Raw genomic sequence first — 57,000 nt, forward strand, 5'->3', positions numbered from 1 at the left:
CCGACGCCGGGCGCCACTGCCCGGACTGCTCGCGGCCGGTCGGCGAATGCATCTGCGGCCAGCCGCAGGTGCCGGCCGGCGACGGCATCGCCCGGGTGCGCCGCGAGAGCAAGGGCCGCGGCGGCAAGACGGTGACCACCATCAGCGGCGTGCCGCTGGCCGGCGAGGAACTCAAGGCGCTGGCCACCGCGCTGAAGAAGCGCTGCGGCACCGGCGGCGCGCTCAAGGACGGGGTGATCGAGATCCAGGGCGAGCACGTCGAGCTGCTCATCGGCGAACTGGAGAAGCGCGGCTTCAAGGCGAAGAAATCCGGCGGCTGAGGCTGCCGCCCTTGCAGGAGCGAGCGTGCTCGCGATCCTCGCCGCACCAGAGCATCGCCAGCCAGTCGGCTCCTGCAGGTCGGGCGTCCCGGGCCGTCCATCACGATCCAAGGAGAGCTGGACATGGCAAAAGGCAAGAACGCAGACGAGTGGAGCGTGGCCGACAGCCGCCGCGTCTACGGCATCCGCCACTGGGGCGCCGGCTACTACGCGATCAACGAGGCCGGCAACGTCGAGGTGCGCCCCCACGGCCCCCACGGCGCGCCCATCGACCTGAACCTGCTGGTCGCCCAGCTGCGCGACTCCGGCCTGTCGCTGCCGCTGCTGGTGCGCTTCCCCGGCATCCTCCAGGACCGTGTGCGCCAGCTCACCGGCGCCTTCGACGCCAGCATCCTGCGCCTCGACTACCAGAACGGCTACACCGCGCTGTACCCGATCAAGGTCAACCAGCAGGAGGCGGTGGTGGAGAACATCATCGCCACCGACAACGTCGCCATCGGCCTGGAGGCCGGCTCCAAGCCCGAGCTGATGGCGGTGCTGGCGCTGGCGCCCAAGGGCGGCACCATCGTCTGCAACGGCTACAAGGACCGCGAATTCATCCGCCTGGCGCTGATCGGCCAGAAGCTCGGTCACCGGGTGTTCATCGTCGTCGAGAAGGAATCCGAGGTGCCGCTGCTGATCGAGGAAGCCGCCGCCCTCGACGTGCAGCCGTGGATCGGCCTGCGCGTGCGGCTGTCCTCGCTGGCCTCCAGCAAGTGGGCCGACACCGGCGGCGAGAAGTCCAAGTTCGGCCTCTCGGCGGCGCAGATCCTCGCGGTGCTCGAACGCCTGCGCGGCGCCGGGCTGGAGCAGAGCGTGCGCCTGCTGCACTTCCACATGGGCTCGCAGATTTCCAACATCGCCGACTACCGCAAGGGGTTCCGCGAGGCGGTGCGCTACTACGGCGAGCTGCGCGCCCTCGGCCTGCCGGTCGATCACGTCGACGTCGGCGGCGGCCTGGGCGTCGACTACGACGGTACCCATTCGCGCAACGCCAGTTCGATCAACTACGGCATGGAGGACTACGCCGCCACCGTGGTCGGCATGCTCAAGGAGTTCTGCGACCGCCAGGCGCTGCCGCACCCGCACATCTTCTCCGAGAGCGGCCGCGCGCTGACCGCCCACCACGCGGTGCTGGTGGTGCAGGTCACCGACGTCGAGCGGCCCAACGACGCGCTGCCGCAGCTGCCGGCCGACGTCGAGCTGCCGGAGAGCCTGCAGGCGCTGTTCGAGCTGCTCGGCCCCAACGACCCGGAGATGGTCGCCGAGACCTACTGGCGCGCCACCCACTTCGTCGGCGAGGTGGCCGCGCAGTACTCGGCGGGCAAGCTGTCGCTGGTGCAGAAGGCGCTGGCCGAGCAGGCCTACGCGGCGATCTGCCGGCGCCTGCACGAGCAGCTCAAGGCCCGCCAGCGCTCCCATCGCCAGGTGCTCGACGAACTCAACGACAAGCTGGCCGACAAGTACATCTGCAACTTCTCGGTGTTCCAGAGCCTGCCCGACACCTGGGCCATCGAGCAGATCCTGCCGATCCTGCCGATCCACCGCCTGCACGAGCAGCCCGGCCGCCGCGCGGTGCTGCAGGACCTGACCTGCGACTCCGACGGCAAGATCCGCCAGTACGTCGACGAGCAGAGCATCGAGACCAGCCTGCCGGTGCACGAACTGCGCGACGGCGAGGACTACCTGCTCGGGGTGTTCCTGGTCGGCGCCTACCAGGAAATCCTCGGCGACATGCACAACCTGTTCGGCGACACCGACTCGGTGAACGTCTACCAGCGCGGCGACGGCAGCGTGTTCCACGCCGGCATCGAAACCCACGATACCATCGAGGACCTGCTGCGCTACGTGCACCTGGAGCCCAGCGAGCTGATGTCGCTGTACCGCGACAAGGTCGCCGGCGCGCACCTCACCGCCCGCGAACGCACCCGCTACCTGGACATCCTGCGCCTCGGCCTGACCCGCTCGTCCTACCTGGCGACCTGAGCGGTCGCCGGGCCGGAGCGCTGCCGTTGCCCGTGGGCGCGGCGCCCTCGCCGCGACGGCGCGGCATCGGGCCACATCGTGCCCGCGCCGCGTTGTCCACCTGAACCGGACGCCGGAGCGGTGTCTGGGCTGGTAGAGGCTCGCTGCGGAGTCCTCTACCCCACGAGCTGAACGCCGGGCCGGGTGCGCCGCACCCGGCAGGGCGTCAGCGCAGGCCGAACTGCGCCCAGGCCCGCGCCGCGCTGTGGTGGAGGATGCCGTGGCGGCGCGCCAGCGCCGGGCGGTCGCGGTCGTAGCCGCCGCCGATCACGCAGGCCACCGGGATGTCGCGCTCCAGGCAGTGGCGCAGCACGCAGGCGTCGCGCGCGGCGATGCCCGCGTCGCTGAGCGCCAGGCGGCCGAGCACGTCGGCGGCGTGCACGTCGACTCCGGCGTCGTAGAGCACCAGGTCCGGCTGGCAGAGCGGCAGCAGGTAGCCCAGCGCGTCCTCCACGACCCTCAGGTAGGCAGCGTCGCCGGTGCCCGGCGGCAGGGCGATGTCCCAGTCGCTGCGCGCCTTGGCCGGCGGGAAGTTGTGCTCGCAGTGCAGCGACACGGTCAGCGCGTCGCCGCAGTCCTCCAGCAGGGTGGCGGTGCCGTCGCCCTGATGCACGTCGCAGTCGAAGATCAGCAGGCGCCGCACCCGGCCGCTGGCCAGCAGCTGGCGGGCGACCACCGCCAGGTCGTTGAACACGCAGAAGCCCGAAGGCTGCGCGTAGTGGGCATGGTGGGTGCCGCCGGCCAGATGGCAGGCCAGGCCGTGGCGCAGGGCCAGTTCGGCGGTGAGCAGCGAGCCGCCCTGGGCGCGCAGGGTGCGGCGCAGCAGCCCCTCGCTCCATGGCAGACCGAGCTGGCGCTCCTCCTGACGGCTCAGGGCGCCGTCGAGGAAGCGGCGCACATAGTCCGGTGCGTGGGTCAGGGCCAGCACCTCGCGCGGGCACTCGGCGGGGCTGTGCCACGCCGCGTCCGCCAGGCTGGCGCGCAGGTGCTCGTGGAGCAGGCGGTACTTCTCCATCGGGAAGCGATGGCCGTCCGGCAGCGGCGGACTGTAGTCGGGATGGTAGACCAGGGGCAGCGGCATGCGGGGCTCCGGCGGGCGCGAGGCGAGGGGCCATTATGCGCCTCGCGGCGCCGCGCACAGACGCCGGCAAAGCCATTACCATGTGCGCAGGGCGGCCGGCATCGCGCGGCGGCCCTGCCCATTCCGTTCGCGCCCGCCGCCGCCCGCCGCGGGCGCTCCCGTGTCGAGGAGATTCCCATGACCCAAGTGCTCGACGAGCTGGTGGCCCTGCTCAGTCTGGAAACCATCGAGGAAAACCTGTTTCGCGGCGTCAGCCAGGATCTCGGCTTTCGCCAGCTGTTCGGCGGCCAGGTGATCGGCCAGTCGCTGTCGGCGGCCAGCCAGACGGTCGAGGCGGAGCGCCAGGTCCACTCCATGCACGGCTACTTCCTGCGCCCGGGCGACGCCACCCTGCCGGTGGTCTACCAGGTCGACCGGGTGCGCGACGGCGGCAGCTTCAGCACCCGGCGGGTGCTGGCGATCCAGAAGGGCCGGCCGATCTTCAGCTGCAGCGCCTCCTTCCAACTGCCCGAGGAGGGCTTCGAGCACCAGATCGCCATGCCCGAGGTGCCGGGCCCCGAGGGTCTGCTCTCCGAGCAGGAGCTGAGCCGGCAGAACATCTACCTGCTGCCCGAGGGCGTGCGCGAGCGGATGGACTTCGACATGCCGATCGAGATCCGCCCGGTCAACCCCACCGACGCGCTCAAGCCCGAGCCGTGCGAGCCGTGCAAGTACCTGTGGTTCCGCGCCGACGGCACGCTGCCGGACAACCCGGCGCTGCACAAGTACCTGGTCGGCTACGCCACCGACTTCGGCCTGCTGACCACCTCGCTGCTGCCCCACGGCGCGTCCTTCTGGCAGCGCTCGATGCAGATCGCGAGCCTCGACCATTCGCTGTGGTTCCACCGCGACGTGCGCGCCGACGAGTGGCTGCTGTACGCCATGGACAGCCCATGGGCCGGCAACGGCCGCGGCTTCGCCCGCGGCAGCATATTCAACCGCGCCGGCCAGCTGGTCGCCTCGGTGGCCCAGGAAGGGCTGATCCGCCATCGCGCGGACTGGGCATGAGGGTGGTGCGTCTGCCGGCACGGCAGAGCGGCGTCGAGCTGGCCCGGCGGCGTCACTGGGTGTTCGACATGGACGGCACCCTGACCGTTGCGGTCCACGACTTCGCGGCGATCCGCCGCGCCCTGGAGATTCCCGCCGAGGCCGACATCCTCGCCCACCTGGCGGCGCTGCCGCAGGACGAGGCGCAGGCCAAGCATGCCTGGCTGCTGGAGCACGAGCGGGCGCTGGCCGAGGCCGCGCAGCCGGCGCCGGGCGCGGTGGCGCTGGTGCGCGGCCTGTACGCGCGCGGCGCGCGCCTCGGCCTCCTCACCCGCAACGCCCGCGAGCTGGCGCTGTTGACCCTGCAGGCCATCGACCTGCATGACTGCTTCGCCGCCGCCGACATCCTCGGCCGCGACGAGGCGCCGCCCAAGCCGCGCCCCGACGGCCTGCTGCAACTGGCCGGACGCTGGGCGGTGCCGCCGCAGGAGCTGGTGATGGTCGGCGACTTCCTCCACGACCTGAGCTGCGCGCGCGCCGCCGGCGCCTGCGCGGTGCTGGTCAACCGCGCGGACAATCCCTGGCCGGAACTGACCGACCATCACGCCGCCGACTGCCGGGCGCTGCAGGCGCTGCTCGGCTGAATACGCCGGCGCGCCGCTTCAGCGCTGCGGATAGTCGGCCAGCACCCGCTCGGCGCCGCCGCGTTCGAGGCCGATCACCTGGTAGGCGTCGTGACGCGCGCCCATCTCCATGCCCGGCGAGCCGATCGGCATGCCCGGCACCGCGGCGCCGAGCAGCTCCGGGCGCTGGCGCAGGGCGAGGATCTCGCTGGCCGGGACATGGCCCTCGACGAACTGCCCGCCGATCACCCCGGTGTGGCAGGAAGCCAGACGCGGCGGCACGCCGAGGCGCTGCTTGACGGCGCTCATGTCGCGCTCGATGTGGTCGTTGACGGTGAAGCCGTGGCTTTGCAGATGGTCGATCCAGGCCGTGCAGCAGCCGCAGTTGGGGTCGCGGTAGACGTCGACGGTCAGCGGTTCGGCGGCCTGGGCGGCGCCGGCGAGGAGCAGCAGGGACAGCAGCGGGGTGCGCATGGCGAAACGATCTCCGGAGAATGACGGCTGCAGCTTAAGCGCTGCGGCCGGTCATCCCAAGCGGCAATGGTTTCCGTCCGTTGCACGTCTCAGACGGGGCTTGCGGTCTCGGCGTGGCGCGCCTGCCAGGCGCGCACCCAGGCCTCGAAGGCCTCGGCCGGCAGCGGGCGGCTGAACAGGTAGCCCTGCGCCTCGTCGCAGCCGAGCAGCTGCAGCTCGCTCTGCTGCTCGCGGGTTTCCACTCCCTCGGCGATCGCCAGCATGTCCAGGCTGTGGGCCAGGCCGAGGATCGCCTGGACGATCGACTGGTCGTCGCTGTCCTGGCTGAGGTTGCGCACGAAGGACTGGTCGATCTTCAGCTTGTGGGCCTCGAACTGCTTGAGGTAGCTGAGCGAGGAGTAGCCGGTGCCGAAGTCGTCGATGGCCAGGCGCACGCCCAGCTCGCGCAGGCGGCGCACCACCTCGATCACCTCGGCCGGCTTGTGCATCGCCACGCTCTCGGTCAGTTCCAGTTCCAGGCAGGCCGCCGGCAGGCCGGTCTCCTTCAGCACCGTGGCGACCAGGTCGCACAGGCCGGCGTCGTTGAACTGCGCCAGCGACAGGTTGACCGCCATGGTGGTGTCGGCCGGCATGCCCTGCTGCAGCCAGGCCTGCATCTGCGCCGCGGCGGTGCGCAGCACCCAGGCGCCGATCGGCAGGATCAGCCCGCTGCTTTCGGCCACCGGGATGAACTCGGCCGGGCTGATCGCGCCCATCTGCGGGTGATTCCAGCGCAGCAGCGCCTCGGCGCCGACCAGCCGGCGGCCGTCGATGCTCAGCTGCGGCTGGTAGTGCAGGTGCAGCTCGTCGTTGTGCAGGGCCTGGCGCAGGGCGTTCTCCAGGCTGAGCATGCGCGCCGACTGCGCCTGCAGCTCGGCGGTGAAGAAGCGGTGGCGATCGCGGCCTTCCTGCTTGGCGCGGTACATGGCCGCGTCGGCGTGCTGGGCCAGGCGGTCGAAGTCCTGGCCGTCGTCGGGGTAGAGGGCGATGCCGATCGACGCGCTGACGCTCAGCGACAGGTCGTCGATCTGGAACGGGCTGCCGAGCAGGGCACGCAGGCGCTCGGCCAGGTGCGCGGCGCTGGCCGCGTCGCTGCACGTCAGGCTGAGCATGAACTCGTCGCCGCCCTGGCGCGACAGGGTGTCCTCGTCGCGCAGCGCGCCCTGCAGGCGCTGGGCGATCTGCACCAGCAGGGCGTCGCCGACGCGATGGCCGAGGGAGTCGTTGATGTTCTTGAAGTGGTCGATGTCCATGAACATCAGCGCCACGCCGCTGTGCTGGCGCTCGGCCATGCCCAGCGCCTGCTCGAAGCGCGAGCGGAACAGGGTGCGGTTGGGCAGCCCGGTGAGGGCGTCGAAGTGCGCCAGGTGCTCGATGCGCTGCTGGTCGAGCTTGCGCTGGGTGATGTCCTCCATGATCGCCAGGTAGTGGGTGGCGCGTCCCTCGTTGTCGAACACCGGGGAGATCAGCACCGCCTCGTGGTATTCGCTGCCGTCCTTGCGGCGGTTGAGGAACTCGCCGCGCCACGGCTTGCCGGTGCGCAGCTGGCGCCACATCGCCGCATAGGTGCCCGGCGGGGTCTTGCCCGAGTGCAGCAGGCGCGGGGTCAGCCCGCTGGCTTCGGCCAGGGTGTAGCCGGTGACGGTGGTGAAGGCCTGGTTGGCGTACTCGATGCGCGCCTGCAGGTCGGTGATGACGATGGTGTGCGGGCTCTGCTCCACCGCCTGCCTGAGCTTGCGCAGGCTTTCCTGCTCGCGGGTGCGCGCGGTGACGTCGCGCGACAGCACGATGAAGTGCGGCGCGCTCTGGCCCGCCTGACGCAGCGGGGCGACCGACAGCTCGAAGCGGTGCTCGTTGCCGTCGTCGAGGCGCAGCAGCAGCTGGCGGCCGTTGGAGTGCCCGGTTTCGAGGGTTTCCTGCAGGGCGGCCATGCACACCGCCGCCGCCTCGGCGGGCAGCGCCTCGTGGACGGTGCGGCCGAGCAGCTGCTCGCCGGGCATGCGCACCTGTTCGTTGCGCGGGGTGTGCACCGCCAGATGGCGGCCGTGGATGTCCATCTCGAACAGGCGGTCGGGGATCGCATCGAGGATCGCCTGGCTGTGCTGGCGGGCCTGCTCCAGGGCGCGGTAGGGCGCGGCGACGGTTTCGACGAAGATCGCCCGGTACAGCAGCAGGTAGGCCAGCACCTTGTAGACGTGGCCGCCGAGGTTGTAGCTGTCGGTGGGCATGGTGTAGAGGGCGAACGGCAGCTCGCCGATGATCATGGTCAGCAGGCTGGCGAGCAGCAGCGGCACGTCGAAGCGCGACGGCTGGCGCAGGCGCGCCAGCAGCAGGGCGAAGGCCAGCAGGTGCAGGAGGATCACCCCGCCCTCGGCGAGACGCTTGAGCGGCGTCAGGCCCAGGCCGGCGACATAGGTGGTGGGCAGCAGCTCGGGGCGCCAGAGCACCAGCCAGTGGATCGGCAGCAGCAGGGCGAGCAGCGCCAGCAGCGGCAGGAAGCGCCGGCGCGACGGCTGGGCGGTGGGCGTCTCGGTCGCGGAGTCCTGCCAGGGCCGCCAGACCAGCGCGAGCAGGGCGAAGGCGGCCAGGTAGCGGGCCGGCAGCCAGAAGTTGATGCCCTTCTGCACATCGCTGGGGGTGACGAAATCGGGCATGCCGGGGAAGGACAGCATGTGCGAGAAGTCCAGCACGGCGACGCCGAGGAAGGCGCAGGAGGCGACCAGGATGTTGCGCTGGCGGTGCAGGGCGTAGGTGTTCCAGCCGACCGCGAAGATCAGCGTGGCGACCACGATGGCCATGACCTCCAGCAGCATGTGCCAGGTCAGGAAGCCGGCGACCCGCGAGCTGGCCTCGCCCAGCCTGGCGAGCAGCAGCAGGCCGCCGAGCAGCAGGATCAGCACTCCCAGGCTGAGGCGCAGTGAGCCGCGGTGTTGCGGGTGAATCCAGTCCAGTTCAATGCGCACGGTGCGGCATCCTTTCTCTTCCCGGCAGACGGCCCGGCGCGAGCGCCTTCGGGGCGCTCGCGCGGCAACGGCATGGTAATAGCGCTGATATTGCCGGAAATGTGCCCGGCTGCCCGCCGTGCGTCAATCCGGCCAATGGCGAGTGGTCAGCGCCGCTGCAGCAGCACGCCGCTCTCCATGTGGTGGGTCCAGGGGAACTGGTCGAACAGCGCGCAGCGCACGATCCGGTGGCTGTCGTGGAGCTGGGCGATGTTGGCCGCCAGGGTCTCCGGGTTGCAGGAGATGTACAGGATGTTGTCGAAGCGCCGGGTCAGCTCGCAGGTGTCCGGGTCCATGCCGGCGCGCGGCGGGTCGACGAACACGCTGCCGAATTCATAGCTCTTCAGGTCGATGCCGGCCAGGCGGCGGAACGGGCGCACCTCGTTGAGCGCCTGGGTCAGCTCCTCGGCGGACAGGCGCACCAGCTCGATGTTGCCGATGCCGTTGTCCTCGATGTTGGCCAGCGCGGCGTTCACCGAGGTCTTGCTGATCTCGGTGGCCAGCACGCGGCGCACCCGGGTGGACAGCGGCAGGGTGAAGTTGCCGTTGCCGCAGTACAGTTCGAGCAGGTCGTCGTCGCGCTCGCCGAGCGCATCGAAGGCCCAGTTGAGCATCTTCTCGCAGACCACGCCGTTGGGCTGGGTGAAGGCGCCTTCCGGCTGGCGGTAGCGGAAGGCCCGCCCGGCCACCGTCAGCTCCTCCTCCACGTAGTCGCGGCCGACGACGATGCGCTTGCCGCGCGAGCGGCCGATCAGGCTGACGCCGAGCTGGGCGGCGAGCTGCTCGGCCTCGGCCTGCCAGGCCGCGTCGATGGGCCGGTGGTAGCACAGGGTGATCAGCGCATCGCCCTTGAGGGTGGTGAGGAACTCGACCTGGAACAGCTTGTGCGACAGCACCTCGCTCCCCTGCCAGGCGGCCTTGAGCTGCGGCATCAGCGCATTGATGCGCTGGCTGGCGATGGGGAACTGCTCGATCAGCACCGGGGTGTGCTTGTCGCCCTCGAACATCGCGTAGTGGCGCCCGCCGTCCTCGCGCCACAGGCGGAACTCGGCGCGCAGCCGGTAGTGCTCGGCCGGCGAGTCGAACACCGCAGGCTCCGGAGCGGCGAAGGGCGCCAGCAGGTCCTGCAGGCGGGCCTTCTTGGCGGCGAGCTGGGCGGCGTACGGGGTCGGGTCGAGGGCGGAGTTGGACATGGCGGTCTCGTGTCGGAAAGGGGAGTCAGGCGAAGAAGCCGAGCTTGACCACGAACAGCGCCGACAGCACCCACATGGCGCTGTTCAGCTCGTGGCGGCGGCCGCACAGCAGCTTGATCGCCGTCCAGCTGATGAAGCCCAGGGCGATGCCGTTGGCGATGGAGAAGGTCAGCGGCATGCTCAGCGCGGCGACCATCACCGGCGCGGCCTCGCTGAGGTCGTCCCAGGCGATCTGCGCCAGGCCGCCGGTCATCAGCACGGCGACGAAGAACAGCGCCGGGGCGGTGGCGTAGTCGGGCACCGCGGCGGCCAGCGGCGAGAAGAACAGGCTGAGCAGGAACAGCGCGGCGACCACGCAGGCGGTCAGCCCGGTGCGTCCGCCGGCGCTGATCCCGGCGGTGGATTCGATGAAGCTGGTGGTGGTCGAGGTGCCCAGCACCGCGCCGGCCATGGTCGCCGTGCTGTCGGCCAGCAGCGCGCGGCCCAGGCGCGGCAGCCTGCCGTCCGGACCGACCAGCCCGGCCTTCTGCGCCACGCCGATCAGGGTGCCGGAGGTGTCGAACAGGTCGACGAACAGGAAGGCGAAGATCACGCTGACCAGGCCGACGTCCAGGGCACCGGCGATGTCCAGCTGCAGCAGGGTCGGCAGCAGGCTCGGCGGCGGCGCCACCAGACCGTTCAGGTGGGTGAGGCCGAGGGCCAGCGAGGCGCCGGTGACGGCGAGGATGCCGAGCATCACCGCGCCGGTGACCCTGTGGTGGACCAGCGCGACGATCAGCACGAAACCGAGGCCGGCGAGCAGCGGGCCGGGCTGGGCGAGGTCGCCGAGTGCCACCAGGGTGGCCGGATGATCGACGACGATGCCCGTGTTCTTCAGGGCGATCAGCGCGAGGAACAGGCCGATGCCGGCGCTGATCGCGGTGCGCAGCGGCAGCGGGATGCTGTGGATGATCCATTCGCGGATGCGGAAGATCGACAGGGCGAAGAACAGCAGGCCGGACAGGAACACCGCGCCCAGGCCCACCTGCCACGTGTAGCCCATGGTCATCACCACAGTGTAGGTGAAGAAGGCGTTCAGGCCCATGCCGGGGCCGAGGGCGATCGGGTAGTTGGCCCACAGGCCCATGATCAGCGAGCCGAGCGCGCCGGCCAGGCAGGTGGCGACGAACACCGCGCCCTGGTCCATGCCGGTCTTGGCGAGGATGCTCGGGTTGACGAACAGCACGTAGGCCATGGTCAGGAAGGTGGTGACGCCGGCGAGGATCTCGGTGCGCACCGTGGTCTGGTGGGCCTTGAGGTGGAACAGTCTTTCCAGCATGGGGATCTCCGATGCTCGACGCGGCGAGCGGGACGCCGCGGGTGGGCGTCGACAGGGCCGCCGCCGGCCTTGTGGGCGGGCGGGAGCGGGCGGTGGAAAAAGCCGCGCATGATACCAGCGCGGCCGGGGCCGGTGAAATTGCGGGCGGGGCGAGGCGGCCGGTGCGCGACCGATGGACGGCGAGGCGGCATCAGCCGCCGTACAGCGCCGTGACGGCCTGTTCGGGCGAAAAAAAGACCCCGCACCGGGCGGGGTCGAAAGTGCCGTAGCACGACCTTGAAGCGCTGACCCGGATCAGGCCGATGGCCTGGGAGCCTTGGTCCGGGTGACCCGGTCCACGAGGTAGACCAGGCCGTGGTAATCGATACCGGCATGATGTGACAGGCCGATTTCACAGGTGCGGCTGGTGGAGATCCCCTCGCCGCACTGCTGCACGGCGTCCTTCAGCGAGCGCAGCGCGTGGGCGTTGAGTTCCGGCCGGTTGAAGCCCTTGTCGCCGGCGAAGCCGCAGCAGTGGATGCCTTCGGGCACCACCACCTGGGTGGTGCAGCGGCTGACGATGTCGATCAGCCCCTGCGCCTCGCCCAGATGCTGGGTGCTGCAGGTGACGTGTACCGCCACCGGCTCGTGCTGCGGGACGAACTCCAGGCGGTCGAGTAAATGCTCGCGGATGAACTTCACCGGGTCGAAGAGCTTCAGCCGCGTGTCGGCCAGATCCTGCACCAGGCGCAGGGTGCACGGGCTGGTGTCGCAGTAGACCGGGTCGAGGCCGCCGCGGCTGGCGGCCAGCAGCGCGTCGAGCAGCTCGCGGCGCTTGGCCTCGGCCTGCTCGGGATAGCCCTTGGAGGCGAACGGCTGGCCGCAGCACAGGTTGTCCAGGTTGTCGGGGAAGACCACGGCGAAGCCGGCCTTCTCCAGCAGGGCGCGGGTCTTGTCGAGCAGCGGGACCTGCTCGGCGTCGCCGGCCGCCGGGCCCATGGCCCGCGACACGCAGGCGGCCAGATACACCACCCGCGGCTGGTCGCTCGGCTGCGCCGTGGCCGGCAGCTGCAGGCGCACCGGCTGCGGCATGGCGGCGGTCCACTGCGGCAGGCGCTCGCCGGAGAGCTGGCGCAGGCCGGCGCTCAGCGCGGCCAGGCGCGGCGCGCCGAGCAGCTTGCGGGCGCTGTCGGCGGCGGCGAGGGTCAGGCGGGTGCCCTTGAGGACTGTGGCGAAGTGGCCGGCCAGCCAGCGGGCGGTGCCGGCATGCCCGGCGCCCGCGGCGCGCAGCTGGCGCACCAGGTCGCCGGTGTTGATGCCCACCGGGCAGCGCTGCGCGCACAGGCCGGTGGCCGCGCAGGTGTCGAGGCCGTGGTAGCGGTAGGCGCGCTCCAGCTCCGTGGTGTCGATGCCGGCGCGCTTCTTCGCCTGGATGTCGCGCCAGATGACGATGCGCTGGCGCGGGGTGAGGGTCAGGCCGCGCGACGGGCAGACCGGCTCGCAGAAGCCGCATTCGATGCACTTGTCGACGATCGCGTCGGCGGCCGGCAGCGGCTTGAGGTTTTTCAGGTGGATCTCGGGATCTGCGGAGAGCACCACGTCGGGGTTGAGGATGCCGCGCGGGTCGAGCAGACGCTTGATCTTCCACATCAGCTGGTAGGCCTCCGCGCCCCATTCCAGCTCGACGAACGGCGCCATGTTGCGCCCGGTGCCGTGTTCGGCCTTCAGCGCGCCGCCGAACTCCACCGCCACCAGCTGCGCGACGTCGCGCATGAAGGCTTCGTAGCGGGCCTTCTCGGCCTCGCTGTCGAAGCCCTGGGTGAACACGAAGTGCAGGTTGCCCTCCAGCGCATGGCCGAAGATGATCGCCTCGCGGTAGCCGTGGCGGTCGAACAGTTCGAGCAGGCGGTTGACGCCTTCGGCCAGCTGTTCGACCGGGAAGGTGACGTCCTCGATGATCACCGTGGTGCCGGTGCGGCGCACCGCGCCGACCGCCGGGAAGGTGTCCTTGCGGATCTTCCACAGCTGGTTGTAGACCGCCGGGTCCTCGCTGAAGTCGACCTGCTTCTCCACCGGGAAGCCGGCGATGGAGGCCATGATCTGCGCGATCTGCTCGTGCAGCAGGCTCTGGCTGGCGGCGCGCGACTCGATCAGCAGGGCGCAGGCGCCATCGGACAGGGCGCGGACCCATTCCGGCATGCCCTGCATGTTTTCCACCGAGCGCAGGCTGCGCCGATCCAGCAGCTCCACCGCGGACACCGGCTGCTGGCGCAGCACCGGCACGGCGCGGCAGCAGTTTGCCACGTCGGGGAACACGATCAGCGCGCTGGCCTTGTGCGGGTAGTCCGGCACGGTGTCGTAGGTCACCGCGCTGATGAAGCCCAGGGTGCCCTCGGAGCCGACCATCAGGTGGTTGAGGATGTCCAGCGGCTCGTCGTAGTCGACCAGCGCGTTGAGGGACAAGCCGGTGGTGTTCTTCAGCCGGTACTTGTGGCGGATCCTGTCGGCCAGCGCAGAGTTGGCGCGGGTCTGCCGGCCCAGCTCGGCCAGCTGTTCGAGCAGGGCGGCGTGGCTCTTGCGGAACGCCGCGATGCTGCCCGCATCCTCGCTGTCCACCACGGTGCCGTCGGCCAGCACCAGGCGCAGGCCGGCGAGGGTCTGGTAGCTGTTCTGCGCGGTGCCGCAGCACATGCCGCTGGAGTTGTTGGCGACGATGCCGCCGATCTTCGCCGCGTTGATCGAGGCCGGATCGGGGCCGATCTTGCGCTGCAGCGGCGCCAGCACGGCGTTGGCGCTGGCGCCGATCACCCCCGGCTGCAGGCGGATCTGCGCGCCGCCGGCGCGGATCTCGCGGCCGTTCCAGTTGTCGCCGAGGACGATCAGCACCGAGTCGCTGATCGCCTGGCCGGACAGGCTGGTGCCGGCGGCGCGGAAGGTCACCGCGACGCGCTCGGCGTGGGCCAGGCGCAGCAGTTCGACCACCTCGCGCTCGGACTCGACGCGCAGCACCAGCTGGGGGATCAGCCGGTAGAAGCTGGCGTCGGTGCCGAAGGCCAGGGTGGACAGCGGATCGTCGAAGCGCCGCTCGCGGGGGATCAGGCGCTCGACGGCGTTGAGGAAGGCGGCGGGCAGGCTCATGGGCACTCCGGCGGTCACGGTGGGCGCAGGCGCCAGCGGGCTGGCGCTACAGGGCATGGCTCTGGGCGGGAGGCGCCCCGGCCGGCGGCATCGGGCCGGCCGTGAGGCGGCGCTCCCGCGGTGGGTCCGGGCGTCAGGCGCCCAGTTCGCGGACCAGCGAGTCGCGGCTGATCTCGCCGATCGAGCGGGCCCCGGTCAGGGTCATCGCCACGCGCATTTCCTTGTCGATCAGTTCCAGCAGGTTGCTCACCCCGGCGCCGCCGGCCGCGGCCAGGGCGTAGACGAAGGCGCGGCCGAGCATCACGCTGTCGGCGCCGAGGGCGAGCATGCGCACCACGTCGAGGCCGGTGCGGATGCCGGAATCGGCGAGGATCTTCAGTTCGCCCTTCACCGCGTCGGCGATGGCCGGCAGGGCGCGGGCGCTGGACAGCACGCCGTCGAGCTGGCGGCCGCCGTGGTTGGAGACGACGATGCCGTCGGCGCCGAACTTCACCGCGTCGCGGGCGTCGTCCGGGTCGAGGATACCCTTGATCACCATCGGGCCGTCCCAGAAGTCGCGGATCCACTCCAGGTCCTTCCAGGAGATCGACGGGTCGAAGTTGTTGGCCAGCCAGCCGATGTAGTCCTCGAGGCCGGTGGGGTTGCCGCGGTAGGTGGAGATGTTGCCCAGGTCGTGAGGCTTGCCGAGCAGGCCGACGTCCAGCGCCCAGCGCGGGTGGGTGACCGCCTGCAGGTAGCGGCGCATCGCTGCGTTGGGGCCGCTCATCCCCGAGTGGGCGTCGCGGTAGCGGGCGCCGGGCACCGGCATGTCGACGGTGAACACCAAGGTGGTGACGCCGGCGGCCTTGGCGCGCTCCAGGGCGTTCTTCATGAAGCCGCGGTCCTTGAGCACGTAGAGCTGGAACCACATCGGCCGGTCGATGGCCGGCGCGACTTCCTCGATCGGGCAGACCGACACGGTGGACAGGGTGAAGGGGATGCCCTTGGCGGCGGCGGCCTTGGCCGCCTGCACCTCGCCGCGCCGGGCGTACATGCCGGTCAGGCCGACCGGCGCCAGGGCCACCGGCAGGGCCAGGGTCTCGCCGAACAGCTGGGTTTCCAGGCTCAGCTCGGACATGTTCTTCAGCACCCGCTGGCGCAGGGCGATGTCGGCCAGGTCGGCGACGTTGCGCTTGAGGGTGTGCTCGGCATAGGCGCCGCCGTCGATGTAGTGGAACAGGAAGGGCGGCAGGCGGCGCTGGGCGGCGGCACGGTAGTCGGTGGAGGCGGAAATGATCATGCGACGGCTCCCGGTGGATTCGCAAGGACGCCAGCCCCGGCAGGGGCCGGGGCTGGCGTGGGGGCTTTCGGTCAGCGGGCCAGCAGCGGGTCGCTGACGCCGAGGACGTAGATGGCCAGCAGGGCGATCAGGCCCGTGAACAGCACGTAGTACAAGGTCGGCCAGACGGTCTTGCGCAGGGTGGTGCCCTCGCGGCCGAGCAGGCCGACGGTGGCCGAGGCGGCCACCACGTTGTGGATCGCCACCATGTTGCCGGCGGCGGCGCCGATGGCCTGCACGGCGACGATCAGCGCGGTGGAAATGCCGAGGTTCTCGGCCACGCCGAACTGGAACTGGCTGAGCATCATGTTGCTGACCGTGTTGGAGCCGGCGATGAAGGCACCCAGGGCGCCGATGCTCGGCGCCAGCAGCGGGTAGATGCTGCCGACGCTGTCGGCCACCCACTGCGCCATGGCGATCGGCATGCTCGGCAGCTCGGCGGCGTTGACCCCGGAGTTGATCAGGATGCGCACCATCGGCACGGTGAACAGCAGCACGAAACCGGCGCCGAGCAGGACCTTGCTGGATTCGCCGACCGCGGCGGTGAGTTCACGCAGCTTCATGCCGTGGAGGAAGAAGGTGGCGATGACCACCGCGACCAGGATGCCGCCGGGCAGGTACAGCGGCATGAAGTCGGCCTTGATCCCGGCTTCGCCGAGGATGTCGGGGAACACCAGCACCACCGATTTCAGCGCCGCGCCGACTTCCGGGAACACCCGGCTGATCACCAGCAGGGCGCCGACCAGCACGTAGGGCAGCCAGGCGCGCAGGGTGCTCATCGGCCGCTGGGTGAGTTCGTCGAGCTTCATTTCCACGCTGCCCAGCCACTCGCTCGGCCAGTCCTTGGCGTCGGCGAAGTCCCAGGTGGTCTTGGGCACCAGGAAGCCGAGGCGCGCGGCGCTGGTGACGATGGCCAGGCCGACCAGGCCGCCGAGCAGCGAGGGGAATTCCGGGCCGAGGAACACGCCGGTGGCGGCGTAGGGCAGGGTGAAGGCCAGGCCGGCGAACAGGGCGAACGGCAGCACTTCGAAGCCGGCCTTCCAGCTTTTCTCCTTGCCGAAGAAGCGGGTCAGCATCAGCACCATGATCAGCGGCATCAGGGTGCCGACGATGGCGTGGATGATCGCCACGTTGCTGGTGATCAGCTGCAGGAAGACTTCCCAGCTGGAGCCGTTCTCCGCCAGGCGCGCGCCGATCGAGGCGGTGTCCAGGCCGCTGTTGACGCCGATGATGATCGGCGTGCCGACCGCGCCGAACGACACCGGGGTGCTCTGCACCAGCATGCCGAGGATCACCGCGGCCAGCGCCGGGAAGCCGATGGCCACCAGCAGCGGCGCGGCGATCGCCGCCGGCGTGCCGAAGCCGGAAGCGCCCTCGATGAAGCAGCCGAACAGCCAGGCGATGATCAGCGCCTGGATGCGCCGGTCGGGGCTGATGGTGGCGAAGCCGGCGCGGATCGCGGTGATGCCGCCGGAGTGCTTGAGGGTGTTGAGCAGCAGGATGGCGCCGAAGATGATCCACAGCACGCCGAGGGTGATGATCAGGCCCTGTACGGTGGAGGCGAGGATGCGGTTGAAGCTCATGTCCCAGGCATACAGGCCGATGCCGGCGGTGAGCAGGTAGACCAGCGGCATGGCGCGTTTGGCCGGCCAGCGCAGGCCGACCAGCAGGATCGCGGCGAGCAGGATGGGGGAGAAGGCGAGAAGCGCGAGAATACCGGGTTGCATGGCGGGATACCTCGGTTCAGTGCTGCGCGAGGCGCGGGCGGACGGAGCGGATATGGCGGGCAAGCGGAGCAGGCATGGCTGAACCTCGTGGGCCGGTTGTTGGTCTTGTGGGCCTGAATTGGTAATACCAATTTACAAGTGGCGGGGCTCAGGTTAAAAGTCGTGCTTGCCGGCTGTCAATCCGGGTCCTTACGACTTTAGTCAGTCGGAGGCGGCTTGTAAGGCTTCGCCCGCCGAGGCTAGGCTTGCCGCCCGCGCGTGCGGGCGTGTGTTTTGGTGGTCAAACCAGTGGAGAGAGGCAATGGGATTCGCCCCTGTTCGGCAGCGCCGTCTGTCGGATGACATCGTCGAGCGTCTGGAGGCGCTGATTCTCGAAGGCTCGCTCAAGGCCGGCGAACGCCTGCCGCCGGAGCGCGCCCTGGCCGAGCAGTTTGGCGTGTCGCGGCCGTCGCTGCGCGAAGCGATCCAGAAGCTGGCGGCGCGCGGCCTGCTGGTCAGCCGCCAGGGCGGCGGCACCTTTGTCGCCGAGACCCTGGGCTCGACCTTCAGCGATCCGCTGCTCGAACTGCTGGGCAGCAGCGAGGAGGCGCAGCGCGACTTGCTGGAGTTCCGCCATACCCTGGAGGGCGCCTGCGCCTACTATGCGGCGCAGCGCGCCACGCCGATGGATCACCAGCGCCTGCGCGAGGCCTTCGAGGCGCTGCAGCAGTGCTACGCCCGCCCGCCGGCGCGCGACCGCGCCGAGGAAGGGCTGGCCGATGCGCGCTTCCATCTGGCGATCGCCGAGGCCAGCCACAACGCCGTGCTTCTGCACACCATCAAGGGGTTGTTCGATCTGCTCAAGCGCAACGTGGTGACCAACATCGGCGGCATGTACGCACAGCGCGGCGAAACCCGCGACATGCTGATGCGCCAGCATCGCGAGCTGTTCGAGGCGATCGTCGAGGGGCGCGCGGAGGAGGCGCGGGAGATTTCCAACCGGCACATCCACTACGTGCGCGAGGTGCTGTCCGAAGTGCAGCAGGAAGCCCGGCGCGAGGCGCGTGCGCGTCGCCGTCAGGGGCTTCAGGAGGGGGGGTAGGGCGGCGAAAGCGGCGCCCGCGGGGCGCCGTCGGCCTGTGCCGGGGTGAGACTCGCGCGGGCGCTCGGGTCAGTCGTCCTTGCCCTTGCTGCGCACCGCGCGCTGGATCTCGCGGTTGGAGTCGCGTTCCTTCTCCACGGCGCGCTTGTCGAATTCCTTCTTGCCCTTGGCCAGGGCGATCTCGCACTTGACCAGGTGCTTCTTCCAGTACAGCGCCAGCGCCACGCAGGCAAAACCCTTCTGCTGCACGGCGCCGAACAGCTTGCCCAGCTCGTTCTTGTGCAGCAGCAGCTTGCGGGTGCGTGTCGGGTCGGCGATGACATGGGTGCTGGCGGCGGTCAGCGGGGTGATGTGGCTGCCGAGCAGCCAGGCCTCGCCATCCTTGAGCAGCACGTAGCTGTCGGTGAGCTGGGCCTTGCCGGCGCGCAGACTCTTGATCTCCCAGCCAGCCAGGGCGATGCCCGCTTCGAAGCGCTGCTCGATGTAGTAATCGTGCAGCGCTTTCTTGTTGAGGGCGATGGTCCCGGCGGGGTGTTTCTTCTGTTTAGCCATAGGCTGGGCATTATAAGGACTTGCCCGGCGCTGCGCCATGCATGTCTGCGGCCGCCGGCTTGAGCCGCCGGAGCGAATTTCGGACAATGCGCGCTCACTTTTCTGAGCCTCATCGCGCCATGAGCACCCGCATTCAACGCTCGGCCCTGTTGCCCTATCCGGCCCGTGCGCTCTATGACCTGGTCAACGACGTGGCCAGCTATCCGCAGTTCCTGCCCTGGTGCTCGGCCGCCGAGGTGCTGGAGAGCAATGACCACCTGATGCGCGCGACCCTCAAGGTCGGCCGCGCCGGGATCAGCCAGCAGTTCACCACCCGCAACGCGCTGGTGCCCGGTGAGTCGATCACCATGAAGCTGGAGCAGGGGCCGTTCAGCGCCCTGCACGGGGTCTGGCAGTTCCAGGCGCTGAGCGACAAGGCCTGCAAGATCACCCTCGATCTGTCCTTCGAGTACTCCGGGGCGCTGGTCAAGGCCACCCTCGGGCCGCTGTTCAACCAGGCCGCCACCACCATGGTGGATGCCTTCTGCCAAAGGGCCAAGCAGCTGTATGGATAAGCCTGACACCATCGCCGTCGAGGTGGTCTACGCCCTCGCCGACAAGCAGAAACTGCTGCGCCTGAGCGTGCCGCGTGGCACCAGCATGCGCGAGGCGGCCGAGCGCTCGGGGATTGCCGGGTTCTTTCCGGAGCTGGATCTGGCCACGGCGCCGATGGGTATCTTCGGCAAGGCGGTGGCGCGTCCCGAGGAGCGGCTGCTGGAGGACGGCGAGCGGGTGGAGATCTACCGGCCGCTGATCGCCGATCCCAAGGAGGCGCGTAAGCAGCGCGCCGCCAAGGTGGCCCGGGACAAGGATGGCGAGGCCGGATAGCGCGCTGTATGCCCCACCCACAAAAAAGCCCGACATCTGAGTCGGGCTTTTTTGTGGGTGGGGCGCATTCACTCGCCGTCGATGTCCAGCGGCTCGGGCAGCGGCACCGGCACGGCCTTGACCTCGTCCACTTCGCGCTGGATCTGCTCCAGCAGCGAGCCGGGGGCCGGCGCTGCCTCGTTGCGCGGGCGCTCCGGTGCGCCGCTGGGCGAAGCCGCAGGGCTGGCGGTGTCGATCACGGTGCCGCTGTCGCTGCCGAGGATCGCCTCGTCGCGGCTGGTGCCGGGGAGGAAGTCGCCGGACAGGCCGACCAGCTGGTCGTTGGCGTCGAAGATCAGGCCGATGCGTTCCTGCTGGCGCGGACCGCCGCCGGGCTGGATGCTGTACAGATAATCCCAGCGGTTGGCGTGGAAGGTGTCGGTGATCATCGGGTTGCCCATGATAAACCGCACCTGGCGCCGGGTCATTCCGGGGCGCAACTGGTCTATCATGTCTTGCGTAATCACGTTGCCCTGCTGGATGTCGATCTTGTAGACCCCCGGAAACGAGCAGCCGGCGAGCGTGGCAATTCCCAGGAAGGTGAGGCCGGTCAGCATGAGCTTGGCTTTTTGCATCGGTGGGTCTCTATCTGGCGGGGCAACAAAACCGGGATGATACCCGCATTGAGGGAGGCTGCGAAGCGTCCCCCACGAGAAAGCAGAACATGGTTGAAAACAACGAATTGCGCAAAGTCGGCCTCAAGGTCACCCTGCCCCGAGTGAAGATCCTGCAGATCCTCGACACCGCTGCGCAGCGCCACATGAGCGCCGAGGACGTGTACAAGGCGCTGATGGATGCGGGCGAGGATGTCGGTCTGGCGACCGTCTATCGGGTGCTGACCCAGTTCGAAGCGGCCGGCCTGGTCGAGCGCCACAACTTCGACGGTGGCCATGCGGTGTTCGAGCTGTCCGACGGCGAGCACCACGACCACATGATCAATGTCGATAGCGGCGAAGTGATCGAGTTCATCGATCTGGAAATCGAGCGCCGCCAGAAGGCCATCGCCGCCGAGCACGGTTTCGATCTGGTCGACCACAAAATGGTGTTGTACGTCAGCAAGCGCAAGTGAAGCGCGGCCTGGCGGCCAGTGATGCAAACGGCGACCCGCGGGTCGCCGTTTGCGTTTTCGGGGCGGGTGTGCGGCCTGCCGGTTTCAGGCGGCGGCCTGGCGCGTGGCGCCCTGCACCATGCGCCGGGCATGGGCCAGCGACTCGCGGGTGAGATCGAGGCCGCCGAGCATGCGCGCCACTTCCTCGATGCGCTGATGCGGGGTTAGGCAGGCCACGGCGGTGCGGGTCTCGTCGCTGCCGCGCTGCTTGTGGACGAACAGGTGCTGGTGGCCCTGGGCGGCGACCTGCGGCAGGTGGGTGACGGTGATCACCTGGCCGCGCTCGCCGAGGCGCCGCAGCAGCTGGCCGACCACTTCGGCGGTGGGGCCGCCGATGCCGACGTCGACCTCGTCGAACACCAGGGTCGGCACCCGCGAGGTCTGCGCGGTGATCACCTGGATGGCCAGGCTGATGCGCGACAGCTCGCCGCCGGAGGCGACCTTGGCCAGACCCTTGAGCGGCTGGCCGGGGTTGGCGCTGACCTGGAACTCCACCTGCTCCTGACCCTGCGGTTGCGGCTCCTCGCTGCTGCACGGCTGCAGGGCGATGGCGAAGCGGCCGCCGGGCATGCCCAGGCGCTGCATCTCGGCCTCCACCGCCAGCGCCAGGTTGCCGGCGGCGTCGCGGCGCAGGTGGCTGAGGCGCTCGGCCAGGGCCTGGTAGCGCTGGGCGCAGGCGCCAAGTTCGCTGCCGAGCCGCTCGACGCTGGCGTCGTCGGCGTCCAGGTCCTGCAGCTCGCTGCGCAGCTGGGCCTGCAGGGGCGCCAGTTCGCCGGGCTGGATGCGGTGCTTGCGGGCCAGGCCATAGATGCTGTCCAGGCGCTCCTCGATCTGCTGCAGGCGCTGCGGATCGGCGTCGAAGTGGTCAACGAAGCGGTTGAGACCGGCCACGGCCTCCTCGACCTGGATCTGTGCGCTGGCCAGCAGGTTGACCGCTTCGTCGAGCGCCGCCGGCTGGCCCTGGCCGCCGCCCAGGCGCTGGATGCTGCCGTGCAGGGCGCTGAGCACGTTGCCGCCGTCGCTTTCGCTGCACAGGTCGAGCACCTGGCGGCAGGCGCCGAGCAGGGCGTCGGCATTGCTCAGGGCCTTGTGCTCCTGCTCCAGCGCCTCCAGTTCGTCGCTGCCGAGGGCGAGGTTGTCGAGTTCTTCCAGCTGGTAGCTGAGCAGTTGGCGACGTGCCTGCTGCTCCTCGCCGCTGCGGCTCAGGCGCTGCAGTTCGCTGCGCAGCTGGCGCCAGCGCTGTGCGCTCTGCTGCACCTGGCGGGCCAGCTCGCCGGCGCCGGCGTAGGCGTCGAGCAGGCGGCGGTGGGTGTCGGGCTTGAGTAGCGACTGGTGCTCGTGCTGGCTGTGGATGTCGATCAGCAGCTCGCCGAGCTGCTTGAGGTCGCCCTGCGGGCAGGGCGTGCCGTTGATGTAGCCGCGCGAGCGGCCCTCGGCGGTGATCACCCGGCGCAGGATGCACGGGCCTTCGCCGTCCAGGTCGCGCTCGGCCAGCCACTGGCGCGCCTCGTCGATGCCGGCGAGGTCGAAGGTGGCGAGGATGTCGGCCTTGTCGGCGCCGGGGCGCACCACACCGCTGTCGGCGCGATCACCGAGGGCCAGGCCCAAGGCATCGAGCATGATCGACTTGCCGGCGCCGGTTTCGCCGGTGATGACGCTCATGCCGCCCCGCAGCTCGAGGTCGAGTTGTTCGACGATGGCGTAGTTGCGGATCGACAGGTGGACCAGCATGGCGGCGCTCCCGGAGGCGGTGTCATTTCTGGTTATTTATACAGTACATTTTTCCCGTTCGCCAAGTCCCCCTTGAAGCCGGCGCGCGCGCCCCCATATAGGCGGCTGAATCCAGGGCCCTTGCGCCCGACCGCCGCTTTCCGAGGAGACCCCCATGGCTGACGAACACATTCTCGATCCGCAGACCGCCGAGGCCGCCGTGCAGGACGAGGCGCCTGCCGCTGCTGGCGACGACCTGGCGCAGCGCGTGGCCGCACTGGAGGAGCAGCTGGCCGAGGCGCGCGACCAGTCGCTGCGGGCGGTGGCCGAGCTGCAGAACGTGCGCCGCCGCGCCGAGCAGGATGTCGAGAAGGCGCACAAGTTCGCCCTGGAGAAGTTCGCCGCCGACCTGCTGCTGGTGGTCGACAGCCTGGAGCGCGGCCTCGAGCTGTCCGATCCGGCCGACGAGGCGATCCGTCCGATGCGCGAAGGCATGCAGCTGACCCTCAAGGCGCTGCTCGACACCCTCAAGCGCTACCAGGTCGAGCAGCTCGATCCCCATGGCGAGCCGTTCAACCCCGAGCACCACCAGGCGATGGCCATGGAGGCCAATGCCGGCGTCGAGCCGAACAGCGTGCTCAAGGTGTTCCAGAAGGGCTACCTGCTCAACGGTCGCCTGCTGCGCCCGGCGATGGTGGTGGTCAGCAAGGCCGAGTGAGCAAATCGCCGGGAATGCCCTTGAAAGTCGTCGGGGCATCCCCATCTGTAGTGCCAAGCCAAATGAGTCATCCGGACGGCCCCGCGGGGGCCGGCGGAATCCAAGTTTCGGGAGAGTGAATATGGGCAAAATCATCGGTATCGACCTGGGCACCACCAACTCCTGCGTGTCCGTGCTGGAAAACGGCGTGGCCAAGGTCATCGAGAACGCCGAAGGCGGTCGCACCACCCCGTCGATCATCGCCTACACCAACGACGGCGAGATTCTCGTCGGCCAGAGCGCCAAGCGCCAGGCGGTGACCAACCCGCACAACACCCTGTACGCGGTGAAGCGCCTGATCGGTCGTCGTTTCGACGAGGACGTGGTGCAGAAGGACATCCAGCTGGTGCCCTACACCATCGCCAAGGCCGACAACGGCGACGCCTGGGTGGAAGTGAAGGGCCAGAAGATGGCGCCGCCGCAGATCAGCGCCGAAGTGCTGAAGAAGATGAAGAAGACCGCCGAGGACTACCTGGGCGAGCCGGTCACCGAGGCGGTGATCACCGTGCCGGCCTACTTCAACGACAGCCAGCGCCAGGCCACCAAGGACGCCGGCCGCATCGCCGGTCTGGACGTCAAGCGCATCATCAACGAGCCGACCGCCGCGGCGCTGGCCTACGGCATGGACAAGGCCAAGGGCGACCATACCGTGATCGTCTATGACCTGGGCGGTGGCACCTTCGACGTCTCGGTGATCGAGATCGCCGAGGTCGACGGCGAGCACCAGTTCGAGGTGCTGGCCACCAACGGCGACACCTTCCTGGGTGGCGAGGACTTCGACATCCGTCTGATCGACTACCTCGTCGAGGAGTTCAAGAAGGAAAGCGGCATCGACATCAAGGGCGATCCGCTGGCCATGCAGCGCCTCAAGGAAGCCGCCGAGAAGGCCAAGATCGAGCTGTCCTCCAGCCAGCAGACCGACGTCAACCTGCCGTACATCACGGCCGATCAGACCGGTCCCAAGCACCTCAACGTGAAGATTTCCCGTGCCAAGCTGGAAGCGCTGGTCGAGGACCTGGTTGCCCGCACCATCGAGCCGTGCCGCGTGGCCCTGAAGGATGCCGGTATCGACGCCAGCAAGATCGACGACGTGATCCTGGTCGGCGGCCAGACCCGCATGCCGCTGGTGCAGCAGAAGGTCGCCGAGTTCTTCGGCAAGGAAGCGCGCAAGGACGTCAACCCCGACGAGGCCGTGGCCATGGGCGCCGCCATCCAGGGCGCGGTACTGGCCGGCGACGTCAAGGACGTGCTGCTGCTCGACGTTTCCCCGCTGACCCTGGGCATCGAGACCCTCGGCGGGGTGATGACCGCGCTGATCGAGAAGAACACCACCATCCCGACCAAGAAGTCGCAGGTGTTCTCCACCGCCGACGACAACCAGAACGCGGTGACCATCCACGTGCTGCAGGGCGAGCGCAAGCAGGCCGGGCAGAACAAGTCGCTGGGCCGCTTCGACCTGGCCGACATCCCGCCGGCGCCGCGCGGCGTGCCGCAGATCGAGGTCACCTTCGACATCGACGCCAACGGCATCCTGCACGTGTCCGCCAAGGACAAGGCCACCGGCAAGCAGCAGTCCATCGTGATCAAGGCCAACTCCGGCCTGTCCGAGGAAGAGATCCAGCAGATGGTCCGCGACGCCGAGGCCAACGCCGAGGAAGACCGCAAGTTCGAGGAGCTGGTCGCCGCGCGCAACCAGGGCGACCAGCTGGTCCACGCCACCCGCAAGATGCTCGTCGAGGCCGGCGACAAGGCCAGCGCCGAGGAGAAGGCGGCCATCGAAGCGGCGCTGGGCGAGCTGGAAGCTGCGGTGAAGGGCGACGACAAGGCGGCCATCGAGGCCAAGGTCGAGGCGCTGTCCGCCGCCTCCGCGCCGGTGGCGCAGAAGATGTACGCCGAGCAGGCCCAGGACGCCACCCAGCAGGGCGGCGCCCAACAGGACAAGCCGGCCGGTGACGACGTGGTCGATGCCGAGTTCGAGGAAGTCAAGGACGGCAAGGACAACAAGTAAGCGTCACGCTTGCTTCCGCCCCCGGCCCGCGCGACTGCGGCGGGCCTGAACCGCCGCGCGGGAGCTTGCTCCCGCGTCGGCGTGTCTGGGGAAGACGAAACCGGAGTGCATGAGATCCATGGCAAAACGTGACTATTACGAGGTGCTCGGTGTCGAGCGCGGCGCCAGCGAGGCGGAGCTGAAGAAGGCCTACCGTCGTCTGGCGATGAAGTACCACCCCGACCGCAATCCCGACGACAAGGAAGCCGAGGAGAAATTCAAGGAGGCCAACGAGGCCTACGAGGTGCTCTCCGACGCGTCCAAGCGCTCGGCCTACGACCAGTACGGGCATGCCGGGGTCGATCCGAGCATGGGCGGCGGCGCCGGCTTCGGTGCCGGCAGCGCCAATTTCTCGGACATCTTCGGCGATGTGTTCAGCGACTTCTTCGGTGGCGGTCGCGGCGGCTCGCGCGGCGGTCCGCAGCGCGGCAGCGACCTGCGCTACACCCTGGAGCTGGACCTGGAAGAGGCGGTGCGCGGCACCACGGTGACCATCCGCGTGCCGACCCTGGTCGGCTGCAAGACCTGCGACGGCAGCGGCGCCAAGAAGGGCAGCGCGCCGGTCACCTGCACCACCTGCGGCGGCATCGGCCAGGTGCGCATGCAGCAGGGCTTCTTCTCGGTGCAGCAGACCTGCCCGCGCTGCCACGGCAGCGGCAAGATGATCTCCGATCCCTGCGGCAGCTGCCATGGCCAGGGGCGCGTCGAGGAGCACAAGACCCTGTCGGTCAAGGTGCCGGCCGGCGTCGACAGCGGCGACCGCATCCGCCTGTCCGGCGAAGGCGAGGCGGGCACCCTGGGCGGGCCGTCGGGCGATCTGTACGTGGTGGTCAACGTGCGCGAGCACGCGATCTTCCAGCGCGACGGCAAGCACCTGTACTGCGAGGTGCCGATCAGCTTCGCCGACGCGGCGCTGGGCGGCGAACTGGAGGTGCCGACCCTCGACGGGCGGGTCAAATTGAAGATTCCCGAGGCGACGCAAACCGGTAAACTGTTCCGCCTGCGCGGCAAGGGTGTCACCCCGGTACGCGGCGGCGGCGCCGGCGACCTGATGTGCCGGGTGGTGGTGGAAACCCCGGTCAACCTCGACAAGCGTCAGCGCGAACTGCTCGAAGAGTTCCGCAACAGCCTGCAGAGCGACAGTTCGCACTCGCCCAAGGCGAAGGGCTGGTTCGACGGGGTGAAGCGTTTCTTCGACGATCTATAGTCAATCGGCGGCAGTCGGCGGCGATCTCCCGGTGAGAGCGTCGAGCTGCCGCCACCAGCGTGCAGCTTGGAGCTGATGTGATGCGACGTATTGCAGTGATGGGCGCCGCCGGGCGCATGGGCAAGACCCTGATCGAGGCGGTGCAGCAGGCGCCCGGCGCCGGCCTGACCGCGGCGGTGGATCGCCCGGACAGCAGCCTGGTCGGCGCCGATGCCGGCGAACTGGCCGGTCTGGGTCGCATCGGTGTCATCCTGTCCGACGATCTGAACCGGGTGCTCGACGACTTCGACGTACTGATCGACTTCACCCACCCGAGCGTGACCCTGGCCAATCTGGACATCTGCCGCAAGGCCGGCAAGGCCATGGTGATCGGTACCACCGGCTTCACCCCGGAGGAAAAGCAGCGCCTGCTCGACGCGGCGCGCGAGATTCCCATTGTGTTCGCCGCCAACTTCAGTGTCGGCGTCAACCTGTGCCTGAAGCTGCTGGATACCGCGGCGCGGGTGCTGGGCGACGAGGTGGACATCGAGATCATTGAGGCCCATCACCGTCACAAGGTCGACGCGCCGTCCGGCACCGCGCTGCGCATGGGCGAGGTGGTGGCCGAGGCGCTGGGGCGCGACCTGCGCCAGGTCGCGGTGTACGGCCGCGAAGGCCAGACCGGCGCTCGTGCCCGCGAGACCATCGGCTTCGCCACGGTGCGCGCCGGCGACGTGGTCGGCGATCACACCGTGCTGTTCGCCGCCGACGGCGAGCGGGTGGAGATCACCCACAAGGCGTCCAGCCGGATGACCTTCGCCAAGGGGGCGGTGCGCTCGGCGCTGTGGCTGGAGGGGCGCGAGCCGCGTCTGTACGACATGCAGGACGTGCTGGAACTGTCCTGATATGCCGCGCGGAGCGCCGGCGGGGTCTGCAGCCAAGATAGGCTGTTGCGCCGTCGGCCCTTTCCGCTGGATGATTTTTGCTCTAAAATGCAGCTTTAGTGTGTCCACTAAAAGCATGCAAATAATCCGATAAGAAAGCGGGGTGATGTGTCCACACACGTCATTCCGCTTTTTTGCAACCTGCGTTTGCATGAAACGGCTCTATTTACGGGAGGTCTTCTTGACTAAGCCAGCCATACTCGCGCTTGCCGATGGCAGCATTTTCCGCGGTGAAGCCATCGGCGCCGACGGCCAGACCGTCGGCGAGGTGGTCTTCAACACCGCCATGACCGGCTATCAGGAAATTCTCACCGATCCTTCCTACTGCCAGCAGATCGTCACCCTGACCTATCCGCACATCGGCAACACCGGCACCACTCCCGAAGATGCCGAGTCCAACCGTGTCTGGGCCGCTGGCCTGGTGATTCGCGACCTGCCGCTGCTGTCGAGCTGCTGGCGCGACAAGCAGCCGCTGGACGAGTACCTGAAGGCCAACAACGTGGTGGCCATCGCCGGTATCGACACCCGCCGCCTGACCCGCATCCTGCGCGAGAAGGGTTCGCAGAACGGCTGCATCCTCGCCGGCGACGACATCAGCGAGGAAAAGGCCCTGGAGCTGGCGCGCAGCTTCCCCGGCCTCAAGGGCATGGACCTGGCCAAGGTGGTCAGCTGCAGCGAGCCCTACGAGTGGCGCTCCAGCGTGTGGAACCTGGAATCCGACAGCCACCCGGAAATCCCCGCCAGCGATCTGCCTTACCACGTGGTCGCCTACGACTTCGGCGTCAAGCTGAACATCCTGCGCATGCTGGTGGCGCGCGGCTGCCGCGTCACCGTGGTGCCGGCGCAGACGCCGGCCAGAGCGGTGCTGGCGATGAATCCGGACGGCGTGTTCCTGTCCAACGGCCCCGGCGACCCCGAGCCGTGCGACTACGCGATCCAGGCGATCAAGGACGTGCTGGAAACCGACATCCCGGTGTTCGGCATCTGCCTCGGTCACCAGCTGCTGGCCCTGGCCTCCGGCGCCAAGACCATGAAGATGGGCCATGGCCACCACGGCGCCAACCACCCGGTGCAGGATCTGGACAGCGGCGTGGTGATGATCACCAGCCAGAACCACGGCTTCTGCGCCGACGAGGCCAGCCTGCCGGCCAACCTGCGCGCCACCCACAAATCGCTGTTCGACGGCACCCTGCAAGGCATCGAGCGCACCGACAAGGTCGCCTTCAGCTTCCAGGGCCACCCCGAAGCCAGCCCGGGCCCGCACGACGTGGCCCCGCTGTTCGATCGCTTCATCGAAGCGATGGCCGCGCGCGGCTAAGCCTGCCGACAGATCAACGGATTCGTGTGAGAGACCATGCCAAAACGTACAGACATTAAAAGCATCCTGATCCTCGGCGCCGGCCCCATCGTCATCGGCCAGGCGTGCGAGTTCGACTATTCCGGCGCCCAGGCCTGCAAGGCCCTGCGCGAGGAAGGCTTCCGGGTCATCCTGGTGAACTCCAACCCGGCCACCATCATGACCGACCCGGCCATGGCCGACGCCACCTACATCGAGCCGATCAAGTGGCAGACCGTGGCCAAGATCATCGAGAAGGAGCGTCCCGACGCCCTGCTGCCGACCATGGGCGGCCAGACCGCGCTGAACTGCGCCCTGGACCTGGAAAAGCACGGCGTGCTGGCCAAGTTCGGCGTCGAGATGATCGGCGCCAACGCCGACACCATCGACAAGGCCGAGGACCGCTCGCGCTTCGACAAGGCGATGCGCGACATCGGCCTGGCCTGCCCGCGCTCCGGCATCGCCCACAACATGGACGAAGCCTACGGCGTGCTCGACAAGGTCGGCTTCCCGTGCATCATCCGTCCGTCGTTCACCATGGGCGGCACCGGCGGCGGCATCGCCTACAACCGTGAAGAGTTCGAGGAAATCTGCACCCGCGGTCTCGACCTGTCGCCGACCAGCGAGCTGCTGATCGACGAGTCGCTGATCGGCTGGAAGGAATACGAGATGGAGGTGGTCCGCGACAAGAAGGACAACTGCATCATCGTCTGCTCCATCGAGAACTTCGACCCGATGGGCGTGCACACCGGCGACTCGATCACCGTGGCGCCGGCGCAGACCCTGACCGATAAGGAATACCAGATCATGCGCAACGCCTCCCTGGCGGTGCTGCGCGAGATCGGCGTGGAAACCGGCGGCTCCAACGTGCAGTTCGGCATCTGCCCGAACACCGGGCGCATGGTGGTGATCGAGATGAACCCGCGCGTATCGCGTTCCTCGGCGCTGGCCTCCAAGGCCACCGGCTTCCCGATCGCCAAGATCGCGGCCAAGCTGGCGGTCGGCTACACCCTCGACGAGCTGCAGAATGACATCACCGGCGGCCGCACCCCAGCGTCCTTCGAGCCGGCGATCGACTACGTGGTCACCAAGATCCCGCGTTTCGCCTTCGAGAAATTCCCCAAGGCCGACGCCCGCCTGACCACCCAGATGAAATCGGTCGGTGAAGTGATGGCCATCGGCCGCACCTTCCAGGAGTCGGTGCAGAAGGCCCTGCGCGGCCTGGAAGTCGGCGCCGTCGGCTTCGATCCCAAGCTCGACCTGGCCGATCCGGACGCCGAAAGCATTCTCAAGCGCGAGCTGACCGTGCCGGGCGCCGAGCGCATCTGGTATGTCGCCGACGCCTTCCGCGCCGGCAAGAGCATCGCCGAAGTCTTCGAGCTGACCCGCATCGACGAGTGGTTCCTGGTGCAGATCGAGGACCTGGTCAAGGAGGAGGAGCGGGTCAAGACCCTCGGCTTGGCCGACCTCGACGCCGCGCTGCTGCGCAAGCTCAAGCGCAAGGGCTTCTCCGATGCGCGCCTGGCCAAGCTGCTCGGTATCACCGAGAAGAACCTGCGCAGCCATCGCCACAAGCTCAAGGTGCTGCCGGTCTACAAGCGTGTCGACACCTGCGCCGCCGAGTTCGCCACCGACACCGCCTACCTGTACTCGACCTACGAGGAAGAGTGCGAGGCTGCGCCGTCCGGCCGCGACAAGATCATGATCCTCGGCGGCGGTCCCAACCGCATCGGTCAGGGCATCGAGTTCGACTACTGCTGTGTCCATGCCGCCCTCGCCATGCGCGAAGACGGCTACGAGACCATCATGGTCAACTGCAATCCGGAAACCGTCTCCACCGACTACGACACCTCCGATCGCCTGTACTTCGAGCCGGTGACCCTGGAGGACGTGCTGGAGATCGTTCGCGTCGAGCAGCCCAAGGGCGTCATCGTGCAGTTCGGCGGCCAGACCCCGCTGAAGATCTGCCGCGCCCTGGAAGAGGCCGGCGTGCCGATCATCGGCACCACCCCTGATGCCATCGACCGCGCCGAAGACCGCGAGCGCTTCCAGCAGATGGTCCAGCGCCTCAACCTGCGCCAGCCGGCCAACGCCACCGCGCGCAGCGAGGAGGAGGCCCTGGCCCACTCCAAGGTCATCGGCTACCCGCTGGTGGTGCGCCCGTCCTACGTGCTCGGCGGCCGCGCCATGGAGATCGTCTATCAGGAAGAAGAGCTCAAGCGCTACATGCGCGAAGCGGTGAAGGTCTCCAACGACAGCCCGGTGCTGCTCGACCACTTCCTCAACTGCGCCATCGAGGTCGATATCGACGCGGTGTGCGACGGCGAGACCGTGGTGATCGGCGCGATCATGCAGCACATCGAACAGGCCGGCGTGCACTCCGGCGACTCCGCCTGCTCGCTGCCGCCCTACTCGCTGCCGATGCACATCCAGAACGAGATCCGCGAGCAGGTCAAGAAGATGGCCCTGGAGCTCGGCGTGGTCGGTCTGATGAACGTGCAGATGGCCGTGCAGGGCGAGGACATCTACGTCATCGAGGTCAACCCGCGCGCCTCGCGCACCGTGCCGTTCGTTTCCAAGTGCATCGGCGAGTCGCTGGCCAAGGTCGCGGCCCGAGTGATGGCCGGCAAGACCCTCAAGGACGTCGGTTTCACCCAGGAAATCATCCCGCCGTTCTTCAGCGTCAAGGAAGCGGTGTTCCCGTTCAACAAGTTCCCCGGCGTCGACCCGATCCTCGGCCCGGAGATGAAGTCCACCGGCGAGGTAATGGGGGTCGGCGACAGCTTCGCCGAGGCCTTCGCCAAGGCCCAGCTCGGTGCCAGCGAAGTGCTGCCGACCGGCGGCACCGCCTTCATCAGCGTGCGCGAGGACGACAAGCGTTTCGTCGCCCAGGTGGCGCGCGATCTGGTCGAACTCGGTTTCGAGGTGGTCGCCACCGCCGGCACCGCGAAGATCATCGAGGCGGCCGGGCTGCCGGTGCGCCGGGTCAACAAGGTGACCGAGGGTCGTCCGCACGTGGTCGACATGATCAAGAACGACGAAGTCAGCCTGATCATCAACACCACCGAAGGCCGTCAGTCGATCGCCGACTCCTTCTCCATCCGTCGCAATGCCCTGCAGCACAAGATCTGCATCACCACCACCATCGCCGGTGGTCAGGCGATCTGTGAAGCGCTGAAGTTCGGTCCCGAGAAGACCGTGCGCCGCCTGCAGGACCTCCATGCAGGAATCCAGGCATGAGCAAATACCCGATGACCGTCCAGGGCGCCCGCGCCCTGGAGGACGAACTGAAACACCTGAAGACCGTGCTGCGTCCGCAGATCACCCAGGCCATCGCCGAAGCGCGCGAGCTGGGCGACCTGAAGGAAAACGCCGAATACCATGCCGCCCGCGAACAGCAGGGCATGGTCGAGGCGCGCATCCGCGATATCGAAGGTCGTCTGCAGAACGCCCAGATCATCGATGTCAGCGCCATTCCGCACACCGGCAAGGTGATCTTCGGCACCACCGTCGACATCGCCAACTGCGACACCGACGAGGGGGTGACCTACCAGATCGTCGGTGACGACGAGGCCGACATCAAGGCCGGCAAGATCTCGGTCAGCTCGCCGATCGCCCGCGCCCTGGTGGGCAAGGAAGAGGGCGATGTGGTGACGGTGCAAACCCCGGGCGGCGTAGTCGAGTACGAGATTGTCGAAGTTCGTCACGTCTGAACCGGCCGGCAGCCGCGGCACGCCGCGCGCTGGCGCCATCACCTGGCGCCTGGCGCAGACCTTCTGGGTCGGCGGCCTGTGGCTGCTGTATTTCGTCCTGCTGCCGGCGCTGGAGCATTACGGTCTGGCGCCGCTGCTGCTGGCGGATATTTCCGCCAGCCTGATTCCCCTGCTGCTGGCCTTCGCCGGCTTCTGCGTGCTGTTGCAGAAGCTGGTGCTGGCCCAGGCGCGCGGACTGCGCAGCGTCTGGGCTGACCTGCGCGGCCAGTTGCTGCTGGCAGTGCTGTTGCTGGTGGCGGGGTATTTCGTTGGCCCCGGACTGGGCCTGGAGGACGGCGCGTGGCAGCTGTTCTGCTACCTGGCCGTGGCGTCGTGCGGGCTGGTGCTGGTGCTGCAGCCGGTGCCCGGCGAAGCGTCGTGAGCGGGGCGGGCGATGCCGTTGCGGTATCGCCCGTTTTGCGTGGTTTACAGCGAGTGGCGGACGATGTTGGACAGCTGGCGGTTCTGCTTGGCCGCCTTGCGGTAGACCAGCGCCATCTTGCCGATCACCTGGACCAGTTCGCTGCGCGACTGCTTGCACAGTTCGTCGATCAGCGCGCGACGGTCGTCGCGCTCGGTCAGGGCGAATTTGATCTTGATCAGCTCGTGATCGTTGAGCGCGCGATCCAGTTCGGCCAGCACACCCTCGGTCAAACCGTTTTCCGCCACGATCAATACCGGATTCAGATGGTGGCCGATAGATTTGTAGTGTTTCTTCTGCTCGTTGGTGAGCGGCATAATCCGACCCCTGCGTCCGATCCAGTTAAAAAGCGGCGGCTAGTGTACCCGAGAGTCCGCCAGCCGCACAGATGAGGTACCCCGTGGCCCGTACCACTCGATCCAAAAGCAGCCATCGCTGGCTGCGCGAGCACTTCGACGACCCCTATGTGAAGATGGCGCAGAAGGACGGCTACCGTTCGCGCGCCAGTTACAAGCTGCTGGAAATCCAGGAGAAGGACCGCATCCTGCGTCCCGGCATGACCGTGGTCGACCTCGGCGCCGCGCCGGGTGGCTGGTCGCAGGTCACCAGCCGGGTGATCGGCGACAAGGGCCGGCTGATCGCCTCGGACATCCTGCCGATGGACAGCATTCCCGACGTCACCTTCGTGCAGGGCGACTTCACCGACGATACGGTGTTCGAGCAGATCCTCGCCGCCATCGGCGAGCACCCGGTCGACCTTGTGATTTCCGACATGGCCCCCAATATGAGCGGGGTGCGCGAAGCCGACCAGCCGCGCGCCATGTTCCTCTGCGAGCTGGCGCTGGACCTGGCCGGTCGGGTGTTGCGCCCCGGCGGCGACTTCCTGATCAAGATATTCCAGGGCGAGGGCTTCGATGCCTACCTCAAGCAGGTACGCGAGCAGTTCGACAAGGTGCAGATGCGCAAGCCGAGTTCCTCGCGCGACCGTTCGCGCGAGCAGTATCTGCTCGCCCGGGGTTTCCGCGGCGCCTAGACTGCAGTGACAGACCCGCCGTGGCGGGTCAAACGGCGTTACAACCCGCTCTGCCGGCAGGCGGGTGGCTGTAGTAAGTTAGGTCGGTAGAGAACCGGCCGTCATGTGAAGCGGTTTCCAGGCGGGGCCGGTCAGCGAGGGTAGTCAATTGAACGACATGGCAAAGAACCTGATCCTGTGGTTGATCATCGCCGCAGTCCTGGTGACGGTGATGAACAACTTCTCGGCGCGACCCGAGACCAGCAACCTGACCTACTCGGAGTTCATCCAGCAGGTCAAGGAAGGCAAGGTCGAGCGGGTCACCGTCGATGGTTACGTGATCAGCGGTCGGCGCGCCGACGGCAGCACCTTCGATACCGTGCGTCCGGCGATCCAGGACAACGGCCTGATCGGCGATCTGATCGACAACAACGTCGCCATCGTCGGCAAGATGCCCGAGCAGCAGAGCATCTGGAGCCAGCTGCTGGTGGCAAGCTTCCCGATCCTGGTGATCATCGCGGTGTTCATGTTCTTCATGCGCCAGATGCAGGGCGGCGGCGGCGGGCGCGGCGGGCCGATGAGCTTCGGCAAGAGCAAGGCGCGCCTGCTCTCCGAGGATCAGGTGAAGACCACCCTGGCCGACGTCGCCGGTTGCGACGAGGCCAAGGAAGAGGTCGGCGAACTGGTCGAATTCCTCCGCGATCCGGGCAAGTTCCAGCGCCTTGGTGGGCGCATCCCGCGCGGCGTGCTGATGGTGGGGCCGCCCGGCACTGGTAAGACTCTGCTGGCCAAGGCCATCGCCGGCGAGGCCAAGGTGCCGTTCTTCACCATCTCCGGTTCCGATTTCGTCGAGATGTTCGTCGGCGTCGGCGCCTCGCGCGTGCGCGACATGTTCGAGCAGGCCAAGAAGCATGCGCCCTGCATCATCTTCATCGACGAGATCGACGCGGTCGGCCGCCATCGCGGCGCCGGCCTCGGCGGCGGTCACGACGAGCGCGAGCAGACTCTCAACCAGCTGCTGGTGGAGATGGACGGCTTCGAGATGAACGATGGCATCATCGTCATCGCCGCCACTAACCGCCCGGACGTGCTCGACCCGGCGCTGCTGCGCCCGGGCCGCTTCGACCGCCAGGTGGTGGTCGGCCTGCCGGACGTGCGCGGTCGCGAACAGATCCTCAAGGTGCACATGCGCAAGGTGCCGTTGGGCGACGACGTCGAGCCTTCGGTGATCGCCCGCGGCACACCCGGCTTCTCCGGCGCCGACCTGGCCAACCTGGTCAACGAGGCGTCGCTGTTCGCCGCGCGTAACGGCAAGCGCTTGGTGGAGATGAAGGAGTTCGAGCTGGCCAAGGACAAGATCATGATGGGTGCCGAGCGCCGCTCGATGGTCATGACCGAGGACGAGAAGCTGATGACCGCCTACCACGAGTCCGGTCACGCCATCCTCGGCTGCCTGTTCCCTTCCGACCCGGTACACAAGGTCACCATCATCCCCCGTGGCCGCGCGCTGGGTGTGACCATCTCGCTGCCCGAGCGCGACCACCATGGCTATAGCCGTATCTGGCTGCACAACAAGCTGAAGATGATCTTCGGCGGGCGCATCGCCGAGGAGATCATCTTCGGCCACGACAAGGTCACCAACGGCGCCACCGGCGACATCGGCCAGGCCAGCCGCATCGCGCGGACCATGGTCACCCAGTGGGGTATGTCCGACAAGCTGGGCTTCCTGTCCTATGCCGAGGAGGAGGGCGAGGTGTTCCTCGGTCGCTCGTCCGGGCGCGGCAGCAGCGTGTCCGAGGAGACCGCACGGCTGATCGACGACGAAGTACGGGCGGTGATCGATGGCAACTACGCGCAGGCCGAGCAGGCCCTGCGCGACAACCTGGACAAGTTGCATGCCATGGCCCAGGCGCTGATGAAGTTCGAGACCATCGACGCCGAGCAGGTTGCCGACATCATGGAGGGTCGCGAGCCGCGCGAGCCCAAGGGCTGGAACGACTCCGGCAACGGTGCTTCGGGTTCGGGCGCCGCCCCGCGCGAAGAGCGTGACGGGCGCGACGAGAAGCCGATCGGCGGCCCGGCCGGGGAGCACTGAGTTCCCGATGAGCCTTCCGTACCTTTTCGACCGGCTGCCCTGCGGCAGTCGGTCGCTCGATCTGTCCCGTCCGCAGGTGATGGGCATCCTCAACGTTACTCCCGACTCCTTCTCCGACGGTGGGCGCTTCAATCAACGTGATGCCGCGCTGCGCCATGCCGAAGCCATGGTGCGTGCCGGCGCCACGCTGATCGACATCGGCGGCGAGTCGACCCGCCCCGGTGCGCCACCGGTCTCCGAGGTCGAGGAGCTGGAGCGGGTCTGTCCGGCCGTCGAGGCGATTGCCCGCGAGCTGGACGTGGTGATTTCCGTGGACACCTCGACAGCGGCGGTGATGCGCGAATCGGCGCGTCTCGGCGCCGGGCTGATCAACGACGTGCGTTCGCTGCAGCGTCCCGGCGCCCTGCAGGCGGCCGCCGCGAGCGGTCTGCCGGTCTGCCTGATGCACATGCGCGGCGAGCCGGGCAGCATGCAGGACGACCCGCAGTACCCGGACATCCATGCCGAGGTGCGCGACTTCCTGGTCGAGCGTATGGCCGCCTGCGAGCACGCGGGCATTGCTCGCGAGCGTATCCTGCTCGATCCGGGCTTCGGTTTCGCAAAGACCCTCGAACACAACCTGCGTCTGTTCCGGCACCTGGAGCGCCTGCACGTGCTGGGGCGTCCGCTGCTGGTCGGCGTGTCGCGCAAGAGCATGATCGGCAAGGTGCTGGACAAGCCGGTGGACGGGCGTCTGTCCGGCAGCCTGGCCTTGGCGGCGCTGGCGATTGCCAAGGGCGCACAGATTATCCGTGTACACGACGTCGCCGAGACGGTCGATGTGGTGCGCATGATTGCCGCCGTGGAATGGGCGGAGTGACATACAGGACTTCATCATGAGCAGAAAGTATTTCGGTACCGACGGCATCCGTGGCCGGGTCGGCGAATTTCCCATCACGCCCGAGTTCGTGCTGCGTCTGGGCTGGGCGGCGGGCATGGCGTTCCGGCGCCGCGGCCACTGCCGGGTGCTGATCGGCAAGGACACACGGATCTCCGGCTATATGTTCGAGTCCGCCCTGCAGGCCGGACTGATCGCCGCCGGCGCCGACGTGATGCTGCTCGGACCGATGCCCACTCCGGCGGTAGCCTACCTGACCCGTACCTTCCATGCCGACGCAGGCATCGTCATCAGCGCCTCGCACAACCCGCACGACGACAACGGCATCAAGTTCTTCTCCGGCAAAGGCACCAAGTTGCCGGACGAGGTGGAGCTGATGATCGAGGAGCTGCTCGATGCGCCGATGGGGGTGGTCGAGTCGGCGCAGCTCGGCAAGGCTTCGCGGGTCAACGACGCGGCCGGGCGCTACATCGAGTTCTGCAAGAGCAGCGTGCCGACCAGCACCGATTTTTCCGGGCTCAAGCTGGTGCTCGACTGCGCCCACGGCGCCACCTACAAGGTCGCGCCCAGCGTGTTCCGCGAACTGGGCGCCGAGGTGACGGTGATCGCCGCGCAGCCCGACGGGCTGAACATCAATGCCGGTGTGGGCTCGACCCACATGGGGGCACTGCAGAAGGCGGTAGTCGAGCAGGGGGCCGATATGGGTATCGCCTTCGACGGCGACGGCGACCGGGTGATGATGGTCGACCATACCGGCGCGGTGGTGGATGGCGACGAACTGCTTTACATCATCGCCACCGACCTGCAGGAGCGCGAACGCCTGCCTGCCGGTTCCGGTGTGGTCGGTACCCTGATGAGCAATCTGGGGTTGGAGCTGGCGCTGGCACGGCGCGAGATTCCCTTCGTGCGCGCCAAGGTGGGCGACCGCTATGTGATGGCCGAGATGCTCGAACGCGGCTGGGTGCTCGGCGGCGAGAATTCCGGGCATATCCTCTGTCGCCAGCATGCGACCACCGGTGATGCGATCATCGCCGCGTTGCAGGTGGTGCTGGCCCTGCGTCGTCGCGGCTTGAGCCTGGCCGAGGAGCGGCTGGCCTGGCACAAATGCCCGCAGGTGCTGATCAACGTGCGTCTGGGCAACGGTGCGGACCCGCTAGAGAGTACCGAGGTGCAGGAAGCCTGTGCGCGGGTCACCGCCGAGCTGGCGGGGCGTGGTCGTGTGCTGCTGCGCAAGTCGGGTACCGAACCGCTGGTGCGAGTCATGGTCGAGGGCGAGGAGGAGGCGCTGGTGCGGCGGCATGCCGAGGCGCTGGCGGCGCTGGTGGCGGAGCTGTGCGCTTGATTGCGCTTGCCAGTTTTTCGGGGCTTGAGTAACATCTGCGCCCACTTTGGACGACGAGGTTTTGCATGCGCCGCCCCCTGGTCGCAGGTAACTGGAAGATGCATGGCACACGTGCCAGCGTTTCCGAGCTGATCGACGGTCTGCGCCTGCAGGACTTGCCGGAAGATGTCGAAGTGGCAGTCATGCCGACCTTCGTGCATCTGACGTCGGTCATCGACGCTGTTGCCGACGGCGCCATCGTCGTCGGTGCGCAGGATTGTGCCTTCGAGCCGATGCCTTGCGCGTTGACCGGCGAAGTGGCTGCCAGTCAATTGATCGATGCCGGCTGTCGCTATGTGCTGGTCGGTCACTCCGAGCGACGTCAGTTGCTGGGTGAGACTGATGCACTGATCGTGCGCAAGTTTGCCGCGGCGCAGGGCGTGGGATTGATTCCGCTGCTGTGCGTCGGCGAAACCTTGGCCGAGCGCGAGGCGGGTCAGACCCTGGATGTGGTGATGCGGCAATTGCGTGCGATTGTCGATGCGCTGGGTGTCGCTGTCTTGGAGCGTGCGGTCATCGCCTATGAGCCGGTCTGGGCCATTGGTACGGGCCTGACGGCAACGCCTGAGCAGGCGCAAGAAGTGCACGCCGCCATTCGCCGCTACATCGCGCAATGCAGCGCGCAGGTGGCGCAAGGTGTGCGGATTCTCTACGGTGGCAGCGTCAAGGCTACCGGTGCAGCCGAGTTGTTCGGCATGCCGGATATCGACGGGGGGCTGGTGGGTGGAGCCTCTCTCAATGCGGACGAATTCGGTGCGATCTGTCGTGCCGCGAGGCGTGAGAGACATGCTTGAGAATGTGATTGTCGTAGTGCATCTGCTGGTGGCGCTGGGTGTGGTTGGCTTGGTGCTGGTGCAGCAGGGCAAGGGTGCCGATGCCGGTGCCTCGTTCGGTTCGGGTGCCTCGGCTACCGTGTTTGGCAGCCAGGGTTCGGCGACCTTCCTGAGTCGCCTAACTGCAGTGCTGGCAACGATTTTTTTCGTTACGAGCTTGGGTTTGGGGTTTTACGCCAAGCAAAAAGCGGATATGATAGGCGCCGCTGGATTGCCTGATCCGGCAGTCCTCGAGATTCAAGGCAAGCCTGCCGCAGAAGATGTTCCTGCAGTAGGTGCGCAAAAACCGGCAGCATCCGATGTGCCGGTAGCCGAAGTGCAAAAGCAGTAAGCGTTGCTCAAGGCGTAAAGATTTTGCCGAGGTGGTGGAATTGGTAGACACGCTACCTTGAGGTGGTAGTGGCCATAGGCTGTAGGGGTTCGAGTCCCCTCCTCGGTACCATACAAAAAGCCCGCGTAATGCGGGCTTTGTTGTTTCTAGAGCATAGTGGTTGACCGTTCGTTGGCGGCTCTGTATAGTTTGCCAACTCAGACGCGGGGTGGAGCAGTCTGGTAGCTCGTCGGGCTCATAACCCGAAGGTCGTAGGTTCAAATCCTGCCCCCGCAACCATTTATTCAAAAGGCCCCTTTTCAAGGGGCCTTTTGCTAGGTGGACAGTTATCGTCGCTCTTGGAGGCGACTACCTACGGGATGGGCGTTGCGCCCATTTTTTGTTTGCACAACATGCGGAGGCGACAGGTGTCGAGCAAGCTAGAACAGTTGCAGGCCTTGCTGGCCCCGGTGGTCGAGGCGCTTGGCTATCAGTGCTGGGGCGTCGAATTCATTTCCCAGGGGCGGCATTCGCTGCTGCGGGTCTACATCGATCATGCCGACGGCATTCTCATCGACGACTGTGAAAAGGTCAGTCGACAGATCAGTGCCGTGCTGGATGTAGAGGATCCGGTCAGCGGCGAGTACACCCTGGAAGTCTCCTCTCCGGGAATGGACCGCCCCCTGTTCACCCTCGAACAGTTTGCTGCCCACGCGGGCGAGCAGGTGAAGATCCGGCTGCGCTCGCCCTACGAAGGGCGACGCAATTTCCAGGGGGTGCTGCGCGGCGTGGAAGAGCAGGACGTGATCGTCCAGGTCGAGGATCACGAGTACCTGCTGCCGATCGAGTCGATCGACAAGGCCAACATCATTCCCCGGTTTGACTGAAGCGCGGATCCAGCGGGTCCCCATGGATTGCGAAAGGCGAGGCCTACGATGAGCAAAGAAGTACTGCTGGTAGTGGAGTCGGTATCGAACGAGAAGGGCGTACCGGCCGGCGTGATTTTCGAGGCGCTGGAGCTGGCGCTGGCCACTGCCACCAAAAAGCGTTACGAAGACGAGGTCGACGTGCGCGTGTCGATCAATCGTCAGAGCGGCAACTATGAAACCTTCCGGCGCTGGACCGTGGTCGCCGACGATGCCGTGGAGAATCCGGCAGCCGAGCTGACCCTGGACGAAGCGCGCGAGAAGAAGGAAGACGCCCAGCTGGGCGAGCTGATCGAAGAGAAGATCGAGTCCATCGAGTTCGGCCGCATCGCTGCACAGACCGCCAAGCAGGTGATCGTGCAGAAGGTTCGCGAGGCCGAGCGTGCCCAGGTGGTCGACGCCTACCGCGAGCGTCTGGGCGAGATCATTGCCGGCACGGTGAAGAAGGTGACCCGCGACAGCGTCATCGTCGATCTGGGCAACAATGCCGAGGCCCTGCTGGCGCGCGAACACATCATTGCCCGGGAAACCTTCCGGGTCGGGACGCGGATCCGCGCCCTGCTCAAGGAAATCCGCAGCGAGAACCGCGGCCCGCAGCTGATCCTCTCGCGCACCGCGCCGGAAATGATCATCGAGCTGTTCCGCATCGAGGTGCCGGAGATCGCCGAGGGCCTGATCGAAATCATGGCTGCTGCCCGTGACCCGGGTTCGCGGGCCAAGATCGCCGTACGCTCCAAGGACAAGCGCATCGACCCGCAGGGTGCCTGCATCGGCATGCGCGGCTCGCGCGTGCAGGCGGTGTCCGGCGAACTGAACGGTGAGCGTGTGGATATCGTGCTGTGGGACGATAACCCGGCGCAGTTCGTGATCAACGCCATGGCTCCGGCCGAAGTGGCGGCGATCATCGTCGACGAAGATACCCACACCATGGATATCGCCGTCGCCGAGGACAACCTGGCCCAGGCCATCGGCCGCAGCGGGCAGAACGTCCGCCTGGCCAGCCAGCTGAGCGGCTGGACCCTGAACGTGATGAGCGAGGCCGACATCCAGGCCAAGCAGCAAGCCGAGGTGGGCGACATCCTGCAGCGTTTTGTCGCCGATCTGGGTGTGGATGAGGAATTGGCGGCGGTGCTGGTGGACGAAGGTTTCACCACCTTGGAAGAAATCGCCTATGTGCCCATGGAAGAGATGCTCAGCATCGAGGGCTTTGATGAAGAGATCGTCAATGAGCTGCGCTCCCGTGCCAAGGATCGCCTGCTGACCAAGGCGATCGCCACGGAAGAGAAGCTCGCGGACATTCATCCGGCGGAAGACCTGCTGGAACTGGACGGCATGAGCAGGGAGCTGGCCATCGAGCTGGCCCTGCGTGGTGTCGCCACCCGCGAAGACCTGGCCGAGCAGTCGATTGACGACCTGCTCGAGATCGACGGCATGAACGAAGAGCGTGCCGGTAAGCTGATCATGGCCGCCCGAGCCCATTGGTTCGAGTAAGTGGTCGCGGCCTGAGGAGAGAAGTGCATGACGCAAGTCACGGTGAAAGAGCTGGCCCTGGTGGTCGATACACCGGTAGAGCGCCTGCTGCAGCAAATGCGTGAGGCAGGTCTGCCGCACAACCGCGCCGAGCAAGTGGTGACCGACGAAGAGAAGCAGAAACTGCTGGCGCATCTGAAAAGCAGCCACGGTGAGAAGTTGGAAGAGCCCAAGAAAATTACTCTCAAGCGCAAGACGACCAGCACCCTGCGGGTGGCTGGCAGCAAGACCATCAGTGTCGAGGTCCGCAAGAAGAAGACCTTCGTCCAGCCCGATGCCAGCGAAGCGGTAGCCGTCGAGCCCAAGCGCGAGGCGGTCGAGAAGCGCAGCGAAGAGCGTCCGGCCGTCGAAGCTCCGCGTAGCCGGCCGCAGGCCGAGCCGCGTCGCGACGACGCCGAGGATGCCCGCATCCGCGCCGTCGCCGCCCGTCAGGCAGCCGCTCAGGCAGCGGCTGCCCAGCCGCTCGAGGCGCCCAAGCCGGCCGCCGCCGAGCGCGGCAACGATGCTCGCCGTGCCGCGCCCAAGCGCGAGGACGACGAGCGCCGCGAGCGCAAGCAGGCGCAGCCGCGCCCGTCGCTGAAGGAAAAGGCACCGGCCCCGCGTGTCGCACCGCGCAGCACCGACGAGGAAAGCGATGGCTTCCGTCGTGGTGGGCGTGGCAAGGGCAAGCACAAGAAGCGCAATCAGCATGGCTTCCAGAGCCCGAGCGGCCCGATCGTGCGTGATGTCAGCATCGGCGAGACCATCACCGTGGCCGAGCTGGCCGCGCAGATGTCGGTCAAGGGCGCCGAGGTGGTCAAGTTCATGTTCAAGATGGGCACTCCGGTGACCATCAATCAGGTGCTCGATCAGGAGACCGCTCAACTGGTGGCCGAGGAAATGGGCCACAAGGTGAGTCTGGTCAACGAGAACGCCCTGGAAGAGCAACTGGCCGAGTCCCTGAAGTTCGAAGGCGAAGCCAAGTCGCGCGCTCCGGTGGTCACCGTCATGGGGCACGTCGACCATGGCAAGACCTCGCTGCTCGACTACATCCGCCGCACCAAGGTGGCGACCGGCGAAGCGGGTGGCATCACCCAGCATATCGGCGCCTACCACGTGGAAACCGACCGCGGCATGGTCACTTTCCTCGACACCCCCGGCCACGCCGCGTTTACCGCGATGCGTGCCCGTGGCGCCAAGGCCACCGACATCGTCATCCTGGTGGTGGCAGCCGACGACGGCGTGATGCCGCAGACCCAGGAAGCCGTGCTGCACGCGAAAGCGGCCGGCGTGCCGATCGTGGTCGCGGTCAACAAGATCGACAAGCCGGACGCCAACCCGGACAACATCAAGAACGGCCTGGCCGCGCTCGATGTGATTCCGGAAGAGTGGGGCGGCGATGCGCCCTTCGTGCATGTGTCGGCCAAGTTCGGTACCGGTATCGACGAACTGCTCGAAGCCGTGCTGCTGCAGGCCGAGGTGCTGGAACTGACCGCAACGCCGAGCGCTCCCGGGCGTGGCGTGGTGGTCGAGTCGCGCCTCGACAAGGGTCGCGGTCCGGTGGCTACCGTGCTGGTGCAGAACGGCACCCTGCGTCAGGGCGACATCGTCCTGGCCGGCGTCAACTATGGCCGCGTGCGTGCCATGCTCGACGAGAACGGTCAGCCGATCAAGGATGCCGGTCCGTCGATTCCGGTGGAGATCCTCGGTCTGGACGGCACCCCGGAAGCCGGTGACGAGCTGACCGTGGTCGCCGACGAGAAGAAGGCGCGCGAAATCGCCCTGTTCCGTCAAGGCAAGTTCCGCGAGGTCAAGCTGGCGCGCCAGCAGTCGTCGAAGCTGGAAAACATCTTCGAGACCATGGGGCAGGACGAGAAGAAGACCCTCAACATCGTGCTCAAGACCGATGTGCGCGGAACTCTCGAAGCGCTGCAGGGCTCGCTGTCCGACCTGGGCAACGACGAAGTGCAGGTGCGCGTGGTGGCCGGCGGCGTCGGTGGCATCACCGAGAGCGACGCCAACCTGGCGCTGGCCTCCAACGCCGTGCTGTTCGGCTTCAACGTGCGCGCCGACGCCGGTGCGCGCAAGATCGTCGAGCAGGAAGGTCTGGACCTGCGCTACTACAACGTCATCTACGACATCATCGAGGACGTCAAGAAGGCGCTCACCGGTATGCTCGGCAGCGACGTGCGGGAGAACATCCTCGGCATCGCCGAAGTGCGCGACGTGTTCCGTTCGCCGAAGTTCGGCGCCATCGCCGGCTGCATGGTGGTCGAGGGCACCGTCTACCGCAACCGTCCGATCCGCGTGCTGCGCGACGACGTGGTGATCTACGAGGGCGAGCTGGAGTCGCTGCGTCGCTTCAAGGACGACGTCTCCGAGCTGCGTGCCGGCATGGAGTGCGGTATCGGCGTGAAGAGCTACAACGACGTGCGCGTCGGCGACAAGATCGAAGTGTTCGAGAAGGTCCAGGTGGCACGTTCGCTGTAAGGCGACAGCAGCCATGAAGCTGGAAGTCGGGGGCGGTCGACCATGGGTCGTCTGCCTGTGGCTTCCGGCTTCAGGCGTTTTTGGGGTTCAATGAATTTATGGCCAAAGAATACAGTCGCACCCAGCGCATCGGCGATCAGATGCAGCGCGAACTGGCGCAGCTGATCCAGCGCGAGATCAAGGACCCGCGTCTGGGTCTGGTGACCCTGACCGGCACCGAAGTCAGCCGTGACCTGTCTCATGCCAAGGTGTTCTTCACCGTGATGGGCCAGGACGATGACGAGCAGAAAGTCGCCCTCAACCAGAGCATCCTCAAGGATGCCGCTGGCTACCTGCGCATGCTGCTGGGCAAGTCGCTCAAGCTGCGCACCGTGCCGCAGCTGCATTTTCTCTACGACGAGAGCGTGCGCCGCGGTGCCCACCTGTCGGCGCTGATCGAGCGTGCGGTGGCCGAGGATCGCCACCAGCAGGACAAGCCGGAAGCGGGCAAGGAGTAAGGCGTGGCCCAGGTGAAACGTATCCGCCGTGCGGTCAGCGGCATCCTGATCCTCGACAAGCCGCATGGCTTCAGCTCCAACGCCGCGCTGCAGAAGGTGCGCTGGCTGCTCAACGCCGAGAAGGCCGGGCACACCGGCAGCCTCGATCCGCTGGCCACCGGCGTGCTGCCGCTGTGCTTCGGCGAGGCGACCAAGTTCTCCCAGTACCTGCTGGATGCCGAGAAGGGCTACGACACCGTCATGCACCTGGGCGTCACCACCAGCACCGGCGATGCCGAGGGCGAAGTGCTCGAGCGCCGCGAGGTGGCGGTCGCGCGCGAGCAGCTGGAAGCGCTGCTGCCGCGCTTCCGTGGTGCGATCCAGCAGGTGCCGCCGATGTACTCGGCGCTCAAGCGCGACGGCCAGCCGTTGTACAAGCTGGCGCGCGCCGGCGAAGTGGTGGAGCGCGAGGCGCGTTCTGTTACTATTGAGCGCCTTGAGCTGACCCGCTTCGAGCCGCCGTTCGCCGACCTGTCGGTGCGCTGCAGCAAGGGCACCTACATTCGCAGCCTGGTCGAGGATCTCGGTCAGGCGCTGGGTTGTGGAGCCCATGTCGCCGAGTTGCGCCGCACCCAGGCCGGGCCCTTCGTGCTGAGCCAGGCGGTGAGCCTGGAGACGCTGCTGGCCGCCCACGAAGAGGGCGGCGCCGAGGCGCTGGATCGCTTCCTGCTGCCGGTGGACAGCGGTCTGGAGCACTGGCCGGTGGTGCAGCTGTCGGAGCACAGCGCCTATTACTGGCTGCACGGGCAGCCGGTACGCGCTCCCGAGGCGCCGAAGTTCGGCATGCTGCGGGTGCAAGATCACGAGGGTCGCTTCATCGGTATCGGTGAGGCGACCGACGACGGGCGCGTGGCGCCGCGTCGACTGATTCGGTCCTGAGGACCGGACGAGGGTGGCTGTCAGCAGGCACGGTCACGCCTCCATTCATGAAAACGGGGAACCTCCCCGGCCTGTTACCTCAGAGGAAAGTCCGTCATGGCACTGAGCGTTCAAGAAAAAGCCCAGATCGTTAACGAGTACCAGCAGGCTGCTGGCGATACCGGCTCTCCGGAAGTGCAGGTTGCCCTGCTGACCGCCAACATCAACAAGCTGCAGGGTCACTTCAAGGCCAACGCCAAGGACCACCACAGCCGTCGTGGTCTGATCCGCATGGTCAACCAGCGCCGCAAGCTGCTGGACTACCTGAAGGGTAAGGATGCCAACCGTTACAGCGCACTGATCGCGCGTCTGGGTCTGCGTCGCTAAGACGTGGTTCCCCTCCGGAAGCTGGGTGTTCGCAATGGGTAGTCTGGACCTCGTGTCCGCTGCCGGTTTCGGGCCCCCAGCTTTCGGCCTTTTCAGGCCATCGACGAAAGCTGCCCGCCGCGGGCGAGTTTTCGTCGATGACCTGTCGGTGGCGCCGTGGCGCCGCCGGTCAGCGTCTCCCGCTTTCCCCAAGGCAACACAGAGAAGGAAAACACCGTGAATCCGGTCATCAAGAAATTCCAGTTCGGTCAGTCGACCGTCACCCTCGAAACCGGGCGCATCGCCCGCCAGGCCAGCGGCGCCGTGCTGGTCAGCACCGACGACGTCAGCGTGCTGGTCACCGTGGTCGGCGCCAAGCAGGCCGACCCGGGCAAGGGCTTCTTCCCGCTGTCCGTGCACTACCAGGAAAAGACCTACGCCGCCGGCCGCATCCCGGGTGGCTTCTTCAAGCGTGAAGGCCGTCCGAGCGAGAAGGAAACCCTGACCTCGCGCCTGATCGACCGCCCGATCCGCCCGCTGTTCCCGGAAGGCTTCATGAACGAGGTGCAGGTGGTCTGCACCGTGGTGTCGACCAACAAGAAGTCCGATCCGGACATCGCCGCGATGATCGGCACCTCCGCCGCCCTGGCGATCTCCGGCATTCCCTTCGAAGGTCCGATCGGCGCCGCCCGCGTCGGCTACCACGACGAGCTGGGCTACATCCTCAACCCGAACTACGAGCAGCTGCAGAGCTCGCGTCTGGACATGGTGGTCGCCGGTACCCAGGACGCCGTGCTGATGGTCGAGTCCGAGGCCGAAGAGCTGACCGAAGACCAGATGCTCGGCGCCGTGCTGTTCGCCCACGAGGAGTTCCAGAGCGTCATCCGCGCCATCCAGGAATTCGCCGCCGAAGCCGGCAAGCCGCGCTGGGACTGGCAGGCTCCGCAGCCCAACACCGCGCTGATCGACGCGGTCAAGGCCGAGTTCGGCGAGGCGATTTCCAACGCCTACACCATCATCATCAAGCAGGACCGCTACGCCGCCCTCGGCGCCCTGCGCGAGCAGGTGCTGGCCAAGTTCGCCGGCGAAGGCGAAGGCCAGTTCCCGGCCGCCGAGGTCAAGGAAGTCTTCGGCCTGCTCGAATACCGCACCGTGCGCGAGAACATCGTCAACGGCAAGCCGCGCATCGACGGCCGCGACACCCGCACCGTGCGCCCGCTGGCCATCGAAGTCGGCGTGCTCGGCAAGACCCACGGTTCGGCGCTGTTCACCCGCGGCGAGACCCAGGCCCTGGTGGTCGCCACCCTCGGCACCGCGCGCGACGCCCAGCTGCTGGACACCCTGGAAGGCGAGAAGAAGGACGCCTTCATGCTGCACTACAACTTCCCGCCGTTCTCGGTGGGCGAGTGCGGCCGCATGGGCAGCCCGGGCCGTCGCGAAATCGGCCACGGCCGTCTGGCCCGTCGTGGCGTCGCCGCCATGCTGCCGACCCAGGCCGAGTTCCCCTACACCATCCGCGTGGTGTCGGAGATCACCGAATCCAACGGCTCCAGCTCGATGGCTTCGGTGTGCGGCGCTTCCCTGGCCCTGATGGACGCCGGCGTGCCGGTCAAGGCGCCGGTGGCCGGCATCGCCATGGGTCTGGTCAAGGAAGGCGACAAGTTCGCCGTACTGACCGACATCCTCGGCGACGAAGACCACCTCGGCGACATGGACTTCAAGGTGGCCGGTACCGACAAGGGCGTCACCGCCCTGCAGATGGACATCAAGATCCAGGGCATCACCGAAGAGATCATGGAGATCGCGCTGAACCAGGCTCTGGAAGCGCGTCTGAACATCCTCGGTCAGATGAACCAGGTCATCGCCAAGCCGCGTGCCGAGCTGTCGGAAAACGCGCCGACCATGATCCAGATGAAGATCGACTCGGACAAGATCCGCGACGTGATCGGCAAGGGTGGCGCCACCATCCGCGGCATCTGCGAAGAGACCAAGGCCTCGATCGACATCGAGGACGACGGCAGCGTGAAGATCTACGGCGAAACCAAGGAAGCCGCCGAGGCCGCCCGTCAGCGCGTGCTGGGCATCACCGCCGAAGCCGAGATCGGCAAGATCTACACCGGCCGCGTCGAGCGCATCGTCGACTTCGGCGCCTTCGTCAACATCCTGCCGGGCAAGGACGGTCTGGTGCACATCTCGCAGATCAGCGACAAGCGCATCGAGAAGGTCACCGACGTGCTCAAGGAAGGCGAGGAGGTCAAGGTGCTGGTGCTGGACGTGGACAACCGCGGCCGCATCAAGCTGTCGATCAAGGACGTCGCGGCGGCGGAAGCCTCCGGCGTCTGAGCGACGTGATCGCGTGACGGAAAAGGCCCTGCGGGGCCTTTTCTGCTTTCTGCGCCCGGCTCCTCAGCGGCGACGCCGGCTGGTGATTCCGGTGAGACGTTCGCCCTCGAAGCGCAGGAAGTAGTACATGCCGTGGCGCGGGCCGTAGACCCACTCCTCGATGCGCAGGCGCTCGAAATTGCCCCAGGCATCGCCGTACTGGCGCTGGCCGAGGTCGCTGCGGCTGGCCGGCTCGCCGCAGCGCTCCAGCACCACCAGGGCGTGGTCGCCGCTGCTGACCAGCGCGCTGCCGCAGCGCAGGGTGGCCGCCTGCGCCGGCAGGCCGGACAGTGCCAGCAGCAGGGCGGCCAGCAGCGGCGGCAGATGCCGGCGGGGGTGGTCAGCGCGCCGCGCGTGCTGGTGGGTTGGGCCGGGATGCATGGCGCTCACTCGCTGTCCAGATGCAGGGGGACGGCGATCCGCGCGGGATCGTCGCCGGCCGCCTCGGCGACGCCGACTTCGAGCAGGTAGATGCGCGCATCGTCGATGCCGCCCTGCTCGACCAGATGCTGCTTGATCGCCTGCGCCCGTTCCTGGGCCAGCTGGCGCAGCAGCAGCGGGCTCTGCGCCCAGCCGTCGAGCACCGCCTGGCGCAGCCGGGCGCTGCGCTGGTCGGCGTCCAGTTCGCCCCAGGCAGCGGGAGGCTGCTGCTTGAGGCGCGCACGGTAGATGCCTTCCAGCAGGCTGGGCTTGAGTTCGTCGGGCACCTGCAGCTGACCGGCCTCGGCCGGCACCTTGTCGCCGCGGCGCTGCAGCATGCGGTACCAGGTTTCCTGGTATTCGCGCTCCAGGCGCCGCGCGGCGAGCAGCGGGCCGTCGAGGCTCGGGCGGCTGCTGCCTTCCACTTCCAGACGTAGCTGCGGGCGCTGCTGCAGGCCCCGGGCCAGCGGGGCGAGGATCGCGCGGGCACCGTCGTCCAGAACGCCGCTGCCGGCGGCGAAGGGCACGCTGTCGAGACGCTCGCTGCCGCCCTCGGCGAGCCCTGCGAGCAGCGCGAAGGGCGCCTGCGCGGCGCGCAGCACCAGGTTGCGCAGGGTCTGCCAGACGATCGGCACCACGCTGAATTCGGGGTTGTTGAGGTTGCCCTGCACCGGCAGGGCGATGTCGATGTTGCCGTCGCGATCCTTGAGCAGAGCCACCGCCAGGCGCACCGGCAGGTCGGTGGCACTGGGGCTTTCGACCCGTTCGCCGAGCTGCAGATCCTCCAGCAGCACCCGGTTGTCGGCGTTCAGCCGACCCTGTTCGATGCGATAGTGCAGGTCGAGGTTGAGGCGGCCCTTGCGGATCTTGTAGCCGGCGAACTTGCCGGCGTAGGGGGTCAGGGTGGTCAGCTCGACGCGCTGGAAGCGGGTGGCGATGTCGAGGCTGTGCAGCGGAGCGAAGGGCGTCAGCTGGCCGCGGATGCTCACCGGGGCGTAGCGGTCGACCTTGCCGCGGATGTCCACCGTGGCCGGCTGCGCGGAACTGTTGTCGATACGGCCGATGCGCCCGTCCAGCTGTTGGATGGCGGTGGCGAAGTTGGGGGTCAGCGAGAGGTCGGCGAAGTGTGCCGAGCCGTCGCGGATCTCGATGCCGCCGATCCGTACCTGCAGCGGCGCGCCCGGCGTGGCGGGCGTGCTGCGCGGCGGCTGGGGAATCATCAGCTCCTGGAGGTTGGTGCTCAGGTCCTCGTTGATGATGAAGCGCGCATAGGGGCGCTGCAGCGCGATTTGGCGCACCTGCAGCGACTGGCCGTGGCGGTAGCTCAGGCCGTCGAGGCGCATCTGCTGCCAGCGCACCAGGTCGCGGTTCTTCAGGGTGTCCAGGGTGTGCAGCTGGTCGATCCGCGCGCTGCCGTCGAGCGCCAGGCGCAGCGGCGCGGCGCCCTGCAGGTCGAGGTCGAACTCGCCGCCGAACAGGCCGCTGCGCAGCTCCACGCGGACGAAGGGCTCCAGGTAGGCCTGCAGCGGGCGCAGGTCGAGATCGCTGGCGCTGAGCTTGAGGTGTCCGGCCAGCGGCTGCAGTTGCAGCCGGCCCTCGGCTTGTAGGCGGCCGCGCTGGCCGAGGGCGCTGTCCAGGCGCAGGGCGAGGGGCTGGCTGCCCGGCAGGGCGAGATCGCCGAGGTCGAGGTCGAGCGGGCCGAGATCGAGGGCGACGGGGCTGGCCGGCAGGCGGTCTTCGAGGCGGGCGCGCCAGCCGCGCAGCTGCAGCTGGGCGATGCGCAGCTGCCAGGGCGGCGGCGCGGCGGCGCGGCTGGCGGCCGGTGCGGCGACCTCGCTGGTCTGGCCGGCCGCGCGGTGGCGGGCGAGCGCCTGCAGCTGCTGCTCCAGGTACGCCTGCCAGTCGAGACGCCCGTCGCGCTCGCGGCCGGCCTGCAGGTTCAGCCCCCGGCTGTGCAACTGGCCGACTGCCAGGCGGCGGCTGGCGCTGTCGAGGGCGAGGCCGGCGACGCTCAGGCTTTCGAGGTCGAGCGGTGTCCGGCCGGGCGGACCCTGCAGACGCAGGGCGTCCAGCTGCAGATGGCCGTCGTGCAGGCTGAGGGCGCTGGCCGGACTCCACTCCAGGTGTCCGCTGCCCAGCTGCAACCGGCCGAGAGCCAGCAGCGGCGCGCCGTCGGCTTGCTGCAGCTGCAGGTCGGTGAGGTCGATCCGGGGGTTGTCGAGGCGCAGGTAGGGAGCGGCATCGCGCCACTCCAGGCGGTAGTCGCTGCCTAGGCTCAGGCGGCCGTCCTGCAGTTGCCAGGGCAGGGCGCTGCGCGCGTAGGGCCACCAGCGGCTCAGGGCGGTGTCGCCGAGGCTGAAGCGGCCGCTGGCCTGCAGCGGCTGCAGGCCCAGCCGGCCCTGGACGTCGAGTGCCGCGCCATGGGGGCCGCTGGCGGTGAGGCTCAGGCTGGCGGTCTGGCTGTCGTGGGTGGTGAAGTCGTCCAGGCTCAGGGTCAGCTGGCGGTAGTGCTGCTCGACGCCGATGGCGGGGCGGCGGTCGGCGAAACTCAGCTGGCCGTCGAGGCGCAGGCGGTCGATGCGCAGCGGGAAGGGCCGGGCGTCGGCGGGCGGCTCGGCGGCGGCAGTCGAGGGGACGAGCAACTGGGCGAGGTTGAGGCGGCCGTCCTCGGCCAGCTCCACCGCCAGGCGCAGCTGCAGCACGCGCAGTTCGCGCAGGTGCAGCTCGCCGCGCCACAGGCTGTCGAGCTGCAGGTCGGCGAGCAGGTGCCCGACCTGCAGGACCTCGCTGCCGGGCGCTCCCAGCTGCAGCCCGCGCAGGGTCAGCTGCAGGTTGAAGGGGTTGAAGCCGACCTGCTTGAGGCCGGCCGGCACGTTCAGGCGCTCGGCGAACTGCTGTTCGGCGAGCTGCAGCACCAGCAGCGGCACGCCGATGAAACCCAGCATGGCATACAGCAGGGGGGCGAGTACCAGCGCGGTCAGGCCGCGGCGCAATCCTTTGGTCATGGCGGGTCGCTTCGCTGAAGGGGACGGCGCTTGGAGTATGACATGCCCGCCCGGTTCCTTAGGTGCCGGCGCAGGAGGGGGCTGCTCCGTCGCTGCGCGAGCCTGCCGTCAGAGGTGCAGGATCAGGGTCTTCAGCGGCGGGCGGGCGTCGCGGGAGGGGAAGTCGCCGGCCGGCGCCAGCCACTCGGCCTCGCGCACCGGGCGACCGCTCTTGCTGGCGCAGCGCAGGACCTGCTCGCGCCAGTCCTCGGCGTCGACCTTGGCGAGGTTGTTGCAGCACACCAGGGTGCCGCCCTCGGCGGTGGCCAGCAGCGCCGGCTTGAGCAGGCTCTGGTAGTCGCGCAGCAGGTCGACGGTGCCGAAGGCGCTGCGCGCCCAGGCCGGCGGATCGAGGAACACCAGGTCGAAGCGTTCGGCGGCCAGGCGCGGGTAGTGCGGCAGGCGCTGGCCGCGGCGCTGGGCGATCGGCAGACCGGCCAGCTGGCGGATCGCCGGGAAGTAGTCGGACTGGACGAACTGCATCTCCGGCAGCTGCGGGTTCAGCGCGGCGTTCTCGCGGCCGACCGCCAGGTTGCCCTCGGCGAAGTCGAGGTTGACCACCCGGCGCGCGCCGCCGGCGGCGGCGCACAGGCCGACGCCGCAGGTGTAGGCGAACAGGTTGAGCACCGACCGGCCGGCGCTGTGGCGCCGGATCCAGCCGCGGGCGTTGCGCAGGTCGAGAAACAGCAGCGGATCCTGGCCGGCATGCCGGGCGCGCACCCGGTAGTTCAGCCCCCACTCGTGGCCGACCAGTTCCCCCAGCGCGGCCGGCTCGGCGGCGTACACCGGGTCGCTGCGGTCGATCCGCGAATTGCCCTGCGAGCGGTCGTTGTATACCGGCAGCAGGCTGCCGGCGAAGGACTCTTGGTAGATGTCGATCAACGCCTGCAGCGCCTCGCGCTCCAGCGGGCGATGGAAGCTCTGCACCAGCAGTTGCCGGCCGTAGCGGTCGACGGTGAGGCCGGCGGCGCCTTCCTGGCTGCCGTGGAACAGCCGGTAGCAGTCGGTGGCCTGGGCGTGCAGTTCCGCCAGCAGCGGCTGGCGAGCGGCAAGGGCGGCGCGCAGCGCCTGGTTCAAGGCGGACATGCGCGTCTCCTCGGGAATGGGACGCGCATTTTAGCAGTGGCGATTTTGTCGCCGACAGGTTTTTCCCGCCGCGGCGTTCAGCCGCGGTGGCGGCCGCGGAAGAAGTCGATCAGGCCCTGGGTCGAGGCGTCCTCGGCGGCGCCGGTCTCGCTGCCGGTGAGGCGGGCGTAGACGTTCTTGCCCAGCTCCTTGCCCAGCTCGACGCCCCACTGGTCGAAGGCGTTGATCCCCCAGATCACGCTCTGCACGAACACCTTGTGTTCGTAGAGGGCGATCAGCGCGCCGAGGCGCTGCGGGCTGACCCGCTCCAGCACCAGGGTGTTGCTCGGCCGGTTGCCGGGGATGGTCTTGTGCGGCGCCAGGCGCTGCACCTCGCTTTCCGCCAGGCCGGCGGCGCGCAGTTCGGCCTCGGCCTCGGCCAGGGTCTTGCCGCGCATCAGCGCCTGGCTCTGCGACAGGCAGTTGGCGTACAGCCACTGGTGATGGTCGGCCAGCGGATTGTAGCTGGTCACCGGGACGATGAAGTCGGCCGGGATCATCTGGGTGCCCTGGTGCAGCAGCTGGTGGTAGGCGTGCTGGCCGTTGCAGCCGACGCCGCCCCAGATCACCGGGCCGGTACCGCAGCTCACCGGGCTGCCGTCCTGGCGCACGCGCTTGCCGTTGGACTCCATGTCCAGCTGCTGCAGGTGCTGGTTGAAATTGCGCAGGTGGTGGTCGTAAGGCAGGATCGCGTGGCTCTGCGCGCCCCAGAAGTCGCCGTGCCAGACGCCGAGCAGGGCCAGCAGCACCGGCAGGTTCTCGGCGAAGGGCGCCTCGCGGAAGTGCTGGTCCATGGTGTAGGCGCCGGAGAGCAGTTCCTTGAAGTTGCCCATGCCGATGGCCAGGGCGATCGGCAGGCCGATCGCCGACCACAGCGAGTAGCGCCCGCCGACCCAGTCCCACATCGGGAAGATGTTCTCCGCGGCGATGCCGAACTCGATAGCCGCCGCGCGGTTGCTGGTCACCGCGATGAAATGGCGGTGCAGGTCGGCCTCGCTGCCGCCCTGGGCGAGGAACCAGCGGCGCGCCGCCTGGGTGTTCTTCAGCGTCTCCAGGGTGCCGAACGACTTGGAGGAGACGATGAACAGGGTGGTCTGCGCCGACAGGCGGGAGCACAGCTCGTGGAACTCGCTGCCGTCGATGTTGGCCAGGTAGTGGCAGCGCACGCCGCGCTGGGCGAACGGCAGCAGGGCTTCGGAAACCAGCTGCGGGCCGAGGAACGAGCCGCCGATGCCGATGTTGACCACGTCGGTGATCGGCTTTTCCGTGTAGCCGCGCCACAGGCCGTTGTGGATGCGCTGCACCAGTTCGGTCATCTGCCCCAGCACGCGATGCACCTCGGGCATCACGTCGACGCCGTCGACCAGCACCCGCTCGCCGATCGGCCGGCGCAGCGCGGTGTGCAGCGCCGGGCGGCGTTCGGAGGCGTTCACCGGGCGGCCCTCGAACAGCGCCTCGATGGCCGGGCGCAGGCGTACCTGTTCGGCCAGTTCGAGCAGGCAGGCCAGGCTGGGCGCGTCGATCAGGTTCTTCGAGTAGTCGAGGAACAGCCCGCCGCGGCTCAGCGAATAGCGGGCGAAGCGCTGCGGATCGCTGGCGAAGGCCTCGCGCAGGCTGAAGTCCTGCATCCGGGCGCGCTGCTCGCGCAGGGCCTGCCAGGCGGGCAGTTGGGTGGCGTCCAGCGGCTGTAGGTAGTGTTCCATCGAGGGGCTCGGTGACGGTGGCGGCAGGGGAAATGCGACAAGCCCGGAACAGGTCCGGGCTTGTCGGGGCGCGGGTGCGGGCCGGTCAGGCGACCTGCACCGGGATCGCCTGGCTGGTGTGGCTGAGCTGGTTGCCCGGGTTGAAGTAGAGCATCTGTGGCTTATGCTGGGTCAGCTCGGCCTCGCTGTACTGGGCGTAGGTGCAGATGATCAGGCGATGACCGACGTCGGCCTTGTGGGCGGCGGCGCCGTTCACCGAGATGGTCTTGGAGCCGTCTTCGGCGCGGATCGCGTAGGTGGTGAAACGCTCGCCGTTGTCGACGTTGTAGATCTGGATCTGCTCGTATTCGCGGATGCCGGCCAGGTCCAGCCATTCGCCGTCGATGGCGCAGGAGCCCTCGTAGTCCAGAACGGCGTGGGTCACTTGGGCGCGGTGCAGCTTGGCTTTGAGCATGATGCAATGCATGGCGGGTTCCTCGTCAGGCCGTGGCGTCGAGATCCACGAGCAGGTTGTCGATCAGCCGAGTCGTGCCGAGACGGGCTGCGGCCAGGATCACCAGCTGGCGTTCGGCGCGGGTGGCCGGACGCAGGGTGAGGGGATGGCGGATTTCCAGGTAGTCGGGCTCGAAGCCGGCGGCACTCAGTCGCGCCAGACCGTCCTCGATCAAGACGCCGTGGTCGTCGCGGCCGCTGCGCAGCTCGGCCGCCAGGGCGCCGAGGGTCTGGTACAGCGCCGGGGCGCAGCGGCGCTGCGCGTCGTTCAGGTAGCCGTTGCGCGAGGACAGGGCCAAGCCGTCGCTGTCGCGCACGGTCGGCTCGCCGATGATCTGCACCGGCAGGTCGAGGTCGCGCACCAGCTTGCGGATCACCGCCAGCTGCTGGAAGTCCTTCTCGCCGAAGACCGCGAGGTCCGGCTGGACCATGTGGAACAGCTTGGTCACCACGGTGGCCACGCCATCGAAATGGCCGGGGCGGCTGGCGCCGCACAGTCCTTCGGAGACGCCCGGCACGCAGACCAGGGTCTGTCCGGCCATGCCGTCGGGATACATCTCCTCGACGCCGGGGGCGAACAGCAGGTTGCAGCCGGCAGCCAGCAGGCGTTCCTGATCGGCGGCCAGGGTGCGCGGGTAGGTGTCGAGATCCTCGCCGGCGCCGAACTGCAGCGGGTTGACGAAGATGCTGGCGACCACGAATTCGGCGCGCTGGGCGGCCTTGGTCACCAGGGCGGCGTGGCCGGCATGCAGGTTGCCCATGGTCGGCACGAAGCCGATGCGTTTGCCTTCGCTGCGGGCGCGGGCCACCGCGGCGCGCAGCTCGCGGACGGTCTTGACGGTGATCATGCGGAGAAACCGTGTTCGGGGGCCGGGAATTGAGCGTGCTTGACGGCCTGGGTGTAGGCGGCGAGGGCGGACGGGATGTCGCTCTGGCCGCGCATGAAGTTCCTGACGAATTTCGCCGGGCGCGGGTTGAGGCCGAGCATGTCGTGGAGCACCAGCACCTGGCCGTCGGTGTCGACGCCTGCGCCGATGCCGATCACCGGGATGCCGGCCGCGCGGGTGATCTCGGCGGCCAGGCTGCTGGGTACGCATTCGAGCAGCAGCATGGCGGCGCCGGCCTGCTCCAGGGCCAGCGCGGCCTCGCGCATTGCCTGCGCGCGCGCCTCGTCTCGGCCCTGCACCTTGTAGCCGCCGAAGACGTTGACCGACTGCGGCGTCAGACCCAGGTGCACGCAGGCCGGAATGCCGTTTTCGGCCAGGCGCTGCACGGTCTCGCACAGCCAGGCGCCGCCTTCGAGCTTGACCATGTGCGCGCCGGCGCGCATCAGCGTCGCGCTGTTGTCCAGGGCCTGACCGAGGGTGGCATAGGCCATGAACGGCAGGTCGGCGAGGATCAGCGCACCGCGGTTGCCGCGCTTCACGCAGGCAGTGTGATAGGCCATGTCGGCCACGCTGACCGGCAGGGTGCTGTCATGGCCCTGCAGGACGTTGCCGAGCGAGTCGCCGACCAGCAGCACCTCGACGCCGGCCGCGC

The 57,000-nt window shown here is 68.0% G+C and carries 48 protein-coding genes and 2 tRNA genes (2 of these 50 running past the window's edge); 31 read left to right on the forward strand and 19 right to left on the reverse strand.

Translation table 11 applies throughout. From position 1 onward, the window contains the following. Both BLU22_RS07035 and speA read left to right on the forward strand, forming a co-directional pair. Nucleotides 1-320 carry the 3' portion of a translation initiation factor Sui1 gene (locus BLU22_RS07035; RefSeq protein WP_090216316.1) on the forward strand. The gene continues 52 nt to the left of window position 1, outside the view, so 320 of the gene's 372 nt are visible here — the last part of the coding sequence; the start codon falls outside the window, past its left edge; it ends in the stop codon at nt 318-320. A 123-nt stretch (nt 321-443) separates the two neighbouring features. Then, nucleotides 444-2,345, forward strand: a complete 1,902-nt coding sequence (gene speA, locus BLU22_RS07040) for an arginine decarboxylase (RefSeq protein WP_090213194.1) — start codon at nt 444-446, stop codon at nt 2,343-2,345. 205 nt (nt 2,346-2,550) lie between these two features. On the opposite strand, the gene BLU22_RS07045 is transcribed toward speA, so the two are convergent. Beyond that, on the reverse strand, nt 2,551-3,465 hold the full coding sequence (locus BLU22_RS07045; RefSeq protein ID WP_090213195.1) for a histone deacetylase family protein: 915 nt from the start codon (nt 3,463-3,465) through the stop codon (nt 2,551-2,553). 177 nt (nt 3,466-3,642) lie between these two features. On the opposite strand from BLU22_RS07045, the gene tesB reads away from it, so the two are divergent. Then, the gene (gene tesB, locus BLU22_RS07050; protein WP_090213197.1) at nt 3,643-4,512 is read left to right on the forward strand and encodes an acyl-CoA thioesterase II; all 870 of its coding nucleotides are present in this window, start codon (nt 3,643-3,645) and stop codon (nt 4,510-4,512) included. Continuing rightward, nucleotides 4,509-5,135, forward strand: a complete 627-nt coding sequence (locus BLU22_RS07055; protein WP_090213198.1) for an HAD family hydrolase — start codon at nt 4,509-4,511, stop codon at nt 5,133-5,135. Before tesB ends, BLU22_RS07055 begins: the two co-directional genes overlap by 4 nt. A gap of 18 nt (nt 5,136-5,153) precedes the next feature. Here BLU22_RS07055 and BLU22_RS07060 read toward each other — a convergent pair whose 3' ends face one another. The 7 genes from BLU22_RS07060 to BLU22_RS07095 all read right to left on the reverse strand — a co-directional run bounded on the left by BLU22_RS07060 (nt 5,154) and on the right by BLU22_RS07095 (nt 17,302). Further along, nucleotides 5,154-5,588 carry a DUF411 domain-containing protein gene (locus BLU22_RS07060; protein ID WP_090213200.1) on the reverse strand — a complete coding sequence of 145 codons (435 nt, stop codon included), beginning with the start codon at nt 5,586-5,588 and terminating at the stop codon, nt 5,154-5,156. 89 nt (nt 5,589-5,677) lie between these two features. Further along, nucleotides 5,678-8,590 carry a bifunctional diguanylate cyclase/phosphodiesterase gene (locus BLU22_RS07065; RefSeq protein WP_090213201.1) on the reverse strand — a complete coding sequence of 971 codons (2,913 nt, stop codon included), beginning with the start codon at nt 8,588-8,590 and terminating at the stop codon, nt 5,678-5,680. A 146-nt stretch (nt 8,591-8,736) separates the two neighbouring features. Then, a complete protein-coding gene (trmA, locus tag BLU22_RS07070) occupies nt 8,737-9,822 on the reverse strand; it encodes a tRNA (uridine(54)-C5)-methyltransferase TrmA (protein ID WP_090213203.1) in 1,086 nt (361 codons plus the stop codon). A 25-nt stretch (nt 9,823-9,847) separates the two neighbouring features. After that, a complete protein-coding gene (locus BLU22_RS07075; RefSeq protein ID WP_090213205.1) occupies nt 9,848-11,140 on the reverse strand; it encodes an NCS2 family permease in 1,293 nt (430 codons plus the stop codon). Nucleotides 11,141-11,434: 294 nt separating this feature from the next. Further along, nucleotides 11,435-14,257 carry an FAD-binding and (Fe-S)-binding domain-containing protein gene (locus BLU22_RS07085; protein WP_090213208.1) on the reverse strand — a complete coding sequence of 941 codons (2,823 nt, stop codon included), beginning with the start codon at nt 14,255-14,257 and terminating at the stop codon, nt 11,435-11,437. 133 nt (nt 14,258-14,390) lie between these two features. Continuing rightward, nucleotides 14,391-15,536, reverse strand: a complete 1,146-nt coding sequence (lldD, locus tag BLU22_RS07090; protein WP_090213209.1) for an FMN-dependent L-lactate dehydrogenase LldD — start codon at nt 15,534-15,536, stop codon at nt 14,391-14,393. Nucleotides 15,537-15,607: 71 nt separating this feature from the next. Continuing rightward, nucleotides 15,608-17,302: an L-lactate permease gene (locus tag BLU22_RS07095; RefSeq protein ID WP_090213211.1), complete on the reverse strand. Its 1,695-nt coding sequence runs from the start codon at nt 17,300-17,302 to the stop codon at nt 15,608-15,610. A gap of 301 nt (nt 17,303-17,603) precedes the next feature. Between BLU22_RS07095 and BLU22_RS07100 the strand changes: the two genes are divergently transcribed. Next, nucleotides 17,604-18,383, forward strand: coding sequence for an FCD domain-containing protein (locus BLU22_RS07100; RefSeq protein ID WP_090213213.1), 780 nt, complete (start codon nt 17,604-17,606; stop codon nt 18,381-18,383). A 69-nt stretch (nt 18,384-18,452) separates the two neighbouring features. On the opposite strand, the gene smpB is transcribed toward BLU22_RS07100, so the two are convergent. Beyond that, nucleotides 18,453-18,935 carry an SsrA-binding protein SmpB gene (gene smpB / locus BLU22_RS07105; RefSeq protein WP_090213215.1) on the reverse strand — a complete coding sequence of 161 codons (483 nt, stop codon included), beginning with the start codon at nt 18,933-18,935 and terminating at the stop codon, nt 18,453-18,455. A 119-nt stretch (nt 18,936-19,054) separates the two neighbouring features. Between smpB and BLU22_RS07110 the strand changes: the two genes are divergently transcribed. Both BLU22_RS07110 and BLU22_RS07115 read left to right on the forward strand, forming a co-directional pair. Then, nucleotides 19,055-19,489, forward strand: a complete 435-nt coding sequence (locus tag BLU22_RS07110) for a type II toxin-antitoxin system RatA family toxin (RefSeq protein WP_090213216.1) — start codon at nt 19,055-19,057, stop codon at nt 19,487-19,489. After that, entirely contained in the window at nt 19,482-19,802 is a 321-nt protein-coding gene (locus tag BLU22_RS07115) for an RnfH family protein (RefSeq protein ID WP_090213218.1), read from the forward strand. The genes BLU22_RS07110 and BLU22_RS07115 overlap by 8 nt, the downstream gene beginning before the upstream one ends. Nucleotides 19,803-19,870: 68 nt before the next feature. Here BLU22_RS07115 and BLU22_RS07120 read toward each other — a convergent pair whose 3' ends face one another. Continuing rightward, nucleotides 19,871-20,416 carry an outer membrane protein assembly factor BamE gene (locus tag BLU22_RS07120; protein ID WP_090213220.1) on the reverse strand — a complete coding sequence of 182 codons (546 nt, stop codon included), beginning with the start codon at nt 20,414-20,416 and terminating at the stop codon, nt 19,871-19,873. A gap of 89 nt (nt 20,417-20,505) precedes the next feature. Here BLU22_RS07120 and fur point away from each other — a divergent pair, with 89 nt between their 5' ends. Next, on the forward strand, nt 20,506-20,910 hold the full coding sequence (fur, locus tag BLU22_RS07125) for a ferric iron uptake transcriptional regulator (RefSeq protein ID WP_090213221.1): 405 nt from the start codon (nt 20,506-20,508) through the stop codon (nt 20,908-20,910). A gap of 84 nt (nt 20,911-20,994) precedes the next feature. Here fur and recN read toward each other — a convergent pair whose 3' ends face one another. After that, the gene (gene recN / locus BLU22_RS07130) at nt 20,995-22,680 is read right to left on the reverse strand and encodes a DNA repair protein RecN (RefSeq protein ID WP_090213223.1); all 1,686 of its coding nucleotides are present in this window, start codon (nt 22,678-22,680) and stop codon (nt 20,995-20,997) included. Between the two features lie 154 nt (nt 22,681-22,834). Between recN and grpE the strand changes: the two genes are divergently transcribed. From grpE to BLU22_RS07170, 8 genes are all read left to right on the forward strand, one after another. Then, nucleotides 22,835-23,377, forward strand: a complete 543-nt coding sequence (grpE, locus tag BLU22_RS07135; protein WP_090213224.1) for a nucleotide exchange factor GrpE — start codon at nt 22,835-22,837, stop codon at nt 23,375-23,377. Nucleotides 23,378-23,498: 121 nt separating this feature from the next. Then, on the forward strand, nt 23,499-25,424 hold the full coding sequence (dnaK, locus tag BLU22_RS07140; RefSeq protein ID WP_090213226.1) for a molecular chaperone DnaK: 1,926 nt from the start codon (nt 23,499-23,501) through the stop codon (nt 25,422-25,424). Nucleotides 25,425-25,542: 118 nt separating this feature from the next. Further along, complete coding sequence (gene dnaJ, locus BLU22_RS07145; RefSeq protein WP_090213227.1) at nt 25,543-26,670, forward strand: molecular chaperone DnaJ; 1,128 nt, start codon at nt 25,543-25,545, stop codon at nt 26,668-26,670. Nucleotides 26,671-26,750: 80 nt separating this feature from the next. Then, entirely contained in the window at nt 26,751-27,554 is an 804-nt protein-coding gene (gene dapB, locus BLU22_RS07150) for a 4-hydroxy-tetrahydrodipicolinate reductase (RefSeq protein WP_090213229.1), read from the forward strand. A 220-nt stretch (nt 27,555-27,774) separates the two neighbouring features. Further along, nucleotides 27,775-28,911 (forward strand): glutamine-hydrolyzing carbamoyl-phosphate synthase small subunit, encoded by a 1,137-nt coding sequence (gene carA, locus BLU22_RS07155; protein ID WP_090213230.1) that lies wholly within the window; start codon nt 27,775-27,777, stop codon nt 28,909-28,911. Nucleotides 28,912-28,947: 36 nt separating this feature from the next. Then, nucleotides 28,948-32,169 (forward strand): carbamoyl-phosphate synthase large subunit, encoded by a 3,222-nt coding sequence (gene carB, locus BLU22_RS07160; RefSeq protein ID WP_090213232.1) that lies wholly within the window; start codon nt 28,948-28,950, stop codon nt 32,167-32,169. After that, nucleotides 32,166-32,642: a transcription elongation factor GreA gene (gene greA, locus BLU22_RS07165; RefSeq protein ID WP_090213233.1), complete on the forward strand. Its 477-nt coding sequence runs from the start codon at nt 32,166-32,168 to the stop codon at nt 32,640-32,642. Before carB ends, greA begins: the two co-directional genes overlap by 4 nt. Next, nucleotides 32,620-33,063, forward strand: coding sequence for a DUF4149 domain-containing protein (locus BLU22_RS07170; RefSeq protein WP_090213234.1), 444 nt, complete (start codon nt 32,620-32,622; stop codon nt 33,061-33,063). Before greA ends, BLU22_RS07170 begins: the two co-directional genes overlap by 23 nt. Before the next feature lie 44 nt (nt 33,064-33,107). Here the strand turns inward: BLU22_RS07170 and yhbY are convergent, their stop codons facing one another. Next, nucleotides 33,108-33,419, reverse strand: coding sequence for a ribosome assembly RNA-binding protein YhbY (gene yhbY / locus BLU22_RS07175; RefSeq protein ID WP_090213235.1), 312 nt, complete (start codon nt 33,417-33,419; stop codon nt 33,108-33,110). Between the two features lie 83 nt (nt 33,420-33,502). Between yhbY and rlmE the strand changes: the two genes are divergently transcribed. The 15 genes from rlmE to pnp all read left to right on the forward strand — a co-directional run bounded on the left by rlmE (nt 33,503) and on the right by pnp (nt 48,638). Then, the gene (gene rlmE / locus BLU22_RS07180; protein ID WP_231975282.1) at nt 33,503-34,135 is read left to right on the forward strand and encodes a 23S rRNA (uridine(2552)-2'-O)-methyltransferase RlmE; all 633 of its coding nucleotides are present in this window, start codon (nt 33,503-33,505) and stop codon (nt 34,133-34,135) included. A gap of 148 nt (nt 34,136-34,283) precedes the next feature. Beyond that, entirely contained in the window at nt 34,284-36,209 is a 1,926-nt protein-coding gene (gene ftsH, locus BLU22_RS07185; RefSeq protein ID WP_090213238.1) for an ATP-dependent zinc metalloprotease FtsH, read from the forward strand. Between the two features lie 7 nt (nt 36,210-36,216). Next, nucleotides 36,217-37,068 (forward strand): dihydropteroate synthase, encoded by an 852-nt coding sequence (folP, locus tag BLU22_RS07190; RefSeq protein ID WP_090213239.1) that lies wholly within the window; start codon nt 36,217-36,219, stop codon nt 37,066-37,068. Between the two features lie 16 nt (nt 37,069-37,084). Continuing rightward, complete coding sequence (gene glmM, locus BLU22_RS07195) at nt 37,085-38,428, forward strand: phosphoglucosamine mutase (RefSeq protein ID WP_162274135.1); 1,344 nt, start codon at nt 37,085-37,087, stop codon at nt 38,426-38,428. 65 nt (nt 38,429-38,493) lie between these two features. After that, on the forward strand, nt 38,494-39,261 hold the full coding sequence (tpiA, locus tag BLU22_RS07200; RefSeq protein ID WP_090213241.1) for a triose-phosphate isomerase: 768 nt from the start codon (nt 38,494-38,496) through the stop codon (nt 39,259-39,261). After that, a complete protein-coding gene (gene secG / locus BLU22_RS07205) occupies nt 39,254-39,631 on the forward strand; it encodes a preprotein translocase subunit SecG (RefSeq protein WP_090213242.1) in 378 nt (125 codons plus the stop codon). The genes tpiA and secG overlap by 8 nt, the downstream gene beginning before the upstream one ends. Nucleotides 39,632-39,656: 25 nt before the next feature. Then, nucleotides 39,657-39,742 (forward strand) — tRNA-Leu (locus BLU22_RS07210). A 91-nt stretch (nt 39,743-39,833) separates the two neighbouring features. Then, nucleotides 39,834-39,910 (forward strand) — tRNA-Met (locus BLU22_RS07215). Between the two features lie 128 nt (nt 39,911-40,038). Continuing rightward, the gene (gene rimP / locus BLU22_RS07220) at nt 40,039-40,497 is read left to right on the forward strand and encodes a ribosome maturation factor RimP (protein WP_157718977.1); all 459 of its coding nucleotides are present in this window, start codon (nt 40,039-40,041) and stop codon (nt 40,495-40,497) included. A gap of 48 nt (nt 40,498-40,545) precedes the next feature. Further along, the gene (gene nusA, locus BLU22_RS07225) at nt 40,546-42,027 is read left to right on the forward strand and encodes a transcription termination factor NusA (RefSeq protein ID WP_090213245.1); all 1,482 of its coding nucleotides are present in this window, start codon (nt 40,546-40,548) and stop codon (nt 42,025-42,027) included. 27 nt (nt 42,028-42,054) lie between these two features. Further along, complete coding sequence (gene infB, locus BLU22_RS07230; protein ID WP_090213247.1) at nt 42,055-44,535, forward strand: translation initiation factor IF-2; 2,481 nt, start codon at nt 42,055-42,057, stop codon at nt 44,533-44,535. 98 nt (nt 44,536-44,633) lie between these two features. Next, the gene (gene rbfA / locus BLU22_RS07235) at nt 44,634-45,032 is read left to right on the forward strand and encodes a 30S ribosome-binding factor RbfA (protein ID WP_090213248.1); all 399 of its coding nucleotides are present in this window, start codon (nt 44,634-44,636) and stop codon (nt 45,030-45,032) included. Between the two features lie 3 nt (nt 45,033-45,035). Beyond that, nucleotides 45,036-45,950 (forward strand): tRNA pseudouridine(55) synthase TruB, encoded by a 915-nt coding sequence (gene truB, locus BLU22_RS07240; protein WP_090213250.1) that lies wholly within the window; start codon nt 45,036-45,038, stop codon nt 45,948-45,950. Nucleotides 45,951-46,046: 96 nt separating this feature from the next. Next, complete coding sequence (gene rpsO, locus BLU22_RS07245) at nt 46,047-46,316, forward strand: 30S ribosomal protein S15 (protein ID WP_090213251.1); 270 nt, start codon at nt 46,047-46,049, stop codon at nt 46,314-46,316. A 216-nt stretch (nt 46,317-46,532) separates the two neighbouring features. Continuing rightward, nucleotides 46,533-48,638, forward strand: coding sequence for a polyribonucleotide nucleotidyltransferase (gene pnp, locus BLU22_RS07250; RefSeq protein WP_090213253.1), 2,106 nt, complete (start codon nt 46,533-46,535; stop codon nt 48,636-48,638). 63 nt (nt 48,639-48,701) lie between these two features. On the opposite strand, the gene BLU22_RS07255 is transcribed toward pnp, so the two are convergent. The 7 genes from BLU22_RS07255 to panB all read right to left on the reverse strand — a co-directional run. Further along, on the reverse strand, nt 48,702-49,058 hold the full coding sequence (locus BLU22_RS07255) for a DUF2845 domain-containing protein (RefSeq protein WP_090213254.1): 357 nt from the start codon (nt 49,056-49,058) through the stop codon (nt 48,702-48,704). 5 nt (nt 49,059-49,063) lie between these two features. Continuing rightward, nucleotides 49,064-52,102, reverse strand: coding sequence for a DUF748 domain-containing protein (locus BLU22_RS07260; protein WP_090213257.1), 3,039 nt, complete (start codon nt 52,100-52,102; stop codon nt 49,064-49,066). A 108-nt stretch (nt 52,103-52,210) separates the two neighbouring features. Beyond that, entirely contained in the window at nt 52,211-53,227 is a 1,017-nt protein-coding gene (locus tag BLU22_RS07265; RefSeq protein WP_090213258.1) for a class I SAM-dependent rRNA methyltransferase, read from the reverse strand. A 77-nt stretch (nt 53,228-53,304) separates the two neighbouring features. Further along, nucleotides 53,305-54,969 (reverse strand): glucose-6-phosphate isomerase, encoded by a 1,665-nt coding sequence (gene pgi, locus BLU22_RS07270; RefSeq protein ID WP_090213260.1) that lies wholly within the window; start codon nt 54,967-54,969, stop codon nt 53,305-53,307. A gap of 85 nt (nt 54,970-55,054) precedes the next feature. Continuing rightward, the gene (gene panD / locus BLU22_RS07275) at nt 55,055-55,435 is read right to left on the reverse strand and encodes an aspartate 1-decarboxylase (RefSeq protein ID WP_090213262.1); all 381 of its coding nucleotides are present in this window, start codon (nt 55,433-55,435) and stop codon (nt 55,055-55,057) included. A 13-nt stretch (nt 55,436-55,448) separates the two neighbouring features. Further along, nucleotides 55,449-56,309, reverse strand: coding sequence for a pantoate--beta-alanine ligase (gene panC / locus BLU22_RS07280; protein WP_090213263.1), 861 nt, complete (start codon nt 56,307-56,309; stop codon nt 55,449-55,451). Beyond that, nucleotides 56,306-57,000: the 3' portion of a 3-methyl-2-oxobutanoate hydroxymethyltransferase gene (gene panB / locus BLU22_RS07285; protein ID WP_090213265.1), read on the reverse strand. It continues 100 nt past the right edge of the window; only the last 695 of its 795 coding nucleotides appear in the window; its start codon lies off the right edge, out of view; it ends in the stop codon at nt 56,306-56,308. The genes panC and panB overlap by 4 nt, the downstream gene beginning before the upstream one ends.

The organism is Pseudomonas guangdongensis, assembly GCF_900105885.1.
Classification (GTDB): domain Bacteria; phylum Pseudomonadota; class Gammaproteobacteria; order Pseudomonadales; family Pseudomonadaceae; genus Geopseudomonas; species Geopseudomonas guangdongensis.

Coding starts and splice junctions, on each gene's coding strand:
- BLU22_RS07120 (WP_090213220.1), bottom strand. CDS start 20,416: ATGCAAAAAGCCAAGCTCATGCTGACCGGCCTCACCTTCCTGGGAATT.
- smpB (WP_090213215.1), bottom strand. CDS start 18,935: ATGGCTAAACAGAAGAAACACCCCGCCGGGACCATCGCCCTCAACAAG.
- BLU22_RS07085 (WP_090213208.1), bottom strand. CDS start 14,257: ATGAGCCTGCCCGCCGCCTTCCTCAACGCCGTCGAGCGCCTGATCCCC.
- speA (WP_090213194.1), top strand. CDS start 444: ATGGCAAAAGGCAAGAACGCAGACGAGTGGAGCGTGGCCGACAGCCGC.
- rbfA (WP_090213248.1), top strand. CDS start 44,634: ATGGCCAAAGAATACAGTCGCACCCAGCGCATCGGCGATCAGATGCAG.
- nusA (WP_090213245.1), top strand. CDS start 40,546: ATGAGCAAAGAAGTACTGCTGGTAGTGGAGTCGGTATCGAACGAGAAG.
- fur (WP_090213221.1), top strand. CDS start 20,506: ATGGTTGAAAACAACGAATTGCGCAAAGTCGGCCTCAAGGTCACCCTG.
- trmA (WP_090213203.1), bottom strand. CDS start 9,822: ATGTCCAACTCCGCCCTCGACCCGACCCCGTACGCCGCCCAGCTCGCC.
- greA (WP_090213233.1), top strand. CDS start 32,166: ATGAGCAAATACCCGATGACCGTCCAGGGCGCCCGCGCCCTGGAGGAC.
- panC (WP_090213263.1), bottom strand. CDS start 56,309: ATGATCACCGTCAAGACCGTCCGCGAGCTGCGCGCCGCGGTGGCCCGC.
- tpiA (WP_090213241.1), top strand. CDS start 38,494: ATGCGCCGCCCCCTGGTCGCAGGTAACTGGAAGATGCATGGCACACGT.
- BLU22_RS07115 (WP_090213218.1), top strand. CDS start 19,482: ATGGATAAGCCTGACACCATCGCCGTCGAGGTGGTCTACGCCCTCGCC.
- BLU22_RS07100 (WP_090213213.1), top strand. CDS start 17,604: ATGGGATTCGCCCCTGTTCGGCAGCGCCGTCTGTCGGATGACATCGTC.
- dnaK (WP_090213226.1), top strand. CDS start 23,499: ATGGGCAAAATCATCGGTATCGACCTGGGCACCACCAACTCCTGCGTG.
- BLU22_RS07260 (WP_090213257.1), bottom strand. CDS start 52,102: ATGACCAAAGGATTGCGCCGCGGCCTGACCGCGCTGGTACTCGCCCCC.
- BLU22_RS07055 (WP_090213198.1), top strand. CDS start 4,509: ATGAGGGTGGTGCGTCTGCCGGCACGGCAGAGCGGCGTCGAGCTGGCC.
- tesB (WP_090213197.1), top strand. CDS start 3,643: ATGACCCAAGTGCTCGACGAGCTGGTGGCCCTGCTCAGTCTGGAAACC.
- dapB (WP_090213229.1), top strand. CDS start 26,751: ATGCGACGTATTGCAGTGATGGGCGCCGCCGGGCGCATGGGCAAGACC.
- panD (WP_090213262.1), bottom strand. CDS start 55,435: ATGCATTGCATCATGCTCAAAGCCAAGCTGCACCGCGCCCAAGTGACC.
- recN (WP_090213223.1), bottom strand. CDS start 22,680: ATGCTGGTCCACCTGTCGATCCGCAACTACGCCATCGTCGAACAACTC.
- secG (WP_090213242.1), top strand. CDS start 39,254: ATGCTTGAGAATGTGATTGTCGTAGTGCATCTGCTGGTGGCGCTGGGT.
- BLU22_RS07045 (WP_090213195.1), bottom strand. CDS start 3,465: ATGCCGCTGCCCCTGGTCTACCATCCCGACTACAGTCCGCCGCTGCCG.
- dnaJ (WP_090213227.1), top strand. CDS start 25,543: ATGGCAAAACGTGACTATTACGAGGTGCTCGGTGTCGAGCGCGGCGCC.
- grpE (WP_090213224.1), top strand. CDS start 22,835: ATGGCTGACGAACACATTCTCGATCCGCAGACCGCCGAGGCCGCCGTG.
- folP (WP_090213239.1), top strand. CDS start 36,217: ATGAGCCTTCCGTACCTTTTCGACCGGCTGCCCTGCGGCAGTCGGTCG.
- rpsO (WP_090213251.1), top strand. CDS start 46,047: ATGGCACTGAGCGTTCAAGAAAAAGCCCAGATCGTTAACGAGTACCAG.
- pgi (WP_090213260.1), bottom strand. CDS start 54,969: ATGGAACACTACCTACAGCCGCTGGACGCCACCCAACTGCCCGCCTGG.
- BLU22_RS07255 (WP_090213254.1), bottom strand. CDS start 49,058: ATGCATCCCGGCCCAACCCACCAGCACGCGCGGCGCGCTGACCACCCC.
- infB (WP_090213247.1), top strand. CDS start 42,055: ATGACGCAAGTCACGGTGAAAGAGCTGGCCCTGGTGGTCGATACACCG.
- BLU22_RS07075 (WP_090213205.1), bottom strand. CDS start 11,140: ATGCTGGAAAGACTGTTCCACCTCAAGGCCCACCAGACCACGGTGCGC.
- yhbY (WP_090213235.1), bottom strand. CDS start 33,419: ATGCCGCTCACCAACGAGCAGAAGAAACACTACAAATCTATCGGCCAC.
- BLU22_RS07265 (WP_090213258.1), bottom strand. CDS start 53,227: ATGTCCGCCTTGAACCAGGCGCTGCGCGCCGCCCTTGCCGCTCGCCAG.
- BLU22_RS07095 (WP_090213211.1), bottom strand. CDS start 17,302: ATGCAACCCGGTATTCTCGCGCTTCTCGCCTTCTCCCCCATCCTGCTC.
- glmM (WP_162274135.1), top strand. CDS start 37,085: ATGAGCAGAAAGTATTTCGGTACCGACGGCATCCGTGGCCGGGTCGGC.
- BLU22_RS07110 (WP_090213216.1), top strand. CDS start 19,055: ATGAGCACCCGCATTCAACGCTCGGCCCTGTTGCCCTATCCGGCCCGT.
- BLU22_RS07060 (WP_090213200.1), bottom strand. CDS start 5,588: ATGCGCACCCCGCTGCTGTCCCTGCTGCTCCTCGCCGGCGCCGCCCAG.
- lldD (WP_090213209.1), bottom strand. CDS start 15,536: ATGATCATTTCCGCCTCCACCGACTACCGTGCCGCCGCCCAGCGCCGC.
- carB (WP_090213232.1), top strand. CDS start 28,948: ATGCCAAAACGTACAGACATTAAAAGCATCCTGATCCTCGGCGCCGGC.